Source organism: Pseudomonas sp. 14P5.3.2 (assembly GCF_057799175.1).
In genome coordinates this window covers 1-49,356 of sequence record NZ_JBYOKU010000042.1, presented here as the reverse complement: position 1 = coordinate 49,356, position 49,356 = coordinate 1, and the positions used below count along the sequence as shown (strand labels likewise).

45 protein-coding genes and 1 other RNA gene are annotated in these 49,356 nt (G+C 60.4%); 15 read left to right on the top strand and 31 right to left on the bottom strand.

Features of this window, described 5'->3' with window-relative positions; all coding sequences use genetic code 11:
- The first annotated feature begins 196 nt into the window (after positions 1-196).
- The 7 genes from AC27VU_RS25270 to AC27VU_RS25240 all read left to right on the top strand — a co-directional run bounded on the left by AC27VU_RS25270 (position 197) and on the right by AC27VU_RS25240 (position 10,221).
- Positions 197-1,357: an efflux RND transporter periplasmic adaptor subunit gene (locus AC27VU_RS25270; protein WP_338799958.1), complete on the top strand. Its 1,161-nt coding sequence runs from the start codon at positions 197-199 to the stop codon at positions 1,355-1,357.
- The gene (locus tag AC27VU_RS25265) at positions 1,354-4,455 is read left to right on the top strand and encodes a multidrug efflux RND transporter permease subunit (RefSeq protein WP_488725151.1); all 3,102 of its coding nucleotides are present in this window, start codon (positions 1,354-1,356) and stop codon (positions 4,453-4,455) included. Before AC27VU_RS25270 ends, AC27VU_RS25265 begins: the two co-directional genes overlap by 4 nt.
- Positions 4,456-4,464: 9 nt before the next feature.
- A complete protein-coding gene (locus AC27VU_RS25260) occupies positions 4,465-5,142 on the top strand; it encodes a heavy metal response regulator transcription factor (protein WP_003228008.1) in 678 nt (225 codons plus the stop codon).
- Positions 5,132-6,496, top strand: coding sequence for a heavy metal sensor histidine kinase (locus AC27VU_RS25255; protein WP_003228009.1), 1,365 nt, complete (start codon positions 5,132-5,134; stop codon positions 6,494-6,496). Before AC27VU_RS25260 ends, AC27VU_RS25255 begins: the two co-directional genes overlap by 11 nt.
- 286 nt (positions 6,497-6,782) lie before the next feature.
- The gene (locus AC27VU_RS25250) at positions 6,783-7,004 is read left to right on the top strand and encodes a hypothetical protein (RefSeq protein WP_103521034.1); all 222 of its coding nucleotides are present in this window, start codon (positions 6,783-6,785) and stop codon (positions 7,002-7,004) included.
- Positions 7,005-7,200: 196 nt separating this feature from the next.
- Positions 7,201-8,517, top strand: coding sequence for an OprD family porin (locus tag AC27VU_RS25245; RefSeq protein WP_488725150.1), 1,317 nt, complete (start codon positions 7,201-7,203; stop codon positions 8,515-8,517).
- 195 nt (positions 8,518-8,712) lie between these two features.
- Entirely contained in the window at positions 8,713-10,221 is a 1,509-nt protein-coding gene (locus tag AC27VU_RS25240; protein WP_488725149.1) for a sensor domain-containing diguanylate cyclase, read from the top strand.
- A 176-nt stretch (positions 10,222-10,397) separates the two neighbouring features.
- Here the strand turns inward: AC27VU_RS25240 and lpxC are convergent, their stop codons facing one another.
- From lpxC to rsmI, 18 genes are all read right to left on the bottom strand, one after another.
- Positions 10,398-11,309 (bottom strand): UDP-3-O-acyl-N-acetylglucosamine deacetylase, encoded by a 912-nt coding sequence (gene lpxC / locus AC27VU_RS25235; protein WP_007961638.1) that lies wholly within the window; start codon positions 11,307-11,309, stop codon positions 10,398-10,400.
- Positions 11,310-11,421: 112 nt separating this feature from the next.
- Entirely contained in the window at positions 11,422-12,618 is a 1,197-nt protein-coding gene (gene ftsZ, locus AC27VU_RS25230) for a cell division protein FtsZ (protein ID WP_003228013.1), read from the bottom strand.
- A gap of 68 nt (positions 12,619-12,686) precedes the next feature.
- On the bottom strand, positions 12,687-13,946 hold the full coding sequence (ftsA, locus tag AC27VU_RS25225) for a cell division protein FtsA (protein ID WP_003228014.1): 1,260 nt from the start codon (positions 13,944-13,946) through the stop codon (positions 12,687-12,689).
- 15 nt (positions 13,947-13,961) lie between these two features.
- Positions 13,962-14,828 (bottom strand): cell division protein FtsQ/DivIB, encoded by an 867-nt coding sequence (locus AC27VU_RS25220; RefSeq protein ID WP_003228015.1) that lies wholly within the window; start codon positions 14,826-14,828, stop codon positions 13,962-13,964.
- A gap of 4 nt (positions 14,829-14,832) precedes the next feature.
- Positions 14,833-15,807, bottom strand: a complete 975-nt coding sequence (locus AC27VU_RS25215) for a D-alanine--D-alanine ligase (protein ID WP_103485645.1) — start codon at positions 15,805-15,807, stop codon at positions 14,833-14,835.
- Positions 15,804-17,264, bottom strand: a complete 1,461-nt coding sequence (murC, locus tag AC27VU_RS25210; RefSeq protein ID WP_201136629.1) for a UDP-N-acetylmuramate--L-alanine ligase — start codon at positions 17,262-17,264, stop codon at positions 15,804-15,806. The genes AC27VU_RS25215 and murC overlap by 4 nt, the downstream gene beginning before the upstream one ends.
- Entirely contained in the window at positions 17,257-18,327 is a 1,071-nt protein-coding gene (gene murG / locus AC27VU_RS25205; protein ID WP_003228017.1) for an undecaprenyldiphospho-muramoylpentapeptide beta-N-acetylglucosaminyltransferase, read from the bottom strand. The genes murC and murG overlap by 8 nt, the downstream gene beginning before the upstream one ends.
- Entirely contained in the window at positions 18,317-19,534 is a 1,218-nt protein-coding gene (gene ftsW / locus AC27VU_RS25200; protein WP_003228018.1) for a putative lipid II flippase FtsW, read from the bottom strand. The genes murG and ftsW overlap by 11 nt, the downstream gene beginning before the upstream one ends.
- Positions 19,531-20,877: a UDP-N-acetylmuramoyl-L-alanine--D-glutamate ligase gene (gene murD, locus AC27VU_RS25195; RefSeq protein ID WP_045122625.1), complete on the bottom strand. Its 1,347-nt coding sequence runs from the start codon at positions 20,875-20,877 to the stop codon at positions 19,531-19,533. The genes ftsW and murD overlap by 4 nt, the downstream gene beginning before the upstream one ends.
- A 5-nt stretch (positions 20,878-20,882) precedes the next feature.
- Positions 20,883-21,965, bottom strand: a complete 1,083-nt coding sequence (mraY, locus tag AC27VU_RS25190; RefSeq protein ID WP_003228019.1) for a phospho-N-acetylmuramoyl-pentapeptide-transferase — start codon at positions 21,963-21,965, stop codon at positions 20,883-20,885.
- The gene (locus AC27VU_RS25185; RefSeq protein ID WP_262143270.1) at positions 21,965-23,332 is read right to left on the bottom strand and encodes a UDP-N-acetylmuramoyl-tripeptide--D-alanyl-D-alanine ligase; all 1,368 of its coding nucleotides are present in this window, start codon (positions 23,330-23,332) and stop codon (positions 21,965-21,967) included. Before AC27VU_RS25185 ends, mraY begins: the two co-directional genes overlap by 1 nt.
- Positions 23,325-24,788, bottom strand: coding sequence for a UDP-N-acetylmuramoyl-L-alanyl-D-glutamate--2,6-diaminopimelate ligase (locus AC27VU_RS25180; protein WP_262143271.1), 1,464 nt, complete (start codon positions 24,786-24,788; stop codon positions 23,325-23,327). The genes AC27VU_RS25185 and AC27VU_RS25180 overlap by 8 nt, the downstream gene beginning before the upstream one ends.
- Positions 24,788-26,527, bottom strand: a complete 1,740-nt coding sequence (locus AC27VU_RS25175) for a peptidoglycan D,D-transpeptidase FtsI family protein (protein WP_198286827.1) — start codon at positions 26,525-26,527, stop codon at positions 24,788-24,790. The genes AC27VU_RS25180 and AC27VU_RS25175 overlap by 1 nt, the downstream gene beginning before the upstream one ends.
- Positions 26,527-26,820, bottom strand: a complete 294-nt coding sequence (ftsL, locus tag AC27VU_RS25170) for a cell division protein FtsL (RefSeq protein ID WP_003228022.1) — start codon at positions 26,818-26,820, stop codon at positions 26,527-26,529. The genes AC27VU_RS25175 and ftsL overlap by 1 nt, the downstream gene beginning before the upstream one ends.
- Positions 26,817-27,764 carry a 16S rRNA (cytosine(1402)-N(4))-methyltransferase RsmH gene (rsmH, locus tag AC27VU_RS25165; protein ID WP_400498189.1) on the bottom strand — a complete coding sequence of 316 codons (948 nt, stop codon included), beginning with the start codon at positions 27,762-27,764 and terminating at the stop codon, positions 26,817-26,819. Before rsmH ends, ftsL begins: the two co-directional genes overlap by 4 nt.
- Entirely contained in the window at positions 27,761-28,216 is a 456-nt protein-coding gene (gene mraZ, locus AC27VU_RS25160) for a division/cell wall cluster transcriptional repressor MraZ (protein ID WP_003228026.1), read from the bottom strand. Before mraZ ends, rsmH begins: the two co-directional genes overlap by 4 nt.
- A 401-nt stretch (positions 28,217-28,617) precedes the next feature.
- Positions 28,618-28,971: RNase P RNA component class A (rnpB, locus tag AC27VU_RS25155), an RNA gene on the bottom strand.
- Between the two features lie 73 nt (positions 28,972-29,044).
- Positions 29,045-29,950 (bottom strand): 16S rRNA (cytidine(1402)-2'-O)-methyltransferase, encoded by a 906-nt coding sequence (gene rsmI / locus AC27VU_RS25150; protein ID WP_488725148.1) that lies wholly within the window; start codon positions 29,948-29,950, stop codon positions 29,045-29,047.
- A gap of 177 nt (positions 29,951-30,127) precedes the next feature.
- On the opposite strand from rsmI, the gene AC27VU_RS25145 reads away from it, so the two are divergent.
- The 4 genes from AC27VU_RS25145 (at position 30,128) to AC27VU_RS25130 (ending at position 33,574) form a co-directional block, all read left to right on the top strand.
- Positions 30,128-31,939 (top strand): penicillin-binding protein activator, encoded by a 1,812-nt coding sequence (locus tag AC27VU_RS25145; RefSeq protein WP_003228032.1) that lies wholly within the window; start codon positions 30,128-30,130, stop codon positions 31,937-31,939.
- The gene (locus AC27VU_RS25140; RefSeq protein ID WP_003228044.1) at positions 31,939-32,301 is read left to right on the top strand and encodes a YraN family protein; all 363 of its coding nucleotides are present in this window, start codon (positions 31,939-31,941) and stop codon (positions 32,299-32,301) included. Before AC27VU_RS25145 ends, AC27VU_RS25140 begins: the two co-directional genes overlap by 1 nt.
- Positions 32,302-32,405: 104 nt before the next feature.
- On the top strand, positions 32,406-32,999 hold the full coding sequence (locus AC27VU_RS25135; RefSeq protein WP_003228045.1) for a phosphoheptose isomerase: 594 nt from the start codon (positions 32,406-32,408) through the stop codon (positions 32,997-32,999).
- Entirely contained in the window at positions 32,996-33,574 is a 579-nt protein-coding gene (locus tag AC27VU_RS25130) for a BON domain-containing protein (RefSeq protein WP_003228046.1), read from the top strand. Before AC27VU_RS25135 ends, AC27VU_RS25130 begins: the two co-directional genes overlap by 4 nt.
- A 134-nt stretch (positions 33,575-33,708) precedes the next feature.
- On the opposite strand, the gene AC27VU_RS25125 is transcribed toward AC27VU_RS25130, so the two are convergent.
- The 7 genes from AC27VU_RS25125 to rplM all read right to left on the bottom strand — a co-directional run bounded on the left by AC27VU_RS25125 (position 33,709) and on the right by rplM (position 38,592).
- The gene (locus AC27VU_RS25125) at positions 33,709-34,122 is read right to left on the bottom strand and encodes a ClpXP protease specificity-enhancing factor (protein ID WP_003228047.1); all 414 of its coding nucleotides are present in this window, start codon (positions 34,120-34,122) and stop codon (positions 33,709-33,711) included.
- A gap of 16 nt (positions 34,123-34,138) precedes the next feature.
- Positions 34,139-34,756 carry a glutathione S-transferase N-terminal domain-containing protein gene (locus tag AC27VU_RS25120; protein ID WP_003228048.1) on the bottom strand — a complete coding sequence of 206 codons (618 nt, stop codon included), beginning with the start codon at positions 34,754-34,756 and terminating at the stop codon, positions 34,139-34,141.
- 146 nt (positions 34,757-34,902) lie between these two features.
- Positions 34,903-35,682 carry a cytochrome c1 gene (locus AC27VU_RS25115; RefSeq protein ID WP_003228049.1) on the bottom strand — a complete coding sequence of 260 codons (780 nt, stop codon included), beginning with the start codon at positions 35,680-35,682 and terminating at the stop codon, positions 34,903-34,905.
- Positions 35,682-36,893, bottom strand: coding sequence for a cytochrome b (locus AC27VU_RS25110; RefSeq protein WP_003228050.1), 1,212 nt, complete (start codon positions 36,891-36,893; stop codon positions 35,682-35,684). The genes AC27VU_RS25115 and AC27VU_RS25110 overlap by 1 nt, the downstream gene beginning before the upstream one ends.
- A complete protein-coding gene (gene petA, locus AC27VU_RS25105; RefSeq protein ID WP_003228055.1) occupies positions 36,893-37,486 on the bottom strand; it encodes a ubiquinol-cytochrome c reductase iron-sulfur subunit in 594 nt (197 codons plus the stop codon). The genes AC27VU_RS25110 and petA overlap by 1 nt, the downstream gene beginning before the upstream one ends.
- Before the next feature lie 270 nt (positions 37,487-37,756).
- Positions 37,757-38,149 carry a 30S ribosomal protein S9 gene (gene rpsI, locus AC27VU_RS25100; protein WP_003228056.1) on the bottom strand — a complete coding sequence of 131 codons (393 nt, stop codon included), beginning with the start codon at positions 38,147-38,149 and terminating at the stop codon, positions 37,757-37,759.
- 14 nt (positions 38,150-38,163) lie between these two features.
- Complete coding sequence (rplM, locus tag AC27VU_RS25095; RefSeq protein WP_003228062.1) at positions 38,164-38,592, bottom strand: 50S ribosomal protein L13; 429 nt, start codon at positions 38,590-38,592, stop codon at positions 38,164-38,166.
- 244 nt (positions 38,593-38,836) lie between these two features.
- Here rplM and AC27VU_RS25090 point away from each other — a divergent pair, with 244 nt between their 5' ends.
- Positions 38,837-39,877 (top strand): NADP(H)-dependent aldo-keto reductase, encoded by a 1,041-nt coding sequence (locus AC27VU_RS25090; RefSeq protein ID WP_226501177.1) that lies wholly within the window; start codon positions 38,837-38,839, stop codon positions 39,875-39,877.
- 92 nt (positions 39,878-39,969) lie between these two features.
- On the opposite strand, the gene AC27VU_RS25085 is transcribed toward AC27VU_RS25090, so the two are convergent.
- Entirely contained in the window at positions 39,970-41,106 is a 1,137-nt protein-coding gene (locus AC27VU_RS25085; protein ID WP_003228064.1) for an acyl-CoA dehydrogenase family protein, read from the bottom strand.
- A gap of 250 nt (positions 41,107-41,356) precedes the next feature.
- Between AC27VU_RS25085 and AC27VU_RS25080 the strand changes: the two genes are divergently transcribed.
- Positions 41,357-42,253, top strand: coding sequence for a GlxA family transcriptional regulator (locus AC27VU_RS25080; RefSeq protein WP_177434775.1), 897 nt, complete (start codon positions 41,357-41,359; stop codon positions 42,251-42,253).
- Positions 42,254-42,429: 176 nt separating this feature from the next.
- Here the strand turns inward: AC27VU_RS25080 and zapE are convergent, their stop codons facing one another.
- From zapE to AC27VU_RS25065, 3 genes are all read right to left on the bottom strand, one after another.
- Positions 42,430-43,524, bottom strand: a complete 1,095-nt coding sequence (zapE, locus tag AC27VU_RS25075) for a cell division protein ZapE (RefSeq protein ID WP_488725147.1) — start codon at positions 43,522-43,524, stop codon at positions 42,430-42,432.
- A 90-nt stretch (positions 43,525-43,614) separates the two neighbouring features.
- Positions 43,615-44,970, bottom strand: a complete 1,356-nt coding sequence (locus AC27VU_RS25070; RefSeq protein ID WP_488725146.1) for a tryptophan--tRNA ligase — start codon at positions 44,968-44,970, stop codon at positions 43,615-43,617.
- Positions 44,971-44,994: 24 nt separating this feature from the next.
- The gene (locus AC27VU_RS25065; RefSeq protein ID WP_103485650.1) at positions 44,995-45,624 is read right to left on the bottom strand and encodes an alpha/beta hydrolase; all 630 of its coding nucleotides are present in this window, start codon (positions 45,622-45,624) and stop codon (positions 44,995-44,997) included.
- 144 nt (positions 45,625-45,768) lie between these two features.
- Between AC27VU_RS25065 and AC27VU_RS25060 the strand changes: the two genes are divergently transcribed.
- A complete protein-coding gene (locus AC27VU_RS25060) occupies positions 45,769-46,203 on the top strand; it encodes a Z-ring associated ZapG family protein (protein ID WP_003228072.1) in 435 nt (144 codons plus the stop codon).
- A gap of 254 nt (positions 46,204-46,457) precedes the next feature.
- Here the strand turns inward: AC27VU_RS25060 and AC27VU_RS25055 are convergent, their stop codons facing one another.
- Both AC27VU_RS25055 and AC27VU_RS25050 read right to left on the bottom strand, forming a co-directional pair.
- Positions 46,458-47,189, bottom strand: a complete 732-nt coding sequence (locus tag AC27VU_RS25055) for a YiaD family glycine zipper/OmpA-like lipoprotein (protein ID WP_003228074.1) — start codon at positions 47,187-47,189, stop codon at positions 46,458-46,460.
- Between the two features lie 114 nt (positions 47,190-47,303).
- Positions 47,304-47,948: an MBL fold metallo-hydrolase gene (locus AC27VU_RS25050; RefSeq protein ID WP_488725145.1), complete on the bottom strand. Its 645-nt coding sequence runs from the start codon at positions 47,946-47,948 to the stop codon at positions 47,304-47,306.
- 205 nt (positions 47,949-48,153) lie between these two features.
- Between AC27VU_RS25050 and AC27VU_RS25045 the strand changes: the two genes are divergently transcribed.
- The coding region (locus AC27VU_RS25045) for a M10 family metallopeptidase (RefSeq protein WP_488725144.1) at positions 48,154-49,356 on the top strand (1,203 nt) is incomplete at its 3' end.

The window sequence follows — 49,356 nt, the reverse complement described above, 5'->3', positions numbered from 1 at the left end:
TGTAAGAGCGGAACCATCAGAAGCCGTTACCGCAGCAACGGATATGTCCCCCATCAACCCACAACATGGTCGGCCCAGAGGCCGCCAAGCCACACGAAACTGACAGCGCTGACAGCTAGCCGTCACCCTCCTGACCCCCAAACAAGCTTATAAATACCCAACCTGCCCAAACTCAACCCCTTGGCGCCCCAATCGCATGCGAATCCAGAAACGAACCGCCCTGCTCGCCACCCCGCTGATCATCGTCGCCGCTCTGGGCCTGTGGTACGCCACCAAACCGGCCCAGACCAAACTCGCCGCCCCCACCGCCATCCCGGTCCGGGTCGTGGCAGTCAGCGAAAAGGACGTCCCCCGCTACGTCAGCGGCATCGGTTCGGTTCTCTCATTGCACAGCGTCGTGGTACGCCCGCAGATCGACGGCATTCTGACAAAGATCCTCGTCAAAGAAGGCCAACTGGTCAAAGCAGGCGACCTGCTCGCCACCATCGACGACCGCTCGATCCGCGCCAGTCTTGATCAGGCCCGCGCACAACTGGGCGAAAGCCAGGCCCAACTGGAAGTCGCCCTGGTCAACCTCAAGCGCTACAAACTGCTCAGCGTCGACGACGGCGTCTCCAAGCAGACCTACGATCAGCAACAGGCGCTGGTCAACCAGTTGAAGGCCACCGCCCAAGGCAACCAGGCCTCGATTGACGCCGCGCAGGTACAACTTTCCTACACCCAGATCCGCTCCCCGGTCACCGGCCGCGTCGGTATTCGCACAGTCGATGAAGGCAACTTCCTGCGCATGACCGACACCCAGGGCCTGTTCACCGTCACCCAGATCGACCCGATCGCCGTCGAGTTCTCGCTGCCGCAACAAATGCTGCCGACCCTGCAAGGTTTGATCAACGACCCGCAGCACGCGCAGGTCAAGGCCTACATCGGCGCCGACACCGACGGCGAAACCGGCAATCTGCTTGGCGAAGGTCACCTGACCCTGATCGACAACCAGATCAACGCCAACACCGGCACCATCCGCGCCAAGGCCGAATTCGACAACGCCAGCCAGAAGCTCTGGCCGGGCCTGCTGGTGACGGTAAAAATTCAGACGGCACTGGATAAGAATGCGCTGGTGGTGCCGCCTACCGTCGTACAACGCGGCCTCGACCAACACTTCGTTTACCGCGTGAACGGCGACAAGGTCGAAGCCGTACAAGTGCAGATGGTTTATCAGGGCAGCGGCCAGGACATCATCAAAGGCGTGAAGGCGGGTGATCAATTAGTCAGTGACGGCCAGTCGCGGCTCAAACCCGGTTCGACCGTACAGGTGATGACCGAGCCGCCGCAGGTGGTCGAAGCGGAGCCCAAGCCATGAAGGAGCACAAAGGCGTCTCCACATGGTGTATCGACCACCCGGTCGCGACCATTCTGCTGACCTTCGCCCTGGTGCTGCTCGGGGTGATTGCCTTCCCGCGCCTGCCGATTGCGCCACTGCCGGAAGCGGAATTTCCGACGATCCAGGTTTCCGCGCAGTTGCCCGGCGCCAGCCCCGACACCATGGCGTCCTCCGTGGCCACGCCGCTTGAAGTGCAATTCAGCGCCATCCCCGGCATGACCCAGATGACCTCCAGCAGTGCGCTCGGCTCAAGCCTGTTGACCCTGCAATTCACCCTCGACAAAAGCATCGACACCGCCGCGCAGGAAGTTCAGGCGGCGATCAACACCGCCGCCGGCAAACTGCCCAAGGACATGCCGACGCTGCCGACCTGGAAGAAGGTCAACCCGGCCGACAGCCCGGTGCTGATCCTCAGTGTCAGCTCGACACAAATGCCCGGCACCGAACTCAGCGATCTGGTGGAAACCCTGCTCTCGCGTCAGATCAGTCAGATCGACGGTGTAGGTCAGATCAACATCACCGGTCAGCAACGTCCGGCGATCCGCGTGCAAGCCTCGGCCGACAAACTGGCTGCCATCGGCCTGACTCTGGCCGACATTCGTCTGGCGATCCAGCAGACCAGCCTGAACCTCGCCAAAGGTGCGTTGTACGGCGAATCGAGCATCTCCACGCTGTCGACCAACGACCAGTTGTTCCATCCCGAGGACTACAGCCAGCTGATCGTTTCCTACAAGGACGGCGCCCCGGTTCACCTGCGGGATGTCGCCAAAGTCGTCAACGGTTCGGAAGATGCCTACGTGCAAGCCTGGGCCGGTGATCAACCCGGTGTGAACCTGGTGATCTCGCGCCAGCCCGGTGCGAACATCGTCGAAACCGTCGATCGTATTCAAGCGGCGCTGCCGGGCCTGGAAGCCATGCTGCCGGCCTCGGTGCAGGTCAAAGTGCTGATCGACCGCACCCAGACCATTCGCGCGTCGCTGCATGAAGTGGAAATCACCCTGTTGATCGCCATTCTGCTGGTGGTGGCGGTGATGGCGCTGTTCCTGCGCCAACTGTCGGCGACGCTGATTGTCTCGGCAGTGCTCGGCGTGTCACTGGTGGCCAGTTTCGCCCTGATGTACATCCTCGGTTTCAGCCTGAACAACCTGACGCTGGTGGCGATTGTGGTGGCCGTGGGGTTTGTCGTCGACGATGCGATTGTGGTGGTGGAGAACATCCACCGGCATCTGGAAGCCGGCGACGGCATGCGTGAGGCGGCGGTCAAGGGCGCCGGCGAGATCGGCTTCACCGTGGTCTCGATCAGCTTCTCGCTGGTGGCGGCGTTCATTCCGCTGCTGTTCATGGGCGGTGTGGTCGGGCGGCTGTTCAAGGAATTCGCCCTGACCGCGACTTCGACCATTCTTATTTCGGTGGTGGTATCGCTGACGCTGGCGCCAACCCTGGCCGCGCTGTTCATGCGCAAACCGGTGCATCACGCCCATGACAAACCGGGCTTCAGCGAGCGTCTGCTGGCGTGGTACGAGAAAGGCCTGCGCCGCGCCCTCGCCCATCAGAAACTGATGATCGGCGTGTTCTGCCTGTCCCTCGGATTGGCAATTGCCGGTTACATCTTTATTCCCAAGGGTTTCTTCCCGATCCAGGACACCGGGTTCGTGCTCGGCACCACCGAAGCCGCTGCGGATATTTCCTACGGCGACATGGTGAAAAAACACCTGGCGATGGCCGAAATCGTCGCGGCCGACCCGGCAGTCGAAGCGTTTTCCCACTCGGTGGGCGTGTCCGGCAGCAACCAGACCATCGCCAACGGCCGCTTCTGGATCGCCCTGAAAAAACGCGGCGACCGCGACGTCTCGGCCAGCCAGTTCATCGACCGTATCCGTCCGAAACTGATGAAAGTCCCGGGCATCGTCCTGTACCTGCGCGCCGGCCAGGACATCAACCTCAGCTCCGGCCCAAGCCGCGCCCAGTACCAATACGTACTCAAGAGCAATGACGGCGCGACCCTGGCCACCTGGACCCAGCGCCTGACCGAGAAGCTGCGCAGCATCCCGGCGTTCCGCGACATTTCCAATGACCTGCAACTGGGCGGCAGCATCACCCACATCAGCATCGACCGCAGCGCCGCCGCGCGTTTCGGCCTGACCGCGAGTGATGTCGACGAGGCGCTGTACGATGCGTTCGGCCAGCGCCAGATCAACGAATTCCAGACCCAGGTCAACCAGTACAACGTGATTCTGGAGCTCGATACCAAACAGCGCGGCAAGGCCGAAAGCCTCAACTATTTCTACCTGCGCTCGCCGCTGAGCGGGGAAATGGTGCCGCTGTCGGCGCTGGCGAAATTCGACGCACCGACCATCGGCCCGCTGTCGATTGCCCATGACGGCATGTTCCCCGCCGCCAACCTGTCGTTCAACCTGGCACCCGGCGTGGCCTTGGGCGACGCGGTGATCCTGCTCAACCAGGCCAAGGCCGAGATCGGCATGCCGACCGCCATCAGCGGCAACTTTCAGGGCGCAGCGCAGGCATTCCAGAGTTCGCTCGCCAGTCAGCCGTGGCTGATTCTTGCGGCGCTGGTGGCGGTGTACATCATTCTCGGCGTGCTTTATGAGAGCTTCGTGCATCCGCTGACGATCATCTCGACCCTGCCGGCGGCCGGTCTCGGTGCAGTGATCATGCTGTGGATCTGCGGTCAGGACTTTTCGATCATGGCGTTGATCGGGCTGGTGCTGCTGATCGGTATCGTCAAAAAGAACGGCATTCTGATGATCGACTTCGCACTGGAAGCCCAGCGCAATCGCGGACTGGCGCCGCAGGATGCGATTTTCGAAGCGTGCCTGACGCGGTTCCGGCCGATCATCATGACCACCCTCGCCGCGCTGCTCGGCGCGTTGCCGCTGATGCTCGGTTACGGCACCGGCGCGGAACTGCGCCAGCCGCTGGGGATCGCGGTGGTGGGCGGCTTGCTGGTCAGCCAGATGCTGACGCTGTTTACCACGCCGGTCATATACTTGTGGCTTGAGCGGCTGTTCCACAGGCCCAAACCAATGCCCACGACGGCACTGGCGACTACAGACTGAGGCAGGGTCATGCGCGTTCTGATTATCGAAGACGAGGAAAAAACCGCGGATTATCTGCACCGCGGTCTGACGGAACAGGGTTACACCGTGGATCTGGCCCGCGACGGCGTCGAGGGCCTGCACCTGGCGCTGGAAAGCGACTACGCGGTGATCGTCCTCGACGTGATGTTGCCGGGCCTCGACGGCTTCGGCGTGCTGCGCGCCTTACGTGCGCGCAAGCAGACCCCGGTGATCATGCTCACCGCCCGCGAGCGCGTCGAAGACCGGATCAGGGGCCTGCGTGACGGCGCCGACGATTACCTCGGCAAGCCGTTTTCCTTTCTGGAGCTGGTAGCGCGCTTGCAGGCGCTGACCCGGCGCAGCGGTGGCCACGAACCGGTGCAGGTAAGCATCGCCGACCTGTGGATCGATCTGATCAGCCGCAAGGCCACCCGCGCCGGCACCCGACTGGATCTGACGGCAAAAGAGTTCTCGCTGCTCAGCGTGCTGGCGCGCCGACAAGGTGAAATCCTCTCGAAAACCGCGATTGCCGAGATGGTCTGGGACATCAATTTCGACAGCGATGCGAATGTCGTCGAAGTCGCGATCAAGCGTCTGCGGGCCAAGCTCGACGGGCCGTTCGACGAGAAACTGCTGCACACCATTCGTGGCATGGGTTACGTGCTGGAGAGCCGTGGTGTCCAGTAACTCGATTGCCCTGCGCCTCAGTGGCATGTTCACGCTGGTGGCGCTGCTGGTGTTTCTGTTGATCGGCGGCGCGCTGTATCAGCAGGTCGACAAGGGCCTGGGCCTGCTGCCGGAAGCCGAGCTGGATGCGCGTTACAGCGTGCTCGAATCCACCGTCGGTCGTTACGGCACGCCCGATCATTGGGTGAAGATCAACAACAAACTCAAGCTGCTGGGCGAGGAAGACAAGCGCATCAGTTTCTGGATCAGCAGCGGTGACCCGCAGTATGAGTTTGGCAACCTGACCCCGCAGATTCGCGAGTTCGCCAACGGCCCATTGGGCATGCGCGACCTGCAATTGCCCGACCAGCCCTATCCGCTGAAAGTGCTGGTCAGCCAGTTTCCGGCCAAGGACCAACGCCCGCCGCTGCGCTTCATGATCGGCATCGACACCGATACGTTTCACCAGACGCAACATCAGTTGCTGATCGCCCTGATTGGTCTGGCGATTATCGGCGTGGCGCTGGCCTCGGCGCTCGGGTACTGGGTGGCACGGATTGGCCTGCAACCGCTGATCAAACTGTCCCACGAGGCGCAGCGTCTGGCGCCGCCATTGCGTTCGGGGCGCTTGCGTCTGTCGCCGCTGCCGCCGGAGCTTGCGCAGTTTGTCGAGTCGTTCAACTCGACGCTGGAACGGGTCGAACAGGCATACTCGCGACTGGAGTCGTTCAACGCCGACGTGGCGCATGAGCTGCGTTCGCCGCTGACCAACCTGATCGGTCAGACCCAGGTCGCGCTGACGCGCGGACGTTCCGCCGAACACTATTTCGAGGTGCTGCAATCCAACCTCGAAGAGCTGGAACGCCTGCGTTCGATCATCAACGACATGCTGTTCCTTGCCAGCGCCGACCAGGGCAGCAAGGCGACCAAACTGACCGAGACCTCGCTGGCGGATGAAGTTGCAACCACGCTGGATTACCTGGATTTCATCCTCGAAGACGCGCAAGTGCAGGTGCATGTGAGTGGCGACGCACAGGTGCGAATCGAGATCGCGCATCTGCGTCGGGCGCTGATCAATCTGCTGAGTAACGCCGTGCAGCACACCGAACCGGGCCAGGTGATCGAGGTGCGCATCGAAGTCGAGGAACATCAGGTCAGCATCGGCGTGGCCAACCCCGGATCGCCGATTGCCAGCGAGCACTTGCCGCGCTTGTTCGAGCGCTTCTATCGGGTCGATGCCTCGCGCAGCAACAGCGGCAACAACCATGGGTTGGGGCTGGCGATCGTCAAGGCGATCGCGCTGATGCACGGTGGCGATGTGTTTGTGCGCAGTGATCGGGGGATGAATACGTTCGGCATCCACCTCCCGGTTTAACTGAAAAGCAAACCCCTGTGGCGAGGGAGCTTGCTCCCGCTCGGCTGCGCAGCAGTCGTAAATCCTGCACATTCAGTTTGTCTGAATGAATGTGATTGACGGGTTTGGGGCCGCTTCGCAGCCCAGCGGGAGCAAGCTCCCTCGCCACAAGGAATGGCGTTCACCCGTGATTGATCTTTGCTTGTACTGCAACAGTCATTTATGAAAATCAGGCTGTTTCCCAACGTCCGGCAACCTTATCTTTGCCCGCACCAAACAGCACTTGCCAAGCAAGAAGGTTTTCCAGATGTCCAACAGTATGGGTATTGCCAGCGCTTTCGTTTTGTCCTCATTGATCCTGTCGCCCATGGCGATGGCTGAAGAATCGCAGGCGTTCGTCGCGCAGAATGCCGCGCGCGCTCACGCCTTCGAGCAGTCTCAGGCAGAAGTGATGGTCAAGTCGCAGGACGCCTCGCAAGCCCCTCAGGCCGCCACTTCCCAGGCTCAAGCAGCCGAGAAAGACAGCTGAGTCGCGCACCGCGAAAAATTTCCCTCGACGCGGTTGTTTGGCTCTTCCCGTTCAACCGTCGTCCTTCCAGGCCGCTGCCTTTCAGCGGCCTTTTTTCGTTGTGGTCTGAAAGCCGTTTGGTTCGTCTGTAAAAACAAGAAACATCCCGCACCTCAAGACATTGAAGTGTCAGTTGACCCAAGGAGCTCCATCGCAAGTGCGTTACCCAGTCCGCGTCACCCCGCTGTTCATTGCAATTGCCGCAACGATTGCCCCCGCCGCCCATGCCGACGAAGCCGTCAAGGAAGGTTTCGTCGAAGGCTCGAGCCTCAACCTCAACGCTCGCAACTACTACATGAATCGCAACCGTCTGCAGCAGACGGACGACAACATCGAGTGGGGCCAGGGTTTTCTCGGGATCTTCCAGTCGGGCTACACCGAAGGCACGGTCGGCTTCGGCATCGACGCCCACGCCATGCTCGGGCTGAAGCTCGACGGCGGTGGCGGCACCGATGGCTCGAGCATCCTGCCGGTCAGCGATGGCAACGGCAAAGCGCCGGGCTCGTTCTCGACCGCGGGCGGCACGTTGAAAATGCGTGCGTTCGATACCGAGTTGAAGGCCGGTGACCTGTTCCTCACCAACCCGGTGATTGCCGGCGGTGAGTCGCGCATGCTGCCGCAGACCTTCCGTGGCGTCAGTCTGACCAACCACAGTTTCGACGGCTGGATGTTTGAAGGTGGCCAGGCCAGTTTCACCAAGCCGTACAACCAGAGTGGCCACCAGCGCATCGGTACCTCCTACGGCAAACTCACTGAGGGTGACGCAAGCCAGCACCTGAACTGGGCCGGCGTGTCCTGGAGCGGCGTCGAAGGCTTGACCAGCAATCTGTACGCTGCCGAGTTGAAGGACATCTGGAACCAGTACTACTACGACCTGGATTACACCTGGCAGTTGAACGATCTGGTCAGCCTCAACCCGGGCCTGCACTTCTATCACACGCAGGACACCGGCAACGCGCTGCTGGGCAACATCGACAACAACACCTACAGCCTGCATTTCACCGTCGGCATCGGCAGCCACAGCGTTACTGCTGCGTATCAGCGCGTGAACGGCAACACGCCGTTCGACTACATCAGCCAGGGCGACAGCGTTTACCTCGACAACTCGCAGCAGTACTCGGACTTCAACGGCCCGAACGAACGTTCGTGGAAGCTCAAGTACGCCTATGACTTCGCCGGGCTGGGGATGCCGGGTCTGACTTCAGCGGTCTCCTATTCGCGCGGCACCGTGGACTTGACCAAGGTCGATCCGCACAGCAAAGGCTATGCTTCGTGGTACAGCGCCGACGGTCGCAACGCCCAGCATTGGGAGCGCGACCTCGATCTGAAATACGTGGTGCAGAGCGGCCAGGCGAAAAATCTCGCGGTACGCCTGCAATGGGCGACCAACCGGGGCGGCAACGGTTATGGCGCGATTGATACGGATACCGATGAATACCGGGTGATTGTCGACTACCCGATCAACGTCTTCTAAGATCACCCCTGCGCCACGGTCTTGAATTGAGAGATATACCCTGTGGGAGCGGGCTTGCTCGCGAATGCGCTGCATCATTCGACATCAATGTTGAATGACACGGCGCATTCGCGAGCAAGCCCGCTCCCACAATGGGATACCGTCACTGACTTGATGCAACTACGCTAATAAGATCCTCTCAACCGACAGCCCATCATGATCGCGAGCCGTACCCCACCTGTGGCGGGCAAGACCGGGCGCCCCGAATTGCTGCTGATCTGCGGCAGTTCGCTGACTGTGATCGCGATTCTGTGCATCGTCACTTTTCTGCTGATTCGTGAGCACGCCAACGCTCAGGAGTCGGCCACCCGCAGCGCCACCACCATCGCCCAGTTGATCGACGCCGATGTCCTGCGCACGGTCGAGTTGTATGACCTGACCCTGCAAGGCCTGATCGCCGCTGCCCAGCGCGATGACTTGCGCGACGTCACCCCGCAGATCCGCCATCTGGCGCTGTTCGACCGCTCGACTACCGCGCGCTTCAAGGGCGACATCCTGCTGCTCGACAAACATGGCGATGTGGTCGCCGACTCATCGCGGGTCGAACCCAAGCCGGGCAACTTCGCCGACCGCGATTACTTCCTCGCCCATGCCTTCAACCGCGACATGGGCATGTTCATCAGCCGCCCGTTCAAGACCCGTTGCGATTGCGACGAAGCCAATCAATGGCGCATCAGTTTCAGTCGGCGGATCTCCTCGGACACCGGTGAGTTCGCTGGTGTGGCGGTGGCGTCGATGAAACTCGACTACTTCGATCAGTTGTTCAACAGCCTCGACATCGGCAAAGGCAGCACGCTGAACATCATCAACAGCGACGGCGTGCTGCTGGCGCAGAAGCCGTATCTGCAAAGCGACTCCATCGGCAAGAGCTTCGGCAACCGGCCCAACGTGCAGCGGATTCTCGGCGACAAGGATGGCAGCGGCAGTTTCACCAGCACCTCGAGCATGGACCATCAGCAACGGCTCTACACCTATTCGCGGGTCGGCAATCTGCCGTTGACGGTGATGGTTGCGCTCTCCAGTGATGAAGTGTTCGGCACCTGGCGCCGCACGGCGCTGTTGATCAGTGGCGCCACCGGCGTGCTGTGTGTCGGGCTGCTGTGGCTGACCTGGCTGCTGGCCCGTGAGCTGCGCTTGCGCCAGCGCGCCGAACGCGAACTGGCGCAACTGGCTGCCACCGATGCGCTGACCGGCGTGGCCAACCGGCGGATGCTCGATCAGGCGCTGCGCCACGAATGGTTCCGCGCCCAGCGTTCGGGCAAGCCGTTGTCGGTGATGATGATCGATGCCGACCACTTCAAGGCGTTCAACGACCGCCACGGGCATCAGGCCGGTGATCAGGCGCTGCGTGAATTGGCCAAGGTGATCACGGCGAACGTACGACGACCAGGGGATCTGGTCGCCCGTTACGGCGGCGAAGAGTTCTCGGTGATCCTCGCCGAAACCGATAGCAGCGGCGCGCGACAGATTGCCGAACATATCCGCCAGGCGGTCGAGCAGATGCCGAGGGTCGAGGGTGCAGACGTGGCGATGACCGTCAGTATCGGTATCAGCACCTGGACAACTGCGGTCGAGATGTCGCTTGAGCAACTGTTGTTTGCGGCGGACAAGGCGTTGTATCAGGCCAAGGAAGGTGGGCGGAATCGGGTGGTGGTGGCTGGCTGATTTTTGCGGCGATTGAACTGGCCTCTTCGCGAGCAAGCCCGCTCCCACAAGGGAACGCATTCCAAATGTGGGAGCGAGCTTGCTCGCGAAGAGGTCAGCCCAGGCAACACAAAAACCGCAGGCATAAAAAAAGGCCATCCAAGGATGGCCTTCAAAAAACTAGAGAGGTTTTTTACTTACACCGCCGCAACCGGGCGCATGTAAGAGATCGGTGCAGTGCTGGCGTCTTCGAACGTCACGACTTCCCACGCATCTGTCTGCTCAATCAACTTGCGCAGCAGCTGGTTGTTCAGTGCATGACCGGACTTGAAGCCTTTGAACTCACCAATCAGGCTGTTACCCAGCAGGTACAGGTCGCCAATCGCATCGAGGATCTTGTGCTTCACGAATTCGTCTTCGTAGCGAAGGCCGTCTTCGTTCAGTACACCATCGGAATCAACCACGATCGCGTTTTCAACGCTGCCGCCGAGTGCGAGGTTGTGCTTGCGCAGGTACTCGATGTCACTCATGAAACCGAAAGTACGGGCGCGGCTGACTTCTTTTACGAACGAAGTGCTGGAAAAATCCACGCTTGCACTTTGGGTGCGGTCCCGGAAAACCGGGTGATCGAAATCGATCTCGAAGCTCACCTTGAACCCTTCGAAAGGGACGAAAGTGGCGCGCTTGTCGCCGTCTTCCACTGTCACTTCACGCAGGATGCGGATGAATTTCTTGGCGGCGTCCTGCTCTTCCAGGCCAGCCGATTGAATCAGGAATACGAACGGTCCAGCGCTGCCATCCATGATCGGGACTTCGGACGCGGAGAGCTCGACGTAGGCGTTATCGATGCCCAGGCCAGCCATGGCCGAGAGCAAGTGCTCTACCGTGTCCACTTTGACGTCGCCGTTGATCAGCGTCGTCGACATAGTGGTTTCACCAACGTTTTCCGCGCGGGCAGGAATCTGCACCACAGGGTCGAGGTCAGCGCGACAAAACACAATGCCAGTGTCGACAGGCGCAGGCTTGAGGGTCAGGTAGACCTTCTCCCCGGAGTGCAGGCCTACACCTGTGGCACGGATAATATTTTTCAGTGTGCGTTGTTTAATCATGGCTTGGGCCGCTTCAGCGCAAATTGCGAACTGGTATCAACAAAGGCTGGCGATAATAGCAGACCGAGCCTTTGCTGAACACCAATCACCGTCATAGCCCTGATACATTCCATCAATCGGCCTGACGACGCAGGAATGCCGGGATGTCCAGGTAATCCAGATCGTCCTGCGGGTTCATCTTCGCGGCAGTCGCAGCACCGGCCTGCGCCTGGTTGCGCATGACGGTCGGACGGTCCAGGTCACGGTAGTTCACCGCCGGAGCTTCCTGACGCGCAGGAGCCGGTTGTTGAACCTGGGCGGAAGCCATGGAGGTGTGAACGGTGTTGTCGATGACCTTCACAGGCTTCTCGATTTTCGCGCCCAGACCGGTGGCAACCACGGTGACGTGCAGTTCGTCGCGCATGTCCGGATCGATAACGGTACCGACCTTGACCATCGCGTGCTCGGAAGCGAAGGCTTCGATGATGCTACCCACGTCGGAGTACTCACCCAGGGACAGGTCAGGACCGGCGGTGATGTTCACCAGAATGCCGCGTGCGCCTTGCAGGTTCACGTCTTCCAGCAGCGGGTTGCGGATGGCCGCTTCGGTCGCTTCACGTGCACGGTTCGGACCGCTGGCGCAGCCAGTGCCCATCATCGCCATGCCCATTTCGCTCATCACGGTACGCACGTCGGCGAAGTCGACGTTGATCATGCCCGGACGTTTGATGATGTCGGAGATACCACGAACGGCACCGGCCAGTACGTCGTCAGCCTTGGCGAAAGCCGACAGCAGGCTGGCGTCTTTACCGAGGATGGTCAGCAGCTTCTCGTTAGGGATGGTGATCAACGAGTCGACGCTTTCGGAGAGCATGCGGATGCCTTCGTCGGCGATCTGCATACGCTTGCGGCCTTCGAACGGGAACGGACGGGTCACGACCGCAACGGTCAGGATGCCCATTTCCTTGGCCACTTCGGCGATGATCGGCGCAGCACCGGTACCGGTACCACCGCCCATGCCGGTGGTGATGAACACCATGTTGGTGCCGGCCAGCACTTCAGCGATGCGCTCGCGATCTTCCAGCGCAGCCTGACGGCCGACTTCCGGGTTGGCGCCGGCGCCCAGGCCTTTGGTCACACCGGTGCCCAGTTGCAGGATGGTACGCGCGCCGATGTTTTTCAGCGCTTGAGCATCGGTGTTGGCGCAGATGAATTCAACGCCTTCGATGTTGCTCTTGACCATGTGGTTGACAGCGTTGCCGCCGCCACCGCCGACACCGATAACTTTGATTACCGGGCTTGCGGGGATGTTGTCTACGAGTTCGAACATTTTCCCTCTCCTTACATTCTCTAGTTTTTTCGCCTACTGCATTTTTGTTGCGGTGTTGCGGTAAAGCTTTAGAAGTTGCCTTGAACCCACTTCTTCAATCGATCCAGCAACGGCGCCTGCGGCTCATCGTTGCTGTAGCTGTCGCGGCTGCCGATGCCCGAGAACGAGATCCCGTCGGACTGCTTCTGCAGGCCGTACATCAACAAGCCAACGCCAGTGGAATAAATCGGGTTGCGCACCACGTCATCCAGGCCTTTCACGCCGTGCGGCACGCCCAGACGAACCGGCATGTGGAAGATTTCTTCGGCCAGCTCGGTGGCGCCTTCCATCTTCGAAGTACCGCCGGTCAGCACGATGCCCGCCGGGATCAAGTCTTCGTAGCCACTGCGACGCAGCTCGGCCTGAATCAGGGTGAACAGTTCGTCGTAACGCGGCTCAACCACTTCGGCCAGGGCCTGACGCGACAGTTCGCGCGGTGGACGGTCGCCAACGCTCGGCACCTTGATGGTTTCGCCGGCACCGGCCAGTTTGGCCAGGGCGCAGGCGTAGCGAATCTTGATCTCTTCGGCGTACTGGGTCGGGGTGCGCAACGCCATGGCGATGTCGTTGGTCACCTGATCACCGGCAATCGGGATCACCGCGGTGTGGCGGATCGCGCCTTCGGTGAAGATCGCGATGTCGGTGGTGCCGCCGCCGATGTCGACCAGGCACACGCCCAGCTCTTTTTCGTCGTCGGTCAGCACCGAGTAGGCCGAGGCCAGTTGCTCGAGAATGATGTCGTCGATTTCCAGACCGCAGCGACGCACACATTTTTCAATGTTCTGTGCAGCATTGACGGCGCAGGTGACCACGTGAACCTTGGCTTCCAGACGGACGCCGGACATGCCCAGCGGCTCGCGGACGCCTTCCTGGTTATCGATCACGTAATCCTGCGGCAGGGTGTGCAGCACGCGCTGGTCAGCCGGGATCGCCACGGCCTGGGCGGCATCGAGCACGCGCTCCAGGTCAGCCGAACTCACTTCGCGATCACGAATCGCCACGATGCCGTGGGAGTTCAGGCTGCGGATGTGATTGCCGGCCACGCCGACGAACGCCGAGTGAATGCGGCAGCCCGCCATCAGTTGGGCCTCTTCGATCGCGCGCTGGATCGATTGCACGGTCGACTCGATGTTCACCACCACGCCCTTCTTCAGGCCGCGGGACGGGTGAGTACCGATACCGACGATTTCCAGCGTGCCGTCGTCCGCGACCTCGCCTACCAGCGCCACCACCTTGGAGGTGCCGATATCCAGACCGACGATCATTTTGCCGCTTTGCACGTTTGCCATGGGTCCTGCCTCTTCTTAATTCTTTGCGACAGCGGGTTTGTCTGTCGTCGGCGCTGCAGGTTCCCGCCAGCCAACGGCGAGGCCGTTGGCGTAGCGCAGATCGATGCGCGCAATGTTCGTAATCTGGTCTTTAAGCGTCTTGTCATAGATGGCAATGAAGCGGCGCATCTTTTCCACCAGGTTGCCGCGTCCCAGCAGCAACTCGATGCCGGGGCCGGAACTGCCGGCACCGGTGGTCAGGAACCAGCTGCCACGTTCACGCAATTCCAGGCGCGCGATCGAGAAGCCCAGCGGCCGGAGCATCTGGCTCAGCACCTGATACTGCTGCATCACTTGCTGCTGGGCCCGTTGTGGACCGAACAGCTGTGGCAGGTGTTCGTAGTTCGCCAGTTCCTTTGGCGTAAATGCCTGGCCCTGGTTGTTGAGCAGCGACTCGTCGCCCCAACGGGCCACCGGCAGTTGCTCTTCGAGGCGGATCACCACTTGATCCGGCCACACCCGGCGTACTTCGGCGTGGGCGATCCATGGCATCTGTTCAAGCTCGGTGCGCATCCCGGCCAAGTCGATGGTGAAAAAGCTCGACGCCACGTACGGGGCGATTCGCTGCTGCACCGCCTGCTGGCTGATGTAGCTCAGGTCACCCTGCACGGCGATCTTGGTGATCGGCCGGTCGGCGTACGGCAGCAAGCGCTGCGCACCTTCGTAGGTACCAAACCCGAGCACCACCAGCAGCACCGGCCAGAACAGGCTTTTCAGAAAGCCGAAATTGGCTTTCGGCAGGCGCGCGGACATCGGCTCTTTGGCCACCATTCGGCTGGCACCCCGCGGCACCGGCTTGCGGCCGGGTGCGGGTGGCTGATGTCTGAGCTGAGCGCCTTGCATGGTCTTAACCTCGCGCCTCTGTATGACCGGAGCCTTCAACACTGGCGGCCAGAATGGCCAGAACCAGTTGCTGGAAGTCCAGACCGGCAGCACGGGCCGCCATCGGCACCAGGCTGTGATCGGTCATGCCCGGTGCGGTATTCACTTCAAGGAACCAGAACTGCCCGTCGGCGTCCTGCATCACGTCCGCCCTGGCCCAACCGGCAATACCCAGCGCCTCACAGGCCTTGGCCGTGAGATCCATGAGTTCCTGTTCCTTGGCGGCATCCAGCCCACACGGAATGCGGTACTGGGTATCGTTGGCGATGTACTTGGCGTCGTAGTCGTAGAACGTGTGCGGTGTACCCAGGGCGATAGGAGGCAACACCTGGTCACGCAGGGTGGCGATGGTGAACTCCGGACCTTGAATCCATTGCTCAACCAAGACTTGCGAATCGTAGGTACTGGCCGCTTTCCATGCGTCGATCAACTCGGACGCAGAACTCACTTTGGCCATCCCGATACTTGAACCTTCATGCGCCGGTTTGACGATCAAAGGGAAGCCCAGTTCCGTCGCTGCGGAAATACAATCGGCTTCGCTGCACAGCACGGCGTGACGCGGCGTCGGAATCCCGAGGCTGTGCCAGACCTGCTTGGTGCGCAGCTTGTCCATCGCCAGTGCCGAGGCAAGGATGCCGCTGCCGGTGTACGGAATGCCGGCGCATTCGAGCAGGCCCTGCATCGAGCCGTCTTCACCGCCACGACCGTGGAGGATGATGAACGCGCGGTCGATCTTTTCGTTCAGCAGACGCTGCAGAAAATCCTCGCCGACGTCGATCCCGAACGCGTCCACGCCAGCGCTTTGCAGCGCGTCGAGCACGGCGTTACCGGATTTCAGCGAAACCTCACGCTCGGCACTCATGCCACCGAACAGCACGGCGACACGGCCGAAATCTTTCGGCGCGATGGTGGAGAACAGGTTGGCGTAGGCAGCAGTCATTTCAACTTCCCCTCGACCGACGCAGCCACGGCGCCGGCGAACAACTCACTTTTCAACAGTTTTGGTGCGAGACCGCCGATATCACCGGCGCCCTGGCACAGCAGAATGTCGCCGGCACGCAGCAGCGGCTTGACCAGCGGCGCGAGGTCGACACCGCGTTCGATGTAGATCGGGTCGAGCTGACCGCGCTGACGGATGCTGTTGCACAGTTTGCGGCTGTCCGCGCCCGGAATCGGCTCTTCGCCGGCCGGATAGACTTCCATCAGCAGCAGCACGTTGGCGTCGGCCAGTACATTGACGAAATCGTCGTACAGGTCACGGGTGCGGCTGTAGCGATGCGGCTGGTAGACCATCACCAGACGGCGGTCCGGCCAGCCACCGCGCACGGCTTTGATCACCGCAGCGACTTCGGTCGGGTGGTGACCGTAGTCGTCGACCAGCATCACATTGCCGCCGTCCACCGGCAGTTCGCCGTAGACCTGGAAGCGTCGGCCGACCCCCTGGAACCCGGACAGGCCCTGGACGATGGCTTCGTCGCTGACGCCTTCGTCGCTGGCGATGCAGATGGTCGCCAACGAGTTGAGCACGTTGTGGTTGCCCGGCATGTTCACGGACACGTCCAGCGGCTCGCGATCCGGGCGCAGCACGGTGAAGAAAGTCTGCATGCCTTGCTGGCGCACATTGATCGCGCGCACGTCGGCGTCTTCGCTGAAGCCGTAGGTCACGGTCGGACGTTTGACCAGCGGCAGGATTTCACGCACCACCGGATCGTCCAGGCACATTACCGCCAAACCGTAGAACGGCAGGTTGTGCAGGAACTCGACGAAGGTTTTCTTCAGCTTGTTGAAGTCACCGTCGTAGGTCGCCATGTGGTCGGCGTCGATGTTGGTGACCACGGCCACCAGCGGTTGCAGGTGCAGGAAACTCGCGTCGCTCTCATCGGCTTCGGCGATCAGGTAGCGGCTGGTGCCGAGCTGGGCATTGGTGCCCGCGGCATTCAGACGGCCACCGATAACGAAAGTCGGGTCCAGGCCACCGGCGGCGAACACCGAAGCGATCAGGCTGGTGGTGGTGGTTTTGCCGTGGGTACCGGCGACGGCGATGCCGTGGCGATAGCGCATCAGCTCGGCGAGCATTTCGGCACGTGGCACCACCGGAATGCGGCGTTCAAGAGCGGTCGCCACTTCCGGGTTGGAGGTGTTGACAGCACTCGAGACCACCAGCACGTCAGCGGTAGCGGCGTTCTCGGCACGGTGGCCGATATAGATGTGCGCACCGAACGATTCCAGACGCTCGGTCACTGGCGAAGCTTTCAGGTCGGAACCGGACACTTCATAGCCCAGGTTCAACAACACTTCGGCAATCCCGCACATGCCCACACCGCCGATACCGACGAAGTGGATGCGACGGATGCGGCGCATTTCCGGTTGTGGCATGGCTTTCTGATTCTCAACCATGAGCCACCTCCAGGCAGGTATCGACCACGCTACGGGTGGCATCGGGTTTGGCCAGACGGCGGGCCGCTTGGGCCATTTCTTCGAGTCGTTGCGGTTGCATCAAGACCTCTGTCAGGCGCGCGGCAAGGTCCGCGGCACCAGTCGTTCTTTGCGGCATCACGAAGGCTGCGCCTTCACGGGCCAAATAATCGGCGTTGCGGGTCTGGTGATCGTCGATCGCGTGGGGCAAAGGCACCAGCATCGAGGGCAGACCAACGGCAGCCAGCTCACTGATGGTCAGCGCGCCAGCGCGGCACACCACCAGGTCAGCCCAGCCATAGGCCTGGGCCATGTCTTTGATAAAGGGCTGCACCTGCGCATCAACGCCGGCGGCGCGGTAGCGCTCTGCAGTCACTTCATCGTGGTTTTTGCCGGCCTGATGAAACACTTCCGGACGCAAATCGGCAGGGACTTGCGCCAGGGCTTCAGGCAGCAACTTGTTCAACGGTTCTGCGCCAAGGCTTCCGCCGAGGATCAGCAAACGCGCTTTGCGCCCGGCCAGAGCCGGTCGCGATGTTTCGAGGAACAGCTCGCTGCGCACCGGGTTTCCGGTGGTACGGCGGGTGTCCGACAGAGTAAAGGTGTCGGGGAACGCTTCACACACCCGGGCGGCGAACGGCACCAGCAACCGATTGGCGGTGCCGGCCACGGCGTTCTGCTCGTGAACGATCACCGGCACACCGGCCAGTTTCGCGGCAATCCCGCCCGGGCCAGTCACATAACCACCGAAGCCGACCACGCAGACTGGACGCAGCTGGCGAATCACTGCCCGCGCCTGCCACACCGACTTGAGCAGCATGAACGGTGCCTTCAGCAGCGACAGCTTGCCCTTGCCACGCAATCCGGTGGCGTTGATGCGATGCAGTTCAAGACCTGCAGCCGGCACCAGTTCGTTTTCGATTCCGCGGGGCGTGCCGAGCCAGTGCACGGTGTAGCCGCGCGCCTGGAATTCACGGGCACAGGACAGCGCCGGGAACACGTGGCCGCCGGTGCCGCCGGCCATGATCAATACGTTAGCGCCCATGGTTCGGCTCCTCGGCGAAGTCGCTCTCATGGAACTCCATCTCTTCACTGCCCAGGTGGGTCCGACTCTCCCACTCGATCCTCAGCAACAAGCCGAGGCAGGCACAGCAGATCACCAGGGAACTGCCGCCATAACTGAGGAACGGCAGGGTCAGGCCCTTGGTCGGCAGCAGACCGACGTTCACCCCGATGTTGATCAGGAACTGACCGATCCACAGGAACGACAGACCGTAAGCCACATAAGCGGCGAAGAACTGCTTGGCTTTTTCGGCCCACAGACCGATGTACATGCCGCGAATACACACGAACACGAACAGCGCCACGGTGCACAGCGAACCCACCGCACCCAGCTCTTCAGCCAGCACCGAGAACACGAAGTCGGTATGCGCTTCAGGCAGGTAGAACTGTTTCTGCACGCTGTTGCCCAGGCCAACGCCCAGCCACTCACCGCGACCGAAGGCAATCAACGCCTGCGACAACTGATAACCGGCGCCGAACTGGTCGGCCCACGGGTCGGCGAAGTTGGTCAGACGCGCCATCCGGTAGGGCTGCATCTGAATCAGCAAGACCACGGCCCCGACTGCGAGTACCACCATCAGCGAGAAGCGGAACAGCCCGACCCCGCCGAGGAACAGCATCGCTGCCGCAGCGCCCATCATTACCACGGTGGCGCCGAAGTCCGGCTCCATCAGCAACAGCCCCGCCATCGGCAGCAGCACGATGAACGGCTTGAAGAAGCCCATCCAGCTCTCGCGCACTTCTTTCTGACGACGTACCAGATAACCGGCGAGGTAGATCACCACAAACACCTTGGCGATCTCGGACGGCTGAACGTTAAAGAAGCTGAAACCGATCCAGCGCATCGACCCGTTCACTTCACGGCCGATGCCGGGGACGATCACCATCACCAGCAGACCGAAGGCGCCGATCAGCATCATCCAGCCCAGACGCTGCCAGGTGGCGATCGGAATCATCATGGTAATGATGCAGGCACCCAGGCCCAGCGCCACATAGATCAGGTGGCGAATCATGTAGTACAGCGCGCTGCCCGACTGCGCCGCCGCCACTTCGGTGGAGGCCGAGGCGATCATGATCAGGCCCAGGCCCAGCAACGCCAGGCAACCGGCGAGCATCGGGAAGTCGAGGTCGATGCCACGGCCGGTGATGATCGGCGACGGGTACGGCTTGATGATATTGCGCAGGCTCATGCCAGATCCTCCACGGCGCGGACGAACTGGTGACCACGGTCTTCGTAATTCTTGAACATGTCGAAACTGGCGCAGGCTGGCGACAGCAGCACCACGTCACCCGGCTGGGCGACCGCGCGGCATTGCTCGACGGCTTCAACCAGCGAACCGGCGCGAATCAGCGGCACCGCGTCGCCGATGGCTGCGCCGATCTTGTCGGAGTCGCGGCCCATCAGGATCACGGCGCGGCAGTTGGCCGCCACTGGATCGCGCAGATCCTTGAACTCGGCACCCTTGCCGTCGCCACCGGCGATCAGCACGACCTTGCCGTCGATGTCCGCGCCCAGGCCTTCGATGGCGGCCAGTGCGGCGCCGACGTTGGTAGCCTTGGAATCGTTGTAGTAACCCACACCGTCGAGATCACGCACCCACTGGCAGCGGTGTTCGAGACCGGCGAAATTGCGCAGGGCATCGAGCATCGCGTCGAACGGCAGGCCGACCGCATGCCCCAGCGCCAGCGCCGCGAGGGCGTTGGCCTGGTTATGCGCGCCGCGCACTTTCAGTTCGCGCACCGGCATCAGGTTCTGGAATTCGAAGGCCAGGTATTTCTCGCCGTCTTCTTCGCGCAGGCCAAAGGCCTTGAAATCCGGTTTGTTCAGGCCGAAGGTCCAGCACGGCTGGCCCTCGCCGATCAGCGGACGGCTGAGTGCGTCCTGACGGTTGACCACAAACTGCTTCGCGCCACGGAAGATCCGGTGCTTGGCCAGGTGATACGCCGGCAGGCCGCTGTAGCGGTCCATGTGGTCTTCGCTGATGTTCAGCACGGTGGCCACTTCAGCGTTGAGCTGGTCAGTGGTTTCCAGCTGGAAGCTCGACAGCTCCATCACGTACAGCTCGACGTCGTCGCTGAGCAATTCCAGCGCTGGCGTACCGAGGTTGCCGCCCACCGCCACGCGTTTGCCGGCCGCAGCCGCCATCTCGCCGACCAGGGTGGTGACGGTGCTTTTCGCGTTGGAACCGGTGATGGCCACGATCGGCGCCCGCGCGTTACGCGCGAACAGCTCGATGTCGCCGGCCATTTTCACACCGCGGGCGGCAGCGGCTTGCAGGGCCGGGGTCGCCAGCGCCAGGCCGGGGCTCACGTAGAGCTCGTCGGCGCGGCACAGGAATTCGACGTCCAGCTCGCCACAACGCACTTCCACGTGCGGATAGTCACGCTTGAGCGTGGCCAGTTCCGGTGGATTGTCCCGCGTATCGGCGACGGCAAACGACACACCCCGGTTCGCCAGGAAGCGAACCAGGGACATGCCGCTCTTGCCGAGGCCGACAACGATGCGGAAGTGGTCAGAAGCGATCAGAGACACTCGTTCTACCTCAGCTTCAGGGTGGCAAGGCCGATCAGCACGAGAATCACGGTGATGATCCAGAAACGGACGATCACGCGTGGCTCGGGCCAGCCCTTGAGTTCAAAGTGGTGATGAATCGGTGCCATGCGGAACACTCGGCGACCGGTCATCTTGAAAGAAGCAACCTGGATCACCACCGACAGGGTTTCCATCACGAACACGCCGCCCATGATGAACAGGACGATTTCCTGACGGACGATGACCGCGATGGTGCCCAGTGCCGCGCCGAGCGCCAGCGCACCGACGTCGCCCATGAACACTTGCGCCGGGTAGGTGTTGAACCAGAGGAATCCGAGGCCGGCACCGATCAGCGCGCCGCAGAACACGATCAGTTCGCCCGCGCCCGGCACGTAAGGAATCAGCAGGTATTCGGCGAATTTCACGTTACCCGACAGGTAGCAGAAGATCCCCAGACCGCCGCCGACCATAACGGTTGGCATGATCGCCAGACCGTCGAGGCCGTCAGTCAGGTTGACCGCGTTGCTCGAACCGACAATCACGAAGTAGGTCAGCACGATGAAACCGGCGCCCAGCGGAATGCTGTAGTCCTTGAGCATCGGCAGGATCAGCGTGGTTTCCACCGGCGTCGCAGCAGTCATATAAAGGAAGATCGCCGCGCCCAGACCGAACACCGACTGCCAGAAATACTTCCAGCGGCTTGGCAAGCCACGGGAGTTCTTCTCGATCACTTTGCGGTAATCGTCGACCCAGCCGATGGCGCCGAACAGCAGGGTCACCAGCAGCACGACCCACACGTAACGGTTGCTCAGGTCAGCCCACAGCAGGGTGCTGACACCGATGGAGGACAGAATCAGTGCGCCGCCCATGGTCGGCGTACCCGACTTGGACAGGTGCGATTGCGGGCCGTCATTGCGCACGGACTGGCCGATCTGACGGTTCTGCAGGGTGCGGATCATCCACGGGCCATAGCACAGCGACAAAACCAGCGCGGTCAGCACACCGAGGATCCCGCGCAGGGTCAGGTACTGGAAGACCGCGAAGCCTTTGTAGAACTGTTGCAGATACTCCGCTAGCAGCAGCAGCATTAATGTTTCTCCAGACTGGACCCGCACAGAGCCGCAACGATGTTTTCCATCGCTGCACTGCGCGAACCCTTGATCAAAATGGTGGTGTTTGTGTCCTGCTCGGCGTCGAGGGCCTGGATCAGTTCGGCTTGCGTGCCGAAGTGATGCGCCTCTTTGCCGAATGCGTTCACGGCGTGGACCATGTTCGGTCCGACCGCGTAAAGCGCGGAAACCTTGCCCCGGGCATATTCGCCCACGTCGCGGTGCCCCTGCTCCGCCCAATCGCCCAACTCGCCGATATCTCCGAGCACCAGGACGGTGCGGCCGGAAAAGCCGGCGAGTATATCAACGGCAGCGCACATGGAGGTGGGGTTTGCGTTGTAAGTGTCATCGATCACGCGCATGCCGTTCTTCGCCAGTTGCGCGACGGTGCGACCCTTGACCGGTTGTACCGCGCCAAGCCCGGTGGCGATGCCGAACAGCGACACGCCCAGAGCGTGCGCGGCAGCAGCGGCGGCCATGGCGTTGGCGACGTTATGGGTGCCGAGCAGGTTCAGTTGAACGTGCTCCACACCTTCAGGTGTATGCAGGTTGAAGGCCGGGCAACCCCGGGCATCGGTGCTCAGGTCGCTGGCGTAGAAATCTGCCTGAGGATTGCTCAGGGAGAAGGTCAGCACCTTGCGTGCGCCGGCGCGGAGCTTCCAGATGCCAAAGGCCTTGTCATCGAGGTTGAGCACGGCGACGCCATCCGCTGCCAGCCCGTCGATGATCTCGCCCTTGGCTTCGACGATTTTTTCCGGGCCGCCGAACTCGCCAACGTGGGCGGTGCCGGCATTGTTGAGGATCGCCACGTGCGGCTTGGTCAGCCCGACGGTGTAGGCGATCTCGCCCAGACGCGAAGCGCCCAGTTCGATCACGGCGGCGGTGTGTTCCGGCGCCAGTTCGAGCAGGGTCAGCGGTGCGCCGAGATCGTTGTTCAGATTGCCGCGAGTCGCCAGCACCGGACCGCGAGTACGCAGGATGCTCGCGAGCATTTCCTTGACCGTGGTCTTGCCGCTGGAGCCGGTGATGGCCGCCACTGGCTGAGTGAACGCGGCACGGTTCAACGCCCCCAACTGGCCGAGGGCCTGGCGGGTGTCCTTGACCAGCAGTTGCGGCAGGGTGCTGTCGGGCACTTCACGCTCGACCAGCGCCGCGACCGCGCCTTTGCCGGCGACGTCGTTCAGATAGTCGTGACCATCGAAGCGCGGGCCAGTCAGGGCAATAAACAGTTGGCCAGCGGTGATCGCCCGGCTATCGATGCTGACGCCATCGAAACTGGCATCGCTACTGATCAGACGTGCGTCGAGGACGTTGGTCAGTTCGCTCAACTTCAGGGCCTTAAGCATGAGCCACCTCCCATGCGGTGAGGGCATGATCGGCTTCGACCAGATCGGAGAAAGCGTGACGCTCGCCGTTGATTTCCTGATAGTCCTCATGGCCTTTGCCCGCCAGGACGATCACGTCATCCGCCGAGGCAGCGGCGATCAGTTGGGCGATCGCCTGACCACGACCGGCAACAAAAGTGACTTTATCCACCGCGGTGAAGCCGGCACGGATGTCGTCGAAAATCTGCGCCGGATCTTCCGTGCGCGGGTTGTCATCGGTGACCAGCACGCGGTCGGCCAGACGCTCGACCACTTCGGCCATCAGCGGACGCTTGCCGCGATCACGATCACCGCCGCAGCCGAACAGGCACAGCAACTGGCCTTTGACGTGTGGGCGCAACGCGGTCAGAACTTTTTCCAGCGCATCCGGGGTGTGGGCGTAATCGACCACCACCAGCGGCTGAGTGCCGCCACCCAGACGCTGCATGCGTCCGGCCGGGCCTTCGAGCTTCGGCAGCACCTTGAGAATTTCGTCGAGGGCGTAATCCAGACCGAGCAAGGCGCCGACCGCCGCCAGTACGTTGCTCAGGTTGAAACGACCGAGCAGCGTGCTGCGCAGGTGATGCTCGCCCTGCGGCGTGACCAGCGTGGCGCGCACGCCGTGGTCATCGAACTGCGCTTCACGGCAGAACAGGTAGGCGCTGTTGTCGAGCAGGCTGTAAGTGATCAGGCGCGAATCGCGTTTTTCGGCGGCCAGTTGCCGGCCGAAATCGTCGTCGAGGTTGACCACGCGGCACTTCAGATCATTCCAGGCGAACAGCTTGGCCTTGGCCTCGGCGTACGCCTCCATGGTGCCGTGATAATCCAGGTGATCGCGGGACAGGTTGGTCATTACCGCGACGTCGAACGCCAATGCGGTAACACGGCCCTGGTCCAGCCCGTGTGACGAGACTTCCATCGCCACGGCTTTGGCCCCGGCCTTTTTCAGGTCGCCCAGGGTCGCTTGCACGGCAATCGGATTCGGCGTGGTGTGCAGGCCGCTTTCCAGCGCGCCATAAAAGCCGGAACCCAGCGTACCGACGATGCCGCAGTGCTGGCCGAGCAGATCCAGAGCCTGCGCAACCAGTTGGGTCACGCTGGTTTTGCCGTTGGTGCCAGTGACCCCGACCAGGTTCAGGTGATGGCTTGGCTCACCATAAAAGCGCCCGGCGATATCGGACAGCTGCGAAGCCAAACCTTTGACCGGGATCAGCGGCACTTCGGTGATCGGCAGCACGGTGGCGCCTTCCACTTCATAGGCAACCGCCGCCGCGCCGCGCTGCAAGGCATCGGCGATGTGCGCACGGCCATCGAATTTACCGCCCGGCACTGCGAGGAACAGGTCACCGGCGCGTACGTTGCGACTGTCCAGCGCCAATTCACGGATCAGCAGATCGTGGCCGGCGTGGGGGAATATCTTGTTCAGACTAAGAGACATCAGCCGCGCCCTCCATTGGCTTTCAGCGGAACGGCCGGCGTAGCGTTGGCCTGTTGGGTGGTCGGAAGGTTGTCCGGGGTCACGTTCATCAGACGCAGAGTGCCGGACATCACACGGCTGAACACCGGCGCCGAAACCAGACCACCGAAGTAACCGGCCTTGGACGGTTCATCGATCACTACCACGATGGCGTAGCGCGGATCGCTCATCGGCCCGAAACCGGCGAACAGCGAGCGGTAGGAGTTTTCGGCGTAGCCCTTGGTGCCCACCGAAGTCTTACGCGCAGTACCCGACTTGCCGGCCACGTGATACGCCGGCACCTGCGCACGGAACACGCCGCGCGGTGCTTCGATCACTTGCTGCAGCATGCCCTGCATGGTTTTCGCGACCGCTTCCGGCAGGACCTGAGTGGTTTGCGGCGGCTTGTCGGTTTTGATCAGGGTCAGCGGTGCGAGACGACCGTTGTTGGCCAGCGCCGAGAACGCGTGAACCAGCTGGATCGCGGTCACGGAAATACCGTAGCCGTACGACAGCGTCGCGGTTTCAGCCTTGCGCCAGTCGCGGTAGTTCGGCAGGTTGCCGACACGCTCGCCCGGGAAGCCGAGACCGGTGTCCTGGCCGAGGCCGACTTTCTGCGCGAGACGGTAAATGGTCTCACCGCCGATATCGAACGCGACCTTACTCATGCCGACGTTACTGGAATTGATCAGGATGCCGGTCATGTCGAGTACCGGACCTTCGGTCTTCGAAACGTCCTTGATGGTGTACTTGCCGATCTGCAGCGAGCCCGGGTACACCTCGACGGTGTCGGTCGGTTTCCAGCGGCCGGATTCGATCGCCGCGCTCATCGAGATCGCTTTCATGGTCGAACCCGGTTCGAACACGTCGATCATCGCGCGGTTACGCATCATCGCCGGCTGCAGGTTGCGACGGTTGTTCGGGTTGTAGGTCGGCTGGTTGACCATGGCGAGAATCTCGCCGGTCTTCACGTCCATGATCACCAGACTGCCGGCCTTGGCGCCGTTCTCGATGATCGCGTTGCGCAGCTCGCGGTTGGCCAGGTATTGCAGACGCAGGTCAATCGACAACGCCAAGGGCTTGCCGGCCTTGGCGTTCTTGGTGACCTGGACATCCTTGATCAGCCGACCACGCCGATCCTTGATGACCTGCCGTTTGCCCGGCACCCCGGCCAGCCACTCGTCGTAGGCCAGCTCGACGCCTTCGCGCCCGTGATCGTCAATGTCGGTAAAGCCGACCATGTGTGCGGTGACTTCACCGGCCGGATAGAAGCGGCGGAATTCTTCGATGCCGTAGACGCCCGGCACTTTAAGGTCAAGCACGGCCTGGCCCTGCTCGGGGGTCAGCCCGCGCACCAGGTAAATGAATTCTTTGTTGGCCTGGGCTTCAAGACGTTCGGCCAAGGCTTTCGGATCCTGCCCCAGCGCAGCGGCGAGTGCTGGCCACTTTTCTTTGGCCAGTTGCATTTCCTTGGCGTTGGCCCACAGCGTGGTCACCGGCGTACTGACGGCCAGGGGCTCGCCGTTACGGTCAGTAATCAGACCACGGTGTGCAGGAATCGGGATATGACGAACACTGCGCGCGTCGCCCTGCCCCTTGAGGAAGTCTCGGTCGATCACTTGCAGGTCGATGATGCGCCAGCAGATCGCGGCCACCATGACACCGAGCAGACCGACGACCAGACGGAAGCGCCACGGAAAGAGTGCCCCTTCGAGTTTCATCATGGCGCCACCATCTTCACGTCAGCCGCGCCAGGGATGTGCATTTTCAGTTGTTCGGTGGCCAGCACTTCGATGCGGCTGTGCGCGGTCCAGGTGCTCTGTTCGAGAATCAGGCGCCCCCACTCGGCCTGCGCCTTGTCGCGCACGCTGAGTTCGTTGTAAAGGGTGTTGAGCAACTGGCGGTTCCAGTGCGCGCTGTAAGACACGCCGATGGCCGACACGAGCACGCCGATAAACAGCAGCAACATGATAAAGCTGCCGCCAGGCAGGGGCTTGGCGAAAAGCTTGCTCACCGCAACTTCTCCGCGACACGCATCACAGCGCTACGGGAACGTGGGTTGGCTTTGAGTTCGGCGTCGGAGGCCGTCTGCGCTTTGCCATGGATTTTGATTTTCGGTTCGAACGCCACGTGGCGCACGGGCAGGTTGCGCGGCAGGTTGTCGGCTTCGCCTTTCACCAGTTTGCGCATGAACAGTTTGACGATGCGGTCTTCCAGCGAGTGGAAGCTGATGACCACCAGACGGCCACCGATTTCCAGAGCCTCCAGCGCGGCTTCGAGGCCCGCCTCCAGATCGCCCAGTTCGTTGTTGACGTGAATACGCAGGCCCTGGAATGCACGGGTCGCCGGGTTCTTGCCCTTCTCCCACGCCGGGTTGGCGACTTTGAGGACCTCGGCCAGATCAGCGGTGCGCTCGAACGGCTTGATGTCGCGGCGCTCGGCCACGGCACGGGCCATGCGGCCGGAGAAACGCTCTTCGCCGTATTCCTTGAACACCCGGGCGATTTCTTCCACCGGCGCGGTGTTGACGAACTCGGCGGCACTGATGCCACGGGACGGGTCCATGCGCATGTCCAGCGGGCCGTCATTGAGGAAACTGAAGCCGCGCTCGGCGTCATCCAGCTGCGGCGAAGACACGCCGAGATCGAGCAGGATACCGCTGACCTTGCCGCTCAGACCTTGCTCGGCAACCACCGAACCCAGCTCGGCAAAGCTGCGCTGCACAACGACAAAGCGGCCGTCTTCGGCCGCTAGCGTTTGCCCGGTGGCAATCGCTTGAGGATCCTTGTCGAATCCGATGAGCCGACCGTCCGTCCCAAGCTGGCTGAGGATCAGCCGACTGTGCCCGCCGCGACCGAACGTACCGTCCAGATAGCAGCCATCAGGACGTACGGCGAGAGCCTCGACGGCTTCGTCAAGCAGTACGGTGATGTGGTTAAAGCCGCTATCAATAGTCACAGGATCAAATCACGCAGTTCGTCAGGCATGGCGCCCGGTTGTTGAATAGCAGCAAGGTCAGCGGCAGACACCGCGTTCCATGCATCCTCGTCCCACAATTGGAACTTGTTCAGTTGGCCCACCAGCATCGCTTTCTTATCAAGCTTTGCGTATTCGCGCAGACGCGGTGGAACCAGAAAACGACCACTGCCATCGAGTTCGAGGTCGACGGCATTACCAATCAATAAACGCTGCAGGCGACGGTTCTCTTCGCGAAGCGAAGGGAGTGCGCGCAACTTGGTTTCAATAATTTCCCACTCGTCGAGCGGGTAGACACACAGGCACGGATCAACGGCATCAATGGTCACGATCAATTGACCGGAACTACGCGAAACGAGCTCGTCACGGTACCGGCTCGGCATGGCGAGACGGCCCTTTGCATCGAGACTGATAGCGTTAGCTCCGCGAAACACGTCAGCGTTTCTCCAATTTTTATCGTTTTGAGCTCAAAAAACCCACTTCATGCCACTTTCCGCCACTTGCGCACACTATAGGAATGCGCCCACCACACCGTCAAGGCGCGGATTAAAGGAAAACCCTTACAGAACGGAGATTTAGGAGCTTAAAAGGAGGGGTAACGACAATTTGGCAGATACTTTCGACCAATAACTTGATGCAGCACTGAAAGCTGCGCTCGGAAGTTAAAGTAATTTGTTAAGAGTAAGATTTTTTCGGTATTACAAAAGCGCTTCTGCTGTTGATTGAAGCAAGGTGGGAAATGGCTATTACCGCATTTGCCGCTGCCGGACTTTAGCGCAGGCCTGCCGATAATAACCAGCCCTGATGCCATTGATTCAAGCAGGGAAAGAAAAAGGTGGAGAGTCGATCTGTAAGCCGGGTTCTGTCTTGAACAGTCATTCGTCTACGATGGCCATCACTGGACATCTTTAGCAACCTACCCGGTCCCAGCGCGGGCCACGCCTTGGGACCCTATTTGGTCTTGCTCCAAGTGGGGTTTACCTAGCCACGAACTGTTGCCAGACGTGCGGTGCGCTCTTACCGCACCTTTTCACCCTTACCGGCGCCGAAGCGCTTAGGCGGTTATTTTCTGTGGCACTTTCCGTAGGCTCACGCCTCCCAGGCATTACCTGGCACTTCGCCCTATGGAGCCCGGACTTTCCTCCCCCCCCTAATTTTCATAGAGGGCAGCGACTGTCCGATCGACTCTCCGCCGCGAAGGTTAACGGCAGAGCGCCCGAAGAACAAGCGCTAATAGCCGTGAAACCTGTCTGCGCGACGGCTTACTCGCCCTTCTGCTGATCCAGTGCGACCTGATAAAGCACGTTTTTGCGCTCACCGGTGATTTGTGCGGCCAGGGCGGCGGCACGCTTGAGCGGCATCTCTTCGAGCAGCAGATTGAGGACGCGCATCGCTTCGCTGCTGACGGCATCTTCGGACTCCGGTGCAGACCAGCCTGCGACCAGCACCACGCATTCGCCACGCTGCTGATTGCTGTCGGACTCGACAAACGCACGCAGCTCAGCCAGCGGCAACCCTTTAAGCGTTTCGAACGTCTTGGTGATTTCCCGGGCCAGCAATGCCTGACGCTCGCCACCGAACACGGCTTCCATGTCCTGCAGGCATTCGAGAATACGGTGCGGGGCCTCGTAGAAAATCAGCGTGCGGGGCTCTTCCTTGACGGCCTCCAGACGCGCCTTGCGCCCCACCGACTTGGCCGGCAGGAAACCTTCGAAGATGAATCGGTCAGAGGGCAGACCCGCCGCTGACAGCGCGGCGATCAACGCACAGGCACCCGGCACCGGCACCACATTGATCCCCGCTGCCCGCGCCTGACGCACCAGGTGATAACCCGGATCGGAGATCAGCGGCGTCCCGGCATCGGAAATCAGCGCGACGTTATCGCCCGCCAGCAAACGGGTAATAAAGCGGCTACCTTCATCACGTTCGTTGTGTTCGTGGCACGCGGCCAACGGCGTCGAAATGCCGAAGTGCTGCATCAACCGCGCCGAGTGCCGCGTATCCTCGGCGGCAATCAGCGCCACTTCGCGGAGGATTTTCAGGGCCCGGGCGCTGATGTCGTCCAGGTTGCCGATGGGCGTCGCCACCACATAAAGCGAGCCAGCAGCGGAATTCAAAGGACCTGGAGCAGTCAAAGCGCACACCTCATGATCGGTAAAAGCCGGCATTGTAGCGCGTCACGAGGCTTGCGATGCGTTCCGGCCGAAGCCGGTTTTGCGCGTCTTTGTGCCGCACAGCAACATTTGCTCCAGCTAAATTGACGGTTTCACACCAGTAACATCGCGCCCCGGCCAGCGCTTGGGTACAATTCCACGCTAATTTGATCGAGTATCAGGAACACTTACATGATCGCTTGCCTGCGGCTGTTCACTGCCCTCTGCCTCGCTGCCTTGCTGGCGGCCTGCGCCAGCTCCCCTTCCTCCAGCCTTGGCGAACTTCCACGGACCCCGGATGCCAGCATCGAGCAACTGCTCGAACAGGCTACCCAGGCCAAGACACCGGAAAAAGCCGCCCTGTTGCGCTTGAGCGCGGCAGACCTGGCTTACCGCCAGGGTAATGCCGGCCAGTCCGCGCAGATCCTGCAACAAGTGCCGATGGAGCAACTCAAGCCAGGCCAGCAGATCTTCGCCAGCACCCTGTCCGCTGAACTGGCGATGACTCGCAATCAGCCGAAAGCCGCGCTGACTGCCCTGAGCCATCCGAGCCTGCAGCATCTGAGCGAAATGCCGGAAGACCAGCAAGTGCGCACCGGCACCGTGCATGCCCGCGCACTGGAAGCCGATGGCCAGACCCTGGCGGCCGCTCGCGAGCGCATCTTCATCGCGCCAATGCTCAAAGGCGAAGCCGCGAGCAAGAACCACGAAGCGATCTGGACCCTGATCGCTTCGCTGCCAACCGATCAACTGCAACCCAATACCTCCGACGACCTCGGTGGCTGGATGGGCCTGGCCCTGGCAGTGAAAACCGCCGGCACCCTGGAACAGCAGCAAGCCGCGATCGATACCTGGCGCGCACAAAACCCGAAACACCCGGCTGCTATCAACCTGCCGCTGCCCCTGACCAAACTCAAGGAGCTAGCCAGCCAGCCCCTGAGCAAGATCGCCCTGCTGCTGCCGCAAGACGGCCCACTGGCCTCGGTCGGCAAGGCCCTGCGTGAAGGTTTCATGGCGGCGCACTATCAAGCGCAACAGGCCGGCCAGAAGCCGCCCGCCATCGAGTTCTACGACAGCTCCAAGCTGACCTCGATGGACGAGTTCTACCGCAAGGCCCAGGCTGATGGCGTACAACTGGTGGTCGGTCCGCTGGAGAAACCACTGGTCAAACAACTGAGCACTCGTCCGCAATTGCCGATCACCACCCTCGCATTGAACTACAGCGAAGGTGATCAAGGTCCGGCGCAACTGTTCCAGTTCGGCCTGGCGGCTGAAGACGAAGCCCGCGAAGTTTCGCGTCGTGCCCGCGCCGACGGTCTGCACCGCGCGGCGATCATGGTGCCGAAAGGCGAATGGGGCGACCGCGTACTGCGTGCGTTCAGCCAGGACTGGCAAGCCAACGGTGGCAGCATCGTCGCCACCGAGCGTGTCGATCAGCCAGTGCAACTGGCCCAGCAGATCGCCGACATGTTCCAGCTGCGTCAAAGTGAGGCCCGCGCCAAGAGCCTGCAGAATGCTGCCGGCACCAACGTAGCCGCACAGCCTTCGCGTCGTCAGGACATCGAGTTCATCTTCCTCGCCGCCACCCCGCAACAGGCGCAGCAGATCAAGCCGACCCTGAATTTCCAGTACGCGGGTGACGTTCCGGTATACGCGACCTCCCACGTCTACAGCGCCAGCGGCGATGTGAACCAGTACAACGACATGAACGGCGTGCGCTTCTGCGAAACCCCATGGTTGCTGGAAGCCAACGACCCACTGCGCCAGCAAGTCACCGCACAGTGGCCACAAGCCGCCGGCAGTCTTGGCCGCCTGTACGCGATGGGCGTCGATGCCTACCGTCTGGCACCCCGCCTGGGTCAATTGAAAGCTCTGCCGGACAGCCGCATCGAAGGTCAGTCGGGCAGCCTGGGCATGACCCAGACCCAACGTGTAGTGCGGCAGTTGCCATGGGCGCAGTTCGTCAACGGTCAGGTTCAACGCCTGCCGGACACCCCGCGCTGATGCCCGACAGCTCGCACCTGCAAAGCGGTAAAGATGCCGAGCGCCAAGCGCTCGAGCATCTGCAACACCACGGTCTGCGCCTGCTGGCGCAGAACTGGTCATGCAAACGGGGCGAGCTTGATCTGGTCATGCTTGATGGCGATACAGTAGTATTCGTCGAAGTCCGCTACAGAAAAAACACTCAATGGGGTGGCGCGCTCGCTAGCATCGATGAGCGCAAACGGCAAAAACTGATTTTCGCCGCACAGTATTTTCTTCAGCGCGAGTCACGCTGGGCCGATTCCCCTTGCCGCTTCGACGTGGTGGCCATCGACAGGCACCCGGATCAATTGAACTGGTTGCAGAATGCGTTCGATGGTTGATTCTCTGCACACCACCCCGGACACTTTCACCGACAATTTTTGCTCTTTGCTTTGCGGGCTGCACATTCACGTGCCGAACAGCCGCGCCACTTAAGGTCACACAGATGGACATGCAATCCCGAATTCGCCAGCTTTTCCAGGCCAGTATCGACACCAAGCAACAGGCGATGGACGTACTTGCACCGCACATCGAGCAAGCCAGCCAGATCATGGTCAACGCCCTGCTCAACGAAGGCAAAATGCTTTCGTGCGGCAACGGTGGCTCTGCCGGCGACGCCCAGCACTTCTCCTCGGAGCTGCTCAACCGCTTCGAACGCGAACGCCCGAGCCTGCCGGCCATTGCCCTGACCACCGACAGTTCGACGATCACCTCGATTGCCAACGACTACAGCTACAACGAAGTGTTCTCCAAGCAGATCCGCGCACTCGGGCAACCGGGCGACGTACTGCTGGCGATTTCGACCAGCGGTAACTCGGCGAACATTATTCAGGCGATCCAGGCCGCACATGATCGCGAAATGATTGTCGTAGCATTGACCGGACGCGATGGCGGCGGCATGGCGTCATTGCTATTGCCCGAGGACGTCGAGATTCGCGTACCGGCCAACGTCACTGCACGTATTCAGGAAGTCCACCTGCTGGCGATCCATTGCCTTTGCGATCTGATCGACAGCCAACTGTTCGGGAGTGAAGAATGACCCCTAATCGCCTTGGCCTGCTGGCCGTGACCCTGTGCCTGGCCATCAGCGGCTGCACCTCGGTGGTGAGCGCCAGTCGAGAAGCGCCAATTGATGATGACCGCGGTACCCGCACCATCGGCAGCAAGATCGATGACTCGCTGATCGAAACCAAAGTCGGCGTCAACGTGGCCAAGGCCGACCCAGGCCTGGACAAGGACTCGCATATTGTCGTCACCAGCTTCAACGGCGTGGTGCTGCTCGCCGGCCAGACGCCGCGCGAAGACCTCAAGGCCAAGGCCGAACAGGCCGCCGCCAACGTCCAGCGCGTGAAGACGGTGCACAACGAGCTGCAAGTGATTGCGCCGTCGAGCTTCCTCGCCCGCCAGAACGATGCCTGGCTGACCACCAAGATCAAGACCCAGATGCTGACCGATGCCAGCATTCCCGGCTCGCGCATCAAGGTCGTGACCGAGAATGGCATCGTCTATCTGCTGGGCCTGCTGACCAAGCAGGAAGCGCAACAGGCGACCAACCTGGTGCAGAGCGTTTCCGGTGTGCAGAAAATCGTGAAGCTGTTCGAATACATCGACTGAGGTGCACTTCTGTAGGAGCTGTCGAGTGAAACGAGGCTGCGATCTTTTGATCGTCAAAAACAAGATCAAAAGATCGCAGCCTTCGGCAGCTCCTACGTAATAAAAAAGGCGATCCATCCGGATCGCCTTTTTTATTACTTCACCACTTTCAGGCTTGGCCGGCCGCTTGGGCGCGGCGGCTCGCTGTCCGGTGGCGGCAAGTCGTCATCGGGTTCGATATCGTCTTCGTCATCCATCGGCGACTCGAGATCGAAGACCATGCCCTGCCCGTTCTCCCGGGCATAGATGCCCAGAATCGCGCTGATCGGCACATACAGACTGTGCGGAACGCCACCGAAGCGACCCTCGAAGGTCACCACGTCGTTGTCCATGTGCAAGTGACGCACGGCGCTGGGCGAAATGTTCAGGACGATCTGTCCGTCACTGGCAAAACCCTGCGGCACCTGCACCGCCGGGTATTCGGAATTGACCAGCATGTGCGGGGTGCAATCGTTATCCACAATCCACTCGTAGAGCGCGCGGACCAGATAAGGTCGACTGGAGTTCATAGCGGCTCCTTAAGCCTTAGCGCATATCGCGTTCGACGCCAGACAGACTCGCCTGGAAAGCCTCACGCGCAAACTGGCGCTCCATATAATCAAGCAGCGGCTTGGCCGGCCGCGGCAGTTCAATACCCAGAATCGGCAAACGCCAGAGTATTGGCAATAGGCAGCAATCCACCAGACTTTGTTCCTCACTGAGGAAAAACGGCTTGTCGGCAAACAGCGGCGACACGCCCGTCAGGCTTTCACGCAATTCCTTGCGCGCCACGACACGCGCGGCCTCCTTGGTTTTCGGATCAAGAATCAGATCCACAAGACCACACCAGTCACGCTGAATACGGTGAATCAGCAGACGGCTGTTGGCACGCGCCACCGGATAAACCGGCATCAGTGGCGGATGCGGGTAACGCTCATCCAGATACTCCATCACCACGGTCGACTCCCACAACGCCAAGTCGCGATCGACCAGCGTCGGGAGACTGCCGTAAGGGTTCACCTCAATCAGTTTAGGCGGCTGGCGACCAGCTTCCACGTAAATGATTTCGGCGCTGACACCCTTCTCTGCAAGCACGATGCGCACTCGGTGGGAATAGTGGTCGGCGGGGTCGGAGTAACAGGCCAACCGATTGGTCACGCCCATGGCGATCCTCCTCGCTTGTTGAAATTATCGGAACCGGAAAAACGCGCGCGCCCAGAGGGCGCCTCACGCACTGCCTGGCGAACCAGGCGTTGCGTTTTCAGAGGCACCCTTGGGCGCGCGCGATTAACAGCAATGCTTGAAGCGTATCAGTGCACGTCTTTCCAGTATTCACGCTTGAGCAGATAGGCGAACACAAAGAAGAACGCCAGGTACAGCAAGACGTAAGTACCGATGCGCTGATGTTGCAGCTTAACCGGGTTAGCCGAGTAAGCCAGGAAGGTTACCAGATTCTTGACCTTCTCATCGAACTGCTCTTCGTTCAGAGCACCGGTTTTCGGCACGATGGTCAACTGATCGCACGCTTCATGCGTCAGCGGCGTACCGGTCAGCGGATCGTATTGCTTCTTGCCATCCTCGACGATCTGCACTTGCTTGCAGCCCACGACCTGGCGACCTTGCAGGCCGACCAGCACGTTAGGCATGCCGACGTTCGGGAAGACCTTGTTGTTCACGCCCCATGGGCGCGCAGGATCTTCGTAGAACGAGCGCAGATAACCGTAGAGCCAGTCGGTGCCACGCACGCGCGCCACCAGGGTCAGGTCCGGCGGTGCTGCACCGAACCAGGTCTTGGCGTCAGCCGGTTGCATACCGATGTTCATGTGGTCACCGATCTTGGCACCGGTGAAGACGAGTTTTTCCAGCATCATGTCATGCGGGATCCCCAGGTCATCGGCAACGCGCTCGTAACGCTGGAACTTGGCACTGTGGCAACCCATGCAGTAGTTGGCAAAGGTACGCGCACCATCCTGCAGGGCAGCCTTGTCGGAAACGTCGATGTCGACTTTTTCCAGATCCGGACCATGTTCGGCAGCAAAAGACAGCACAGGCAGAGCAGCAAAAATCAGAGCAAAAAATAACTTTTTCATCAGCCAGTCACCCTTTCCGGAACCGGTTTGGTCTTCTCGAGCCTGGTGTAGAAAGGCATCAGAATGAAGTAAGCGAAGTACAGAAAGGTGCAGACCTGCGAGATCAGCGTGCGCTCAGGCGTCGGAGCCAGAACACCGAGAATGCCGAGGATCACGAACGCGACGCAGAACACCAACAACCAGACTTTGCTCATCCAGCCCTTGTAGCGCATCGATTTCACCGGACTGCGATCAAGCCACGGCAGCACGAACAGCAAGGCAATCGACGCCCCCATGGCGATAACGCCCATGAGCTTGTCCGGGATTGCCCGCAAGATTGCGTAGAACGGTGTGAAGTACCAGACCGGTGCAATGTGCTCTGGAGTCTTGAACGGGTTGGCTTGCTCGAAGTTTGGCTTTTCGAGGAAGTAGCCGCCCATTTCCGGGAAGAAGAACACAATGAAGCAGAAGATGAACAGGAACACCACTACGCCGACGATGTCTTTCACGGTGTAGTACGGGTGGAAGGCGATGCCGTCCAACGGGATGCCGTTTTCGTCTTTGTGCTTCTTGATGTCGACGCCATCAGGGTTGTTCGAGCCGACTTCGTGCAGCGCCAGAATGTGCAGCACCACCAGACCGAGGATCACGATCGGCAGGGCCACGACGTGCAGGGCGAAGAAGCGGTTCAGGGTGATCCCGGAAATCAGGTAGTCACCACGAATCCACTGGGTCAGGTCGTTGCCGATGACCGGAATCGCACCGAACAGCGAGATGATCACCTGAGCACCCCAGTAGGACATCTGACCCCACGGCAGCAGATAACCCATGAAGGCTTCAGCCATCAGCGCCAGGTAGATCAGCATGCCGAACACCCACACCAGTTCACGGGGTTTCTGATACGAACCGTAGAGCAGGCCACGGAACATGTGCAGATAGACCACGATGAAGAACGCCGAAGCGCCGGTGGAGTGCAGCAGACGCAGGATCGAGCCGTACTCGACGTCGCGCATGATGTATTCGACGGAAGCGAACGCCTCTTCTGCCGACGGCGTATAGCTCATCGTCAGCCAGACACCGGTGACGATCTGGTTGACCAGCACCAGCAGCGCCAGCGAGCCGAAGAAATAGAAGAAGTTGAAGTTTTTTGGCGCGTAATACTTGCTGAGATGGTCTTCCCACATTTTGGTCGCAGGGAAGCGCGCATCAACCCAATCCATGAACTTGCTCATCACGCTTTCTCCGTATCGACGCCAATGACAATCAGGTCATCGGTCTCATAGGAATGCGGGGGAACTGGCAGGTTCAAAGGCGCAGGTTGCGACTTGTAGACGCGGCCAGCCAGATCGTAGTGGGAACCGTGGCAAGGGCAGAAATAGCCACCGACCCAGTCTTTACCCAGATCCGCAGGTGCCACTTCGGGACGGAAGGTTGGTGAGCAACCCAGGTGAGTGCAGATACCGATCAGCAGCAGAATTTCCGGCTTGATCGAACGCACTTCGGGGTCGACATAGGTAGGTTGCGTGGAGTTTTTGGAAGTCGGATCGGAGAGCTGGCCCTCGATCTTCTTGAGATTCCCCAGGATTTCCGCAGTACGGCGGACAATGAACACCGGCTGGCCGCGCCACTCGGCAATCATCTGCTGTCCTGGCTCGATCTTGCTGACATTCACTTTCACCGGTGCACCGGCGGCTTTCGCCTTGGCACTGGGAAACCATGACCCCACGAACGGGACCGCAGCCCCCACCGCTCCTGCAGCACCCACCACGGATGTGGCTGCTACCAAGAAGCGACGCCGGCCTGCATTCACGCCGTCATTGCTCATTCAGTCCTCTCCCATCAGCTTTTGTGGCCTGTTAAATCAGGCATCTACTAAATAAATCAATGTTACTTATAAAAATTTTGCCGAGATGGTAATGAAAAGCCCCAATTCTGACAAGGGAATTACCCGGAGCTCCCACCCTCAAGCCTTGTAGTATAGGGGGTCTACGAATGTGGCAAGTTGTCACAGCGCAATTCTTTAATAAATCGCAGGCATAAAAAAACGCCCGGTTCCGTGAGGAATCGGGCGTTCTTTTTTGAACGTGGAAACGAATTAACGCTTCGAGTACTGCGGACGCTTACGCGCTTTACGCAGACCAACTTTCTTACGTTCAACTTCACGGGCGTCGCGAGTAACGAAGCCAGCTTTGCGCAGAGCGCTACGCAGGGTTTCGTCGTAGTCCATCAGAGCGCGAGTGATGCCGTGGCGGATTGCGCCAGCCTGACCACTTACACCACCGCCGATCACGGTGACGTAGATGTCGAATTTCTCGACAGTCTCGGTCAGCTCCAGCGGCTGACGAACTACCATGCGGGCAGTTTCGCGGCCGAAGAAGTTATCCAGCGAACGGTTGTTGATGGAGATGTTACCAGTACCCGGACGCAGGAAAACGCGTGCGGTTGCGGTCTTGCGACGGCCAGTGCCGTAATTTTGAGTCGCCGACATAATGAACTATTCCGTTAAATCTTCAGTTCTTGGGGCTGCTGAGCAGTATGAGGGTGTGCAGCGCCCGCATAGACTTTCAGCTTACGGTACATGTCGCGACCCAGTGGGTTTTTAGGCAGCATGCCTTTAACCGCGGTCTCGATCACGCGCTCAGGGGCTTTGGCGATCAGCTTTTCAAAGTTGATCGACTTGATGCCGCCCGGGAAACCGGAGTGGGAGTAGTACATTTTGTCAGTGGTTTTAGCGCCGGTAACACGGATCTGCTCGGCGTTGATTACGACGATGTAGTCGCCAGTGTCAACGTGAGGAGTGTATTCAGGCTTGTGCTTGCCACGCAGACGGCTCGCGATTTCGGTGGCCAGACGACCCAGGGTCTGACCAGCAGCGTCGACGACAAACCAGTCGCGCTTTACTGTTTCCGGTTTAGCAGTAAAAGTTTTCATTCTTTATAGCCTCAGGGGCCGCCTGTAAATAAGACGGCGGATCTTACTGAATAGTGCGTACTTTGACAAGTCAAAGGCAGCCGGATACAGACGCTTTCGGGGGCTCGGGTCGGCGCGTCCGTTCAACGGCAAGATTCTTCGGCGGCGGCGCATCACTTCCACTGCAGAAAGAGGTCGGCAATTATGCAGATTGCGAAAAATTTTTCAACCTGCTTTTATGATTGTTTTGCCCAAGGAGCACCCGATGGACTATCGCCAGCTAGGCCGGACCGACCTGAACGTGAGTGCAATCTGCCTCGGCACCATGACCTGGGGCGAGCAAAACACTGAAGCTGAAGCCTTCGCCCAGATCGAACGGGCCAAGGAAGCCGGGATCAATTTCATCGACACCGCCGAGATGTACCCGGTGCCGCCGAAAGCCGACACCTACGCCACCACCGAACGCTACATCGGCAATTACTTCAAAACTCGCGGCGACCGCGCCGACTGGATCCTCGCCAGCAAGATCGCCGGCCCCGGCAACACCATCGACTACATCCGCGACAAGAACCTGCGCCACAATCGCCAGCACATTACCGCGGCGGTGGATGCCAGCCTTGAGCGCCTGCAGACCGATTACATCGACCTCTACCAACTGCACTGGCCGGAGCGCAGCACCAATTTCTTCGGCCAGTTGGGTTACAAGCACAAGATCGAAGCCAACCTGACGCCGCTCGAAGACACCCTCGAAGCGCTCGACGAACAGGTCAAGGCCGGCAAGATTCGCCACATCGGTCTGTCCAACGAAACCCCGTGGGGCACCATGCGTTTCCTCGCCCTGGCCGAAGCCCGTGGCTGGCCGCGCGCGGTGTCGATCCAGAACCCGTACAACCTGCTCAACCGCAGCTTCGAAATCGGCCTGGCGGAAATCGCCATTCGCGAACAGTGCGGCCTGCTCGCGTACTCGCCGCTGGCGTTCGGCTTCCTGTCCGGCAAGTACGAAGGTGGCGCTCGCCCGCCGAAAGGCCGTCTGAGCCTCTACAGCCGCTTCAGCCGCTATTTCAACCCGCAATCGGAGGCTGCTTGCAGCCGCTATGTGGCACTGGCCCGGGAACACGGTCTGGATCCGGCGCAGATGGCGCTGGCATTCGTCACCCAGCAACCGTTCGTCACCAGCAACATCATTGGTGCGACCACGCTGGAGCAACTGGACAGCAACATTGCCAGTTTTGATCTGAAACTTTCCGATGAAGTGCTGGCCGGGATTGAGGCGATTCACAAGGATCATCCGAATCCGGCGCCTTGATCGACCGCTAAAAGCTTCGCGAGCAAGCCCGCTCCCACAGGTACGGTAATCCCTGTGGGAGCGAGCCTGCTCGCGAAGAGGCCCGTCGAAGATCAAAGCGACCGCGCAATGATCTCCTTCATGATTTCATTGGTGCCGGCATAGATCCGCTGCACGCGCGCATCCGCCCATGCCCGCGCCACCGGGTATTCCCACATGAAGCCGTAGCCGCCATGCAACTGCACGCACTCGTCGAGCACCTTGCATTGCAGGTCGGTGCCCCAGTATTTGGCCATCGCTGCTGTCGGCACGTCGAGCTTGCCCTGCAGATGCAATTCCAGGCACTTGTCGACAAATACTCGACCGATCTGAATTTCAGTGGCCATTTCCGCCAGTTTGAAGCGGGTGTTCTGGAAGTCGGCAATTGCCTTGCCGAACGCCTTGCGATCACGGGTGTAATCGAGCGTCCATTTCAGCGCGGCTTCGGCTGAGGCCAGGCCACCAATCGCCACCGTAAGACGTTCCTGCGGCAATTCCTGCATCAGGTAGGCAAACCCTGCCCCGGCCTGACCCAGCAGGTTTTCTTTCGGTACGCGCACGTCCTGGAAGAACAATTCCGACGTGTCCTGAGCCTTCATTCCGACCTTCTCCAGGCGTTTGCCCTTCTCGAAGCCCGGCGTATTCGCTTCCACCACGAACAGGCTGGTGCCCTTGGCGCCGGCCTTTGGATCGGTCTTGGCGACCACGATCACCAGGTCAGCGAGGAAGCCGTTGGTGATGAAGGTCTTGGAACCGTTGATCACATACTCGTCGCCATCCAGCACTGCGGTGGTCTTGACCCCTTGCAGGTCGGAACCGGCGCCCGGCTCGGTCATCGCAATCGCGCTGACCATCTCGCCCGAGACCAGTTTCGGCAGGTACTTGTGCTTCAGCGCTTCACTGCCGTAATGCAGGATGTACGGCGCAACGATGTCCGAATGCAGCGAGAAACCGATACCGGTCAGGCCGAGACGACCGACCTCTTCGATCACCACCGCGCTATACAAAAAGTCCGCGCCCAGGCCGCCATACTCCTCCGGCAGATGCGAGCAGAGCATCCCCGCCTCCCCTGCCTTGTTCCACAGTTTGCGGTCGATGTGGCCTTGTTTCTCCCACTGCGCATGGAACGGCACGGCCTCTTTTTCGAGGAAGGTTCGTACGCTGTCGCGGAACAATTCGTGCTCGGAGCTGAACAAGGTTCTGGGGATCATGCGGCACCTTTCATTCTTGTTGGAGGGATATGACCTTCAGAGACTAAGCCTCACCTCCGATACAGGACACTGGACACATCCGACAAAAAATAAGACGATCCAGCCGTCTGGTGACCACTTTCCCTTATAAAAACAAAACAAAAGTTGAATTATGTCCAAGCAAGTCTCCACGCCCTTGCGGCGCGTCAGCATCCTGGCAATCGACCGGGTTTTCGCCTCCACCCTCATGCAGGCCAAGGATTTCTTCCATCTGGCCAGCCTGCGTTACGGCAAACAACTGGGCCACGGCCTGACTCCGGCGTTCGAAACCCGCCTGGTCAGCCCCGACGGTAAACCGGTGAACAGTTTCAGTGACGTGATGATGCCGGTGGACGGCGCCCTGGAAAACGCCGACGTGATCATCCTCCCGGCGTTCTGGGACGATTTCGATACGCTTTGCGGCCGTTATCCGCAGATCCTGCCATGGCTGCGCGAGCAGCACGCCCGCGGCGCCGTATTGTGCGGCGAAGCCACCGGGGTGTTCTGGCTGGCCGAGGCCGGTCTGCTCAATGGCAAGGAAGCGACCACTTACTGGCGCTTCTTCAATGCCTTTGCCGAGCGCTTCCCCAAGGTGTACCTCAATCAGGACAAGCACCTGACCGACGCCGACAACCTGTATTGCGCCGGCGGCACCACCTCGGCCTGCGACCTCTATATTTACCTGATCGAACGCTTCTGTGGCGCCAACGTCGCCCAAGCCGTGGCCCGCGACATTCTGTATGAAGTGCAGCGCAGTTACTCGCCGGGACGTATCGGTTTCGGCGGCCAGAAGCTGCACCAGGACGTGATCATCCTGCAGATCCAGCACTGGCTCGAAGAGCATTTCGCCGACAAGTTTCGCTTCGAAGACGTGGCCCGCGAGCACGGCATGAGCATCCGCAACTTCATGCGCCGCTTCCAGACCGCCACCGGCGACAAACCGCTGCACTACCTGCAACGGCTGCGCATCGAGACCGCCAAGGGCTTGCTGTCCGGCAGCCGCAAGAGCATCAAGACCATCAGTTATGAGGTCGGCTACGACGATGCGAGCTTCTTTGCGCGGCTGTTCCGCCAGCACACCGAGTTGTCGCCGAACCAGTATCGGCAGCAGTTTCAGCAGGCTGCATAACTCCCTGCCCACGCACAAAACCACTGTGGGAGCGGGCTTGCTCGCGAAAGCGTACTTTCAGTTGGCATCTATTTAGCTGACACACCGCATTCGCGAGCAAGCCCGCTCCCACAGGGGTACTGCGTCGCATAAAAAAAGGCCTGCAATTGCAGGCCCTTTTTCTTTGCCGAAGCTGTTTAAGGCTTGTGCGCCCGCGACAGGAATTCGTGCGATTGCATCTCCAGCAGACGGCTGAGCGTACGCTGGAATTCGAATGTCAGGCGTCCGCCGGTGTACAGGTCTTTCAACTCGACTTCGGCAGAAATGATCAGCTTGACGTTACGGTCGTAGAACTCGTCGACCATGTTGATGAAGCGACGGGCGATGTCGTCGGTGGTGACGCTCATCTGCTCGACGCCGCTGAGCAGCACGGCGTGGAAGATCTTGCCCAGCTCGATGTAATCGTTCTGGCTGCGCGGGCCGTCGCACAGTTCGCGGAAGTCGAACCAGGCCACGTCGTCGCAGGTGCGCAGCGCACGGATTTCACGGTTTTCAATGATCAGCACATCGTTCTCGACCGCTGCGGTGCATTCCGGTGTCAGGGCCTTGAAGCTCTTGCGCAGGCTTTCGTGCGCGGCTTCGTCCAGCGGATAGTGGAACAGCTCCGCTTGTTCGAGGTGGCGCAGTCGGTAGTCGACGCCGCTGTCGACGTTGACGATTTCGGTGTTCTGCTTGATCAGTGCAATGGCCGGGAGGAACCGCGCGCGCTGCAGACCGTCCTTGTACAAGCCGTCCGGGACGATGTTCGAGGTCGCGACCAGGGTCACGCCGTTCTTGAACAGCTCTTCCATCAGCGTGCCGAGGATCATCGCGTCGGTGATGTCCGAGACGAAGAATTCATCGAAGCAGATCACTCGTGACTCGGTCGCAAAGCGCTTGGCGATGATGGTCAGCGGGTTTTTCTCGCCGCCAAGGGTTTTCATCTCTTCGTGCACACGCTTCATGAAGCGGTGGAAGTGGGTGCGGGTCTTTTCCTTGAACGGCAGCGCTTCAAAGAAGGTGTCGACCAGGTAAGTCTTGCCGCGGCCCACGCCGCCCCAGAAGTACAGACCCATGACCGGCGTCTGATCCTTTTTGCCAAACAGCTTGCCCAGCAAACCCGGCTTGTTCTGCTCGGCCGCGATCAGATCGTCGTACAGGCGCTGCAGATGACGCACAGCAGTTTCCTGCGCGGCGTCATGGAAGAAGTCCGGGCGTTTCAGATCAGCTTGGTATCGTTCTAGGGGCGTCATAATTCGTTAGCAAGGCAACAAAAACGGGCCGTCACTGTAGCGACGGCCCGTAGGAATGGCAATCAGCCCTTGGTCGGGCCGCGCCGCGGATTAGTCCTGAACCGGGGTCAGCGCAACGCGCAGAGCCTCGATGGCCGCGTCCCGCGCAGCAGCGTCGGCGAACGTCGGGCTGTCGCCAACGCACTCGCCTTCCAGCCACACGCTGAAGCTCAGGTCTTGATTGCGAATGTCCAACGCCTGACCGGCCTGCAGTTGCTTGGTCACCTGCCCGGCGGTTTTGCCGTCGGCGAAGTTGCGCGACAGCAGCAGTTGCTCGCCATCGGCCGCCAGCAGACGGAAACGGAAGCTGCCGTCGTCTTCACGGAAACTGACGAAACGTGCGGCTTTCGCGGCCTTCTTCTTGGTGGTCGCAGCAACTTGCACCTGATTGACGAAAGAACGCAGACCGACCGCTTCGCGCAGCTCGTTGAGGAACGGCGTCGCCACCGCACGGGCCTTTTTCGCGCCGTGTTGCAGGATGTCTTCCAGATCCGCCGGGCGCTCGATCAACTGGTGGTAACGCTCGCGGGACTCGCCCAGCTCGTTATCCAGCAACTGGAACAGACGGTTCTTCGCCTCGCCCCAGCCCAGACCACCGAGCAGTTCGCTACGGAATTCGTCAGCCTGCGCAGGCGTTGCGAAGGCCTGGAACAGGGTGAACAGGTGCGAGTTATCCGGATCTTTCGCTTCGCCCGGTGCACGGGAGTCGGTGACGATGCGCGAGATCGCGTCCTTCATCTCTTTGGCACTGGAGAACAGCGGGATGGTGTTGTCGTAGCTCTTCGACATCTTGCGACCGTCGAGACCCGGCAACGTAGCCACGCTTTCCTCGATCAGCGCTTCGGGCATGGTGAAGAACTCCTTGCCCTGGCCGAACAGATGGTTGAAGCGCTGACCGATGTCGCGGGCCATTTCCACGTGCTGGATCTGGTCGCGACCGACCGGCACCTTGTGCGCGTTGAACATCAGGATGTCCGCCGCCATCAGCACCGGGTAGCTGTAGAGGCCCATGGTGATCCCGGCATCCGGGTCTTCACCGGTCTCGACGTTCTTGTCCACCGAGGCCTTGTAGGCGTGCGCACGGTTGAGCAGGCCCTTGGCCGCGACGCAGGTCAGCAGCCAGGTCAGCTCAGGGATTTCCGGGATGTCGGACTGGCGATAGAAGGTCACACGATCGACATCCAGGCCACCGGCCAGCCAGGTCGCGGCGATTTCCAGACGCGAGCGCTGGATGCGCAGCGGGTCATCGCATTTGATCAGGGCGTGGTAGTCGGCCAGGAAGTAGAACGAATCGGCATTGCTGTCGCGGCTGGCGAGGATCGCCGGGCGAATGGCGCCGGCGTAGTTGCCCAGGTGCGGCGTGCCGGTGGTGGTGATGCCGGTGAGGATACGGGTTCGGTTCGTCATGGGTAATCGCTTGTCAGACTGCAATCAATTCGAGAGACGCGGCAGGATCAGATCCTTGAGATCGGTCAGCTTGCCATGAAAAAAGTGTCCGCATTCTGCCACTTTCAGCAGCTCATGGGGGCGCTGGAGTTTTGCCGACCAGTCGTAGACCAGTTGCGGGTCGATCACTTCGTCGGTTTCCGGCTGGATCACGGTCAGCTCGCCGCGCTGTGGCAGTTGATCCTGATCGCCCAGACGCATCACCGCTGGCGCGACCATGAACAGCTGCTTGAGCTGCACGCCTTGAGCTTCGAGACGACCGCCGAGACTTGCTGCAACAAATCCGCCGAAGGAGAAACCGAACAGGGTCAGCGGCAGATCCGGGTGTTTTTCCCGCAGCCAGGCGGCGGCGGCCTGAGCATCGTCGACTTCACCGCTGCCCATATCGTGCGTACCTTCGCTGGCGCCAACGCCGCGATAGTTGAAGCGCAAGGTAATCAGACCGGCGTCGCGCGCGGTGCGCTGCAGGGTCGAGACGACCTTGTTGAGCATGGTGCCGCCCTGCACCGGGTTGGGATGGCAGATCAGCGCGATGCCGTTTGGCTGCTCGTTATCCAGGTACAGCGCTTCGATTTGGCCGACTGGGCCAGCAATCACTACAGGGGTTTCACGCATCAGCAAGGAAGGAACTCCGTGACCTCGAATCGGGTCGACTCGTCTAGCAAATTGTCTGTGCCAATCTATTGCGAGTGAATCGCGGTATACAGCGCAGGTTCGAGCCGTTAACGTAAAGCAAAGCCGTTTATAGAGGAAGGACTCGTGGAACACTCGCTCTTAGTTTGGTTGTTACCGACTCTTGCCCTGGTTGTGGGTGTCGCCATTGGATTCCTGATCGCTCGCGTCGCGCCGAATGCCGCACCGAGCCGCACGCAGCGTCAACTGGATGATATCCAGGAGCGTTTCGACAGCTATCAAAACGAGGTGGTCACCCACTTCAACAGCACCGCGACGCTGGTCAAGAAGCTGACCCAGAGCTATCAGGAAGTGCAGGATCATCTCGCCGAGGGCGCCAACCGCCTGGCCCTGGACGAGCAGACCCGTCAACGCCTGATCGCCGCTTTGCACGCCGATGCCGCCCAGGCACCGCGCGAACGCCTGACGCCGCCGCGCGATCAGGAGCCGCCACGCGACTACGCGCCGAAAACCCCGAACTCGCCGGGCATGCTCGATGAGCACTATGGTTTGAAGAAATAATCGGGTTTCGCGCCCAACAAAAAGCCCCCGGACAATTCGGTTGTCCGGGGGCTTTTTTGTATCTGATGATTTGATGGTGATTGGCCCGGCCCCTTCGCGAGCAAGCCCGCTCCCACAGGGTTATGTGTTGAACACAAATTCTGTGAACAACACCCATCCCTGTGGGAGCGGGCTTGCTCGCGAAAAGGCCAGCACGGGCGACCCAAAAAAATGCCCGGTCACAGGACTGGGCATTTCTTCACTCAAGCATTCACTTACGGATACTGCTGCACTGTGCCCGGCTGCGGTTGCTGCTGACCACCATACTGCTGACCCGGAATCGCCTTCAGGTTGACCTCGACGCGGCGGTTCTGCGCACGGCCATTGACGTCGCCGTTGCTGGCAATCGGGTTATCCGGGCCGGCACCACGGGCGCTCAGGTTGGCACCGCTGACACCTTGCGACGTCAGGTAGGTCGCCACGCTCTGCGCACGACGCTGGGACAGGTCCATGTTGTGCTGGCGGCTGCCGGTACTGTCGGTGTAGCCGACGATTTCGATCTGGTTCTGATTGAACTCTTTCAGCGAGTTAGCCAGGTTGTTCAGCGGCTGGTAGAAGCTTGGGGCGATGTTCGCCGAATCGGTGGCGAAGGTGATGTTGCCCGGCATGATCAGCTTGATCTGATCGCCCTGACGCTGCACTTCAACCCCGGTGTTGGCCATGCTGGCGCGCAATTTTTTCTCTTGCTGGTCGGCGTAATAGCCGTAGCCGGCAGCCGAAGCACCGACGACAGCTGCGCCGATCAACGCGCCCTTGCCACGGTTGTTGTGGTCGATGGCAGCACCGGCCAACGCACCGGCCAAAGCGCCGAGGCCGCCGTATTTAGCGGTCTTGCTCACACCACCGCCATCGGCCTGGCCCTGATTGTCATACGGGTTGGGCGAGGCGCAGCCGGCCAACATGGCCACAGCGGTAGCAACAATAATCAAACGAGGCGTGGTGAACATGAAGAGCTCCTGGTTTTCGCATTCTGTGTGGCAGCGGCCCTAGGCAATAGACCTTTGCGGGCGTTGGATCATGACAATGCACAAAAATTCCGCGGCACACTCGTGACAAAATGTTTAGGCGCGCACGAACGGGTTTTCCCGCATTTCATCCCCAAGACGCGTGTCCGGACCATGCCCGGCAACCACGATTGCGTCTTCGTCGAGCGTGTACAGCCGCTGCTTGATTGATCGCACGATGGTCGCCTGATCGCCGCCCCACAAATCCGTGCGTCCTACGCCACGACGAAACAACGTGTCGCCGGCAATCAACAGCTTAGCCTCGGAAAACCAAAAGCTCATGGAACCGGGTGTATGCCCCGGCGTGTGCAGCGCCACACCGCAGCCGCAAGCCAGTTCTTCATCGTCGCTCAACCAGCGATCCGGCGATGGCACCGGGGTGTAGGGCACACCGAACATCTGGCATTGCATTTCGAGGTTGTCCCACAGGAACTGGTCTTCCTTGTGCAGATGCAAAGTCGCGCCGGTTTTTTCTTTCATCTGTCCGGAGGCGAGGAAATGATCGAGATGCGCGTGGGTGTGGATGATGCTGACCACTTTCAGACCATGGGCATCGAGGCGCGCCATGATCAGGTCAGGATTGCCACCCGGGTCGACGACGATGGCTTTTTTCGTCAGCGGATCGCCGATGATCGTGCAGTTGCACTGGAGCGGGCCGACGGGGAAGGTTTCGCGGATAAGTGTAGGGCGGAGAGCAGTCATGAAAAATCCTGGACGAACGGTCGTGAAGCCTATTTCAGAATTCTACTGCACAAGCCGATACAGATCGCCCGGTCAGTTATTTGACGCCACCAATCCGAAAAATGATGGCCCAATGATGTCAAATGTATTGTTTCTGGTGCAAAATCGCATTTTTTTGTAGCGGTCGCATTCAGGAAGGGCCGCAGCGCACTCAGGAAATCCCCGCATGCCTACGCCCTTGACGTACTCCTTCACGTTTCCCGCTTCACTGACTGGCAACGCGCTCGTCGACAGCCTTATTGCCGGTAAATTCTGGCTCGGATCCGACTGGAATCCTTTCGGGGCGACCAACCTCAGCTATAGCTTCATGGCTCCGGGGACTTCGTACTTCGCCACCAATTACAGCCCCAAGAATGAATACAACGCACTGTATGAACTGACGACCGCGCAGAAGACTTCGATTATCGGGGCCCTGGGGGCGTGGAGCGCCGTTGCCAACATCAACTTCACACTGACCAGCGATAACCTGGGCACTGTGGGTGATCTGCGCTTCGGTGGCTATCGGTTGATGGACAACAAAACGGCGGCGTGGGCTTACTTTCCTGACGACCTGCCCGCTGCGGGCGATGTATGGGTCGGGATGGCTACCGATGATCCAAATCCGGTCAAAGGCACCTACGACTACCTGACTTTTGTGCATGAAATCGGACATGCCCTAGGCCTCAAGCATCCTTTCGATACAAGTGCAGCCAACAAACAATTGCTCGATCCGTCGTTTGATGACGTTCACTTCACGGTGATGAGTTACAACAGCAACTACTCCTATCAGCCAACGACGCCAATGGTGCTGGACATCATTGCGATGCAAAGCCTGTATGGCGCCAACATGCTTTGGCAAACAGGCGACAACGTTTACAAATGGGATGCCAACCAGTCCGTCTTCGAGACGATCTGGGATGCAGGTGGCAATGACACCATTGATGGCAGCAACCAGCTCGCAGCCGTCAACATCAATTTGAATGAGGGCGCCTACAGCCAGATCGGTAAAGCCTTCACCGACCTCAACACCAACACCTTGATCAATGACGGTCTCGGGATCGCGATTGGCGCCAAGATCGAGAACGCTATCGGATCAGCCTTCAATGACGTGTTGACAGGTAATAGCCTGGATAACCTGCTGGATGGCAGAGGGGGCGCTGACACCATGTCCGGTGGTGCTGGCAACGACACCTACATCGTCGACAACGTCGGAGATGTGGTGATCGAGATCGGCACCTCCCCGACCGAAATCGATACAGTCATTGCCGCGCTGAATTACTCACTGGGCAACAACCTCGAAAACCTCGTCCTGTGGGGCAGCGAAAACCTCAACGGCACCGGCAACGCCCTGAACAACACCATCACCGGCAACACCGGCAACAACATCCTT

What these genes read in the sequence shown, in the direction of transcription:
- AC27VU_RS25270 (WP_338799958.1), top strand. Translation starts at nt 197, where the DNA reads ATGCGAATCCAGAAACGAACCGCCCTGCTCGCCACCCCGCTGATCATC.
- AC27VU_RS25265 (WP_488725151.1), top strand. Translation starts at nt 1,354, where the DNA reads ATGAAGGAGCACAAAGGCGTCTCCACATGGTGTATCGACCACCCGGTC.
- AC27VU_RS25260 (WP_003228008.1), top strand. Translation starts at nt 4,465, where the DNA reads ATGCGCGTTCTGATTATCGAAGACGAGGAAAAAACCGCGGATTATCTG.
- AC27VU_RS25250 (WP_103521034.1), top strand. Translation starts at nt 6,783, where the DNA reads ATGTCCAACAGTATGGGTATTGCCAGCGCTTTCGTTTTGTCCTCATTG.
- AC27VU_RS25240 (WP_488725149.1), top strand. Translation starts at nt 8,713, where the DNA reads ATGATCGCGAGCCGTACCCCACCTGTGGCGGGCAAGACCGGGCGCCCC.
- lpxC (WP_007961638.1), bottom strand. Translation starts at nt 11,309, where the DNA reads ATGATTAAACAACGCACACTGAAAAATATTATCCGTGCCACAGGTGTA.
- ftsZ (WP_003228013.1), bottom strand. Translation starts at nt 12,618, where the DNA reads ATGTTCGAACTCGTAGACAACATCCCCGCAAGCCCGGTAATCAAAGTT.
- ftsA (WP_003228014.1), bottom strand. Translation starts at nt 13,946, where the DNA reads ATGGCAAACGTGCAAAGCGGCAAAATGATCGTCGGTCTGGATATCGGC.
- AC27VU_RS25220 (WP_003228015.1), bottom strand. Translation starts at nt 14,828, where the DNA reads ATGCAAGGCGCTCAGCTCAGACATCAGCCACCCGCACCCGGCCGCAAG.
- AC27VU_RS25215 (WP_103485645.1), bottom strand. Translation starts at nt 15,807, where the DNA reads ATGACTGCTGCCTACGCCAACCTGTTCTCCACCATCGCGCCGAAAGAT.
- murC (WP_201136629.1), bottom strand. Translation starts at nt 17,264, where the DNA reads ATGGTTGAGAATCAGAAAGCCATGCCACAACCGGAAATGCGCCGCATC.
- murG (WP_003228017.1), bottom strand. Translation starts at nt 18,327, where the DNA reads ATGGGCGCTAACGTATTGATCATGGCCGGCGGCACCGGCGGCCACGTG.
- ftsW (WP_003228018.1), bottom strand. Translation starts at nt 19,534, where the DNA reads ATGAGCCTGCGCAATATCATCAAGCCGTACCCGTCGCCGATCATCACC.
- mraY (WP_003228019.1), bottom strand. Translation starts at nt 21,965, where the DNA reads ATGCTGCTGCTGCTAGCGGAGTATCTGCAACAGTTCTACAAAGGCTTC.
- AC27VU_RS25185 (WP_262143270.1), bottom strand. Translation starts at nt 23,332, where the DNA reads ATGCTTAAGGCCCTGAAGTTGAGCGAACTGACCAACGTCCTCGACGCA.
- AC27VU_RS25180 (WP_262143271.1), bottom strand. Translation starts at nt 24,788, where the DNA reads ATGTCTCTTAGTCTGAACAAGATATTCCCCCACGCCGGCCACGATCTG.
- AC27VU_RS25175 (WP_198286827.1), bottom strand. Translation starts at nt 26,527, where the DNA reads ATGAAACTCGAAGGGGCACTCTTTCCGTGGCGCTTCCGTCTGGTCGTC.
- rsmI (WP_488725148.1), bottom strand. Translation starts at nt 29,950, where the DNA reads ATGCCGGCTTTTACCGATCATGAGGTGTGCGCTTTGACTGCTCCAGGT.
- AC27VU_RS25145 (WP_003228032.1), top strand. Translation starts at nt 30,128, where the DNA reads ATGATCGCTTGCCTGCGGCTGTTCACTGCCCTCTGCCTCGCTGCCTTG.
- AC27VU_RS25140 (WP_003228044.1), top strand. Translation starts at nt 31,939, where the DNA reads ATGCCCGACAGCTCGCACCTGCAAAGCGGTAAAGATGCCGAGCGCCAA.
- AC27VU_RS25135 (WP_003228045.1), top strand. Translation starts at nt 32,406, where the DNA reads ATGGACATGCAATCCCGAATTCGCCAGCTTTTCCAGGCCAGTATCGAC.
- AC27VU_RS25130 (WP_003228046.1), top strand. Translation starts at nt 32,996, where the DNA reads ATGACCCCTAATCGCCTTGGCCTGCTGGCCGTGACCCTGTGCCTGGCC.
- AC27VU_RS25125 (WP_003228047.1), bottom strand. Translation starts at nt 34,122, where the DNA reads ATGAACTCCAGTCGACCTTATCTGGTCCGCGCGCTCTACGAGTGGATT.
- AC27VU_RS25120 (WP_003228048.1), bottom strand. Translation starts at nt 34,756, where the DNA reads ATGGGCGTGACCAATCGGTTGGCCTGTTACTCCGACCCCGCCGACCAC.
- AC27VU_RS25115 (WP_003228049.1), bottom strand. Translation starts at nt 35,682, where the DNA reads ATGAAAAAGTTATTTTTTGCTCTGATTTTTGCTGCTCTGCCTGTGCTG.
- AC27VU_RS25110 (WP_003228050.1), bottom strand. Translation starts at nt 36,893, where the DNA reads ATGAGCAAGTTCATGGATTGGGTTGATGCGCGCTTCCCTGCGACCAAA.
- petA (WP_003228055.1), bottom strand. Translation starts at nt 37,486, where the DNA reads ATGAGCAATGACGGCGTGAATGCAGGCCGGCGTCGCTTCTTGGTAGCA.
- rpsI (WP_003228056.1), bottom strand. Translation starts at nt 38,149, where the DNA reads ATGTCGGCGACTCAAAATTACGGCACTGGCCGTCGCAAGACCGCAACC.
- rplM (WP_003228062.1), bottom strand. Translation starts at nt 38,592, where the DNA reads ATGAAAACTTTTACTGCTAAACCGGAAACAGTAAAGCGCGACTGGTTT.
- AC27VU_RS25090 (WP_226501177.1), top strand. Translation starts at nt 38,837, where the DNA reads ATGGACTATCGCCAGCTAGGCCGGACCGACCTGAACGTGAGTGCAATC.
- AC27VU_RS25085 (WP_003228064.1), bottom strand. Translation starts at nt 41,106, where the DNA reads ATGATCCCCAGAACCTTGTTCAGCTCCGAGCACGAATTGTTCCGCGAC.
- zapE (WP_488725147.1), bottom strand. Translation starts at nt 43,524, where the DNA reads ATGACGCCCCTAGAACGATACCAAGCTGATCTGAAACGCCCGGACTTC.
- AC27VU_RS25070 (WP_488725146.1), bottom strand. Translation starts at nt 44,970, where the DNA reads ATGACGAACCGAACCCGTATCCTCACCGGCATCACCACCACCGGCACG.
- AC27VU_RS25065 (WP_103485650.1), bottom strand. Translation starts at nt 45,624, where the DNA reads ATGCGTGAAACCCCTGTAGTGATTGCTGGCCCAGTCGGCCAAATCGAA.
- AC27VU_RS25055 (WP_003228074.1), bottom strand. Translation starts at nt 47,189, where the DNA reads ATGTTCACCACGCCTCGTTTGATTATTGTTGCTACCGCTGTGGCCATG.
- AC27VU_RS25050 (WP_488725145.1), bottom strand. Translation starts at nt 47,948, where the DNA reads ATGACTGCTCTCCGCCCTACACTTATCCGCGAAACCTTCCCCGTCGGC.